At 63.1% G+C, this 56,535-nt stretch carries 51 protein-coding genes and 1 tRNA gene (2 of these 52 running past the window's edge); 32 read left to right on the top strand and 20 right to left on the bottom strand.

The genetic code is table 11. From position 1 onward, the window contains the following. From treS to ACIPO9_RS06515, 9 genes are all read left to right on the top strand, one after another. A protein-coding gene (gene treS, locus ACIPO9_RS06555; RefSeq protein WP_400779504.1) for a maltose alpha-D-glucosyltransferase crosses the window boundary here: on the top strand, window positions 1-1,003 show its end. 2,318 nt of this gene lie to the left of the window's left edge; only the last 1,003 of its 3,321 coding nucleotides appear in the window; its start codon lies off the left edge, out of view; it ends in the stop codon at window positions 1,001-1,003. A gap of 2 nt (window positions 1,004-1,005) precedes the next feature. After that, window positions 1,006-3,240 carry a 1,4-alpha-glucan branching protein GlgB gene (gene glgB / locus ACIPO9_RS06550; protein ID WP_274131108.1) on the top strand — a complete coding sequence of 745 codons (2,235 nt, stop codon included), beginning with the start codon at window positions 1,006-1,008 and terminating at the stop codon, window positions 3,238-3,240. Between the two features lie 285 nt (window positions 3,241-3,525). Continuing rightward, window positions 3,526-6,591 (top strand): formate dehydrogenase-N subunit alpha, encoded by a 3,066-nt coding sequence (gene fdnG, locus ACIPO9_RS06545; RefSeq protein WP_400779502.1) that lies wholly within the window; start codon window positions 3,526-3,528, stop codon window positions 6,589-6,591. Beyond that, window positions 6,591-7,556 carry a formate dehydrogenase subunit beta gene (fdxH, locus tag ACIPO9_RS06540; RefSeq protein WP_400779500.1) on the top strand — a complete coding sequence of 322 codons (966 nt, stop codon included), beginning with the start codon at window positions 6,591-6,593 and terminating at the stop codon, window positions 7,554-7,556. The genes fdnG and fdxH overlap by 1 nt, the downstream gene beginning before the upstream one ends. Continuing rightward, window positions 7,553-8,221 (top strand): formate dehydrogenase subunit gamma, encoded by a 669-nt coding sequence (locus ACIPO9_RS06535; RefSeq protein ID WP_400779498.1) that lies wholly within the window; start codon window positions 7,553-7,555, stop codon window positions 8,219-8,221. Before fdxH ends, ACIPO9_RS06535 begins: the two co-directional genes overlap by 4 nt. A 4-nt stretch (window positions 8,222-8,225) precedes the next feature. Continuing rightward, entirely contained in the window at window positions 8,226-9,152 is a 927-nt protein-coding gene (fdhE, locus tag ACIPO9_RS06530) for a formate dehydrogenase accessory protein FdhE (protein ID WP_400779496.1), read from the top strand. 124 nt (window positions 9,153-9,276) lie between these two features. Then, entirely contained in the window at window positions 9,277-10,707 is a 1,431-nt protein-coding gene (gene selA / locus ACIPO9_RS06525) for an L-seryl-tRNA(Sec) selenium transferase (protein WP_400779494.1), read from the top strand. Further along, window positions 10,704-12,629 (top strand): selenocysteine-specific translation elongation factor, encoded by a 1,926-nt coding sequence (gene selB, locus ACIPO9_RS06520; RefSeq protein ID WP_400779492.1) that lies wholly within the window; start codon window positions 10,704-10,706, stop codon window positions 12,627-12,629. Before selA ends, selB begins: the two co-directional genes overlap by 4 nt. An 8-nt stretch (window positions 12,630-12,637) precedes the next feature. Beyond that, a tRNA-Sec gene (locus ACIPO9_RS06515) sits at window positions 12,638-12,733 on the top strand. Window positions 12,734-12,957: 224 nt separating this feature from the next. Here ACIPO9_RS06515 and ACIPO9_RS06510 read toward each other — a convergent pair. Beyond that, on the bottom strand, window positions 12,958-13,107 hold the full coding sequence (locus tag ACIPO9_RS06510; RefSeq protein WP_400779490.1) for a hypothetical protein: 150 nt from the start codon (window positions 13,105-13,107) through the stop codon (window positions 12,958-12,960). Here ACIPO9_RS06510 and ACIPO9_RS06505 point away from each other — a divergent pair. From ACIPO9_RS06505 to ACIPO9_RS06490, 4 genes are all read left to right on the top strand, one after another. Then, the gene (locus ACIPO9_RS06505) at window positions 13,106-13,783 is read left to right on the top strand and encodes a TIGR04211 family SH3 domain-containing protein (protein WP_400779488.1); all 678 of its coding nucleotides are present in this window, start codon (window positions 13,106-13,108) and stop codon (window positions 13,781-13,783) included. The genes ACIPO9_RS06510 and ACIPO9_RS06505 overlap by 2 nt on opposite strands. Before the next feature lie 236 nt (window positions 13,784-14,019). Then, window positions 14,020-15,744 carry a gamma-glutamyltransferase gene (gene ggt, locus ACIPO9_RS06500; RefSeq protein WP_400779486.1) on the top strand — a complete coding sequence of 575 codons (1,725 nt, stop codon included), beginning with the start codon at window positions 14,020-14,022 and terminating at the stop codon, window positions 15,742-15,744. Between the two features lie 240 nt (window positions 15,745-15,984). Then, complete coding sequence (gene folE2 / locus ACIPO9_RS06495) at window positions 15,985-16,923, top strand: GTP cyclohydrolase FolE2 (protein WP_400779484.1); 939 nt, start codon at window positions 15,985-15,987, stop codon at window positions 16,921-16,923. Next, the gene (locus ACIPO9_RS06490; RefSeq protein ID WP_400779482.1) at window positions 16,920-18,086 is read left to right on the top strand and encodes a DUF1624 domain-containing protein; all 1,167 of its coding nucleotides are present in this window, start codon (window positions 16,920-16,922) and stop codon (window positions 18,084-18,086) included. Before folE2 ends, ACIPO9_RS06490 begins: the two co-directional genes overlap by 4 nt. Here the strand turns inward: ACIPO9_RS06490 and ACIPO9_RS06485 are convergent. Further along, on the bottom strand, window positions 18,073-19,227 hold the full coding sequence (locus ACIPO9_RS06485) for a MalY/PatB family protein (protein WP_400779480.1): 1,155 nt from the start codon (window positions 19,225-19,227) through the stop codon (window positions 18,073-18,075). The genes ACIPO9_RS06490 and ACIPO9_RS06485 overlap by 14 nt on opposite strands. A gap of 209 nt (window positions 19,228-19,436) precedes the next feature. Between ACIPO9_RS06485 and ACIPO9_RS06480 the strand changes: the two genes are divergently transcribed. Further along, window positions 19,437-20,054: a hypothetical protein gene (locus ACIPO9_RS06480; protein WP_274131095.1), complete on the top strand. Its 618-nt coding sequence runs from the start codon at window positions 19,437-19,439 to the stop codon at window positions 20,052-20,054. Further along, window positions 20,047-20,775 carry a hypothetical protein gene (locus tag ACIPO9_RS06475; protein WP_400779478.1) on the top strand — a complete coding sequence of 243 codons (729 nt, stop codon included), beginning with the start codon at window positions 20,047-20,049 and terminating at the stop codon, window positions 20,773-20,775. Before ACIPO9_RS06480 ends, ACIPO9_RS06475 begins: the two co-directional genes overlap by 8 nt. A 45-nt stretch (window positions 20,776-20,820) precedes the next feature. On the opposite strand, the gene ACIPO9_RS06470 is transcribed toward ACIPO9_RS06475, so the two are convergent. Continuing rightward, complete coding sequence (locus tag ACIPO9_RS06470; RefSeq protein WP_274131093.1) at window positions 20,821-21,978, bottom strand: cysteine desulfurase family protein; 1,158 nt, start codon at window positions 21,976-21,978, stop codon at window positions 20,821-20,823. Window positions 21,979-22,184: 206 nt separating this feature from the next. On the opposite strand from ACIPO9_RS06470, the gene ACIPO9_RS06465 reads away from it, so the two are divergent. The 6 genes from ACIPO9_RS06465 to ACIPO9_RS06440 all read left to right on the top strand — a co-directional run bounded on the left by ACIPO9_RS06465 (window position 22,185) and on the right by ACIPO9_RS06440 (window position 26,925). Beyond that, window positions 22,185-22,646, top strand: a complete 462-nt coding sequence (locus ACIPO9_RS06465; protein WP_400779476.1) for an Lrp/AsnC family transcriptional regulator — start codon at window positions 22,185-22,187, stop codon at window positions 22,644-22,646. A 232-nt stretch (window positions 22,647-22,878) separates the two neighbouring features. Continuing rightward, window positions 22,879-23,640 carry a GntR family transcriptional regulator gene (locus ACIPO9_RS06460; RefSeq protein WP_400779474.1) on the top strand — a complete coding sequence of 254 codons (762 nt, stop codon included), beginning with the start codon at window positions 22,879-22,881 and terminating at the stop codon, window positions 23,638-23,640. Further along, a complete protein-coding gene (locus ACIPO9_RS06455) occupies window positions 23,637-25,367 on the top strand; it encodes a fumarate reductase/succinate dehydrogenase flavoprotein subunit (protein ID WP_400779472.1) in 1,731 nt (576 codons plus the stop codon). The genes ACIPO9_RS06460 and ACIPO9_RS06455 overlap by 4 nt, the downstream gene beginning before the upstream one ends. Window positions 25,368-25,427: 60 nt before the next feature. Next, window positions 25,428-25,673, top strand: coding sequence for a ferredoxin family protein (locus ACIPO9_RS06450; protein ID WP_400779470.1), 246 nt, complete (start codon window positions 25,428-25,430; stop codon window positions 25,671-25,673). 14 nt (window positions 25,674-25,687) lie between these two features. Next, a complete protein-coding gene (locus ACIPO9_RS06445; RefSeq protein WP_400779860.1) occupies window positions 25,688-26,650 on the top strand; it encodes a HEAT repeat domain-containing protein in 963 nt (320 codons plus the stop codon). Beyond that, the gene (locus ACIPO9_RS06440) at window positions 26,647-26,925 is read left to right on the top strand and encodes a DUF971 domain-containing protein (protein ID WP_400779468.1); all 279 of its coding nucleotides are present in this window, start codon (window positions 26,647-26,649) and stop codon (window positions 26,923-26,925) included. Before ACIPO9_RS06445 ends, ACIPO9_RS06440 begins: the two co-directional genes overlap by 4 nt. A gap of 136 nt (window positions 26,926-27,061) precedes the next feature. Here ACIPO9_RS06440 and pcsA read toward each other — a convergent pair whose 3' ends face one another. Next, window positions 27,062-27,781, bottom strand: coding sequence for a phosphatidylcholine synthase (gene pcsA, locus ACIPO9_RS06435; RefSeq protein WP_274131085.1), 720 nt, complete (start codon window positions 27,779-27,781; stop codon window positions 27,062-27,064). A 298-nt stretch (window positions 27,782-28,079) separates the two neighbouring features. On the opposite strand from pcsA, the gene ACIPO9_RS06430 reads away from it, so the two are divergent. Further along, window positions 28,080-28,409, top strand: a complete 330-nt coding sequence (locus ACIPO9_RS06430; protein ID WP_400606624.1) for a hypothetical protein — start codon at window positions 28,080-28,082, stop codon at window positions 28,407-28,409. A gap of 40 nt (window positions 28,410-28,449) precedes the next feature. Here the strand turns inward: ACIPO9_RS06430 and ACIPO9_RS06425 are convergent, their stop codons facing one another. The 3 genes from ACIPO9_RS06425 to ACIPO9_RS06415 all read right to left on the bottom strand — a co-directional run bounded on the left by ACIPO9_RS06425 (window position 28,450) and on the right by ACIPO9_RS06415 (window position 32,144). Beyond that, a complete protein-coding gene (locus tag ACIPO9_RS06425) occupies window positions 28,450-29,019 on the bottom strand; it encodes a GNAT family N-acetyltransferase (RefSeq protein WP_400779466.1) in 570 nt (189 codons plus the stop codon). Window positions 29,020-29,539: 520 nt separating this feature from the next. After that, window positions 29,540-31,534, bottom strand: a complete 1,995-nt coding sequence (locus ACIPO9_RS06420; RefSeq protein WP_400779464.1) for a U32 family peptidase — start codon at window positions 31,532-31,534, stop codon at window positions 29,540-29,542. Window positions 31,535-31,763: 229 nt separating this feature from the next. Beyond that, window positions 31,764-32,144 (bottom strand): RidA family protein, encoded by a 381-nt coding sequence (locus tag ACIPO9_RS06415; protein WP_400779462.1) that lies wholly within the window; start codon window positions 32,142-32,144, stop codon window positions 31,764-31,766. 220 nt (window positions 32,145-32,364) lie between these two features. Here ACIPO9_RS06415 and ACIPO9_RS06410 point away from each other — a divergent pair, with 220 nt between their 5' ends. Next, window positions 32,365-32,589 (top strand): DUF6555 family protein, encoded by a 225-nt coding sequence (locus ACIPO9_RS06410; RefSeq protein WP_274131072.1) that lies wholly within the window; start codon window positions 32,365-32,367, stop codon window positions 32,587-32,589. 100 nt (window positions 32,590-32,689) lie between these two features. On the opposite strand, the gene ACIPO9_RS06405 is transcribed toward ACIPO9_RS06410, so the two are convergent. Further along, on the bottom strand, window positions 32,690-33,781 hold the full coding sequence (locus tag ACIPO9_RS06405; RefSeq protein ID WP_400779460.1) for an NADH:flavin oxidoreductase/NADH oxidase: 1,092 nt from the start codon (window positions 33,779-33,781) through the stop codon (window positions 32,690-32,692). Window positions 33,782-33,867: 86 nt separating this feature from the next. Here ACIPO9_RS06405 and ACIPO9_RS06400 point away from each other — a divergent pair, with 86 nt between their 5' ends. Next, window positions 33,868-34,167: a helix-turn-helix transcriptional regulator gene (locus ACIPO9_RS06400; protein WP_274131070.1), complete on the top strand. Its 300-nt coding sequence runs from the start codon at window positions 33,868-33,870 to the stop codon at window positions 34,165-34,167. Between the two features lie 2 nt (window positions 34,168-34,169). On the opposite strand, the gene ACIPO9_RS06395 is transcribed toward ACIPO9_RS06400, so the two are convergent. Next, complete coding sequence (locus ACIPO9_RS06395) at window positions 34,170-35,099, bottom strand: LysR substrate-binding domain-containing protein (RefSeq protein WP_400779458.1); 930 nt, start codon at window positions 35,097-35,099, stop codon at window positions 34,170-34,172. A gap of 114 nt (window positions 35,100-35,213) precedes the next feature. On the opposite strand from ACIPO9_RS06395, the gene ACIPO9_RS06390 reads away from it, so the two are divergent. The 3 genes from ACIPO9_RS06390 (at window position 35,214) to ACIPO9_RS06380 (ending at window position 37,585) form a co-directional block, all read left to right on the top strand. After that, window positions 35,214-36,218, top strand: a complete 1,005-nt coding sequence (locus ACIPO9_RS06390; protein WP_400779456.1) for an aldo/keto reductase — start codon at window positions 35,214-35,216, stop codon at window positions 36,216-36,218. 78 nt (window positions 36,219-36,296) lie between these two features. After that, window positions 36,297-36,713 carry an SRPBCC family protein gene (locus ACIPO9_RS06385; RefSeq protein WP_400779454.1) on the top strand — a complete coding sequence of 139 codons (417 nt, stop codon included), beginning with the start codon at window positions 36,297-36,299 and terminating at the stop codon, window positions 36,711-36,713. A gap of 161 nt (window positions 36,714-36,874) precedes the next feature. Beyond that, the gene (locus ACIPO9_RS06380; RefSeq protein WP_400779452.1) at window positions 36,875-37,585 is read left to right on the top strand and encodes an SDR family oxidoreductase; all 711 of its coding nucleotides are present in this window, start codon (window positions 36,875-36,877) and stop codon (window positions 37,583-37,585) included. Between the two features lie 361 nt (window positions 37,586-37,946). Here the strand turns inward: ACIPO9_RS06380 and tauA are convergent, their stop codons facing one another. From tauA to ACIPO9_RS06330, 10 genes are all read right to left on the bottom strand, one after another. Then, window positions 37,947-38,933 carry a taurine ABC transporter substrate-binding protein gene (tauA, locus tag ACIPO9_RS06375; protein ID WP_400779451.1) on the bottom strand — a complete coding sequence of 329 codons (987 nt, stop codon included), beginning with the start codon at window positions 38,931-38,933 and terminating at the stop codon, window positions 37,947-37,949. Between the two features lie 183 nt (window positions 38,934-39,116). Continuing rightward, complete coding sequence (locus ACIPO9_RS06370; protein WP_400606652.1) at window positions 39,117-40,304, bottom strand: MFS transporter; 1,188 nt, start codon at window positions 40,302-40,304, stop codon at window positions 39,117-39,119. 283 nt (window positions 40,305-40,587) lie between these two features. Beyond that, window positions 40,588-42,237, bottom strand: coding sequence for a dipeptide ABC transporter ATP-binding protein (locus ACIPO9_RS06365; RefSeq protein ID WP_400779450.1), 1,650 nt, complete (start codon window positions 42,235-42,237; stop codon window positions 40,588-40,590). Next, window positions 42,234-43,121, bottom strand: coding sequence for an ABC transporter permease (locus tag ACIPO9_RS06360; protein ID WP_400779449.1), 888 nt, complete (start codon window positions 43,119-43,121; stop codon window positions 42,234-42,236). Before ACIPO9_RS06360 ends, ACIPO9_RS06365 begins: the two co-directional genes overlap by 4 nt. A gap of 3 nt (window positions 43,122-43,124) precedes the next feature. After that, window positions 43,125-44,075, bottom strand: a complete 951-nt coding sequence (locus ACIPO9_RS06355; protein ID WP_400779447.1) for an ABC transporter permease — start codon at window positions 44,073-44,075, stop codon at window positions 43,125-43,127. Continuing rightward, window positions 44,072-45,700 carry an ABC transporter substrate-binding protein gene (locus ACIPO9_RS06350; RefSeq protein ID WP_400779445.1) on the bottom strand — a complete coding sequence of 543 codons (1,629 nt, stop codon included), beginning with the start codon at window positions 45,698-45,700 and terminating at the stop codon, window positions 44,072-44,074. Before ACIPO9_RS06350 ends, ACIPO9_RS06355 begins: the two co-directional genes overlap by 4 nt. 6 nt (window positions 45,701-45,706) lie before the next feature. Further along, on the bottom strand, window positions 45,707-46,501 hold the full coding sequence (locus tag ACIPO9_RS06345) for a class II aldolase/adducin family protein (RefSeq protein WP_274131056.1): 795 nt from the start codon (window positions 46,499-46,501) through the stop codon (window positions 45,707-45,709). Window positions 46,502-46,520: 19 nt separating this feature from the next. Beyond that, window positions 46,521-47,459: a D-isomer specific 2-hydroxyacid dehydrogenase family protein gene (locus tag ACIPO9_RS06340; protein ID WP_400779443.1), complete on the bottom strand. Its 939-nt coding sequence runs from the start codon at window positions 47,457-47,459 to the stop codon at window positions 46,521-46,523. Continuing rightward, window positions 47,456-48,592, bottom strand: coding sequence for an acyl-CoA dehydrogenase family protein (locus tag ACIPO9_RS06335; RefSeq protein ID WP_400779442.1), 1,137 nt, complete (start codon window positions 48,590-48,592; stop codon window positions 47,456-47,458). The genes ACIPO9_RS06340 and ACIPO9_RS06335 overlap by 4 nt, the downstream gene beginning before the upstream one ends. 423 nt (window positions 48,593-49,015) lie before the next feature. Continuing rightward, window positions 49,016-49,534 carry a DUF4142 domain-containing protein gene (locus ACIPO9_RS06330; protein WP_400606669.1) on the bottom strand — a complete coding sequence of 173 codons (519 nt, stop codon included), beginning with the start codon at window positions 49,532-49,534 and terminating at the stop codon, window positions 49,016-49,018. A 257-nt stretch (window positions 49,535-49,791) separates the two neighbouring features. Between ACIPO9_RS06330 and ACIPO9_RS06325 the strand changes: the two genes are divergently transcribed. After that, window positions 49,792-51,708: a tyrosine-protein phosphatase gene (locus ACIPO9_RS06325; protein WP_400779440.1), complete on the top strand. Its 1,917-nt coding sequence runs from the start codon at window positions 49,792-49,794 to the stop codon at window positions 51,706-51,708. A 16-nt stretch (window positions 51,709-51,724) separates the two neighbouring features. Here the strand turns inward: ACIPO9_RS06325 and ACIPO9_RS06320 are convergent, their stop codons facing one another. Next, window positions 51,725-52,705, bottom strand: a complete 981-nt coding sequence (locus ACIPO9_RS06320; protein WP_400779438.1) for a helix-turn-helix domain-containing protein — start codon at window positions 52,703-52,705, stop codon at window positions 51,725-51,727. A 249-nt stretch (window positions 52,706-52,954) separates the two neighbouring features. On the opposite strand from ACIPO9_RS06320, the gene ACIPO9_RS06315 reads away from it, so the two are divergent. The 4 genes in view from ACIPO9_RS06315 to ACIPO9_RS06300 are tightly spaced (at most 58 nt apart) and all read left to right on the top strand, a layout consistent with a single transcriptional unit that may run on beyond the window. After that, on the top strand, window positions 52,955-53,758 hold the full coding sequence (locus ACIPO9_RS06315) for a 2-dehydro-3,6-dideoxy-6-sulfogluconate aldolase (protein ID WP_400779436.1): 804 nt from the start codon (window positions 52,955-52,957) through the stop codon (window positions 53,756-53,758). A 19-nt stretch (window positions 53,759-53,777) separates the two neighbouring features. Further along, a complete protein-coding gene (locus tag ACIPO9_RS06310; protein ID WP_400779434.1) occupies window positions 53,778-54,533 on the top strand; it encodes a TSUP family transporter in 756 nt (251 codons plus the stop codon). A 58-nt stretch (window positions 54,534-54,591) separates the two neighbouring features. After that, window positions 54,592-56,331, top strand: a complete 1,740-nt coding sequence (locus ACIPO9_RS06305; RefSeq protein ID WP_400779432.1) for a 6-deoxy-6-sulfo-D-gluconate dehydratase — start codon at window positions 54,592-54,594, stop codon at window positions 56,329-56,331. A gap of 40 nt (window positions 56,332-56,371) precedes the next feature. Continuing rightward, window positions 56,372-56,535: the beginning of a 3-sulfolactaldehyde dehydrogenase gene (locus tag ACIPO9_RS06300; protein ID WP_400779430.1), read on the top strand. 1,297 nt of this gene lie beyond the right edge of the window; the window shows 164 of its 1,461 coding nt (coding positions 1-164); its start codon is at window positions 56,372-56,374; its stop codon lies off the right edge, out of view.

Below are 56,535 nucleotides of genomic sequence, written 5' to 3'. Positions count from 1 at the left end.
TGAACTGGAAATGGGTGCCTACCTGACCGAAGCCGGCTATGCGCACATCTCACCGCTGCTGGGCGCCGTGGTGCGGGTCGATAATGAAGGCCAGAGCAATCTGCTGATGATCGCCCAAGGGTATCTGAGCAACCAGGGCGATGCCTGGGAGTGGACGCAGAACAACCTGGAACGCGCCGTGCGTGACGAAATGGCCCACGGGCGCTCGGACCTTGAACAACACTCCAATGCATTGATCGAGCTCAAGGATTTTGCCGCGCTGTTGGGGCAACGTCTGGGCGAAATGCACGTGGTGCTCAGCGCGCCGACCGACAACCCGGATTTCAAGACCGAAGTCACCTCGGTCAAGGACGCCCAGGCCTCGGCGAAAAGCGTCTCGGCCCAGGTCGAGCGGGCGTTGGGGCTGCTTGAGCAGCATCGCGATTCGCTGGAGGCGGACGATCAGCAACTGGTCGGCGAATTGCTCGGCCAGCGCAAGGCGCTGCTTGCACAGGTCCAGACGCTGGCCAAACAATCGGTCGGCGGGCTGCGCATGCGCGTCCACGGCGACCTGCACCTTGGGCAGATGCTGGTGGTCAAGGGTGATGCCTATCTGATTGATTTCGAGGGCGAACCTGCCCGGCCGCTGGAGGAACGACGGGCCAAATACAGCCCGTTCAAAGATGTCAGCGGCGTGTTGCGATCTTTCGACTACGCTGGCGCCATGGCCATGCGAAATGCGCTGGCGGCCGACACATCGCCCGCCGCCAATGCTGCGCGCGAACAGGTCGCACAGATCTATCTACAACAGGCGCGGGAAGCGTTCCTCGGTGGCTACAACACAGCCACCGCCGACGTCGCCCACGCCTGGAAGGATGCCACGGGAGAGGCCGCTGCACTGGCGTTGTTCACCCTGGAAAAAGCCGCTTATGAAGTGGCCTACGAGGCCGAGAATCGGCCGACCTGGTTGTCGGTACCGCTTCAAGGCTTGCGCGGGCTGTTGAACTTGTCTGATGGAGAATGAAAATGAGTGCGTCTGACCAATTCGGCAAGGGCAACCGGGATGTGTTGCCAACCGCCGGCGATATGGACGCGTTGATCCGCGCCGAACACCCCGATCCGTTCTCCATACTCGGCCCCCACAGCGACGGCAAGAATGGCCAGGTGATCCGTGCCTACCTGCCACAGGCCCTGGGGGTGCGCGTGCTGTCCCGCGACGGGGAACGCGATCTGGGCGAGCTGACGATGAGTGACAAGCCCGGCTTTTTCGCCGGGCACTTCGAGACTCGCGAGCCTTATCTGTTGAAGATCAACTGGGCCACGGGCGAGCAGATCACCGAGGACCCTTACAGCTTCGGCCAGTTGCTGGGAGAGATGGACCTCTACCTGTTCGCCGAGGGCAATCACCGCGACCTGAGTAGCGCCTTGGGGGCACAGGTCAAGAACGTCGATGGCGTCGATGGCGTGCGCTTCTCGGTCTGGGCGCCCAACGCCCGCCGGGTGTCGGTGGTGGGGGATTTCAACAGCTGGGACGGGCGCAGGCATCCGATGCGTGCGCGACACCCAAGCGGCGTCTGGGAAGTCTTCATTCCTCGCATCGGGCCGGGCGAGGCCTACAAGTACGAGATTCTGGGGCAGCATGGCGTCCTGCCGCTCAAGGCCGACCCGATGGCCCTGGCCACCAAGCTCCCGCCTGACACCGCTTCCAAGGTCGCCGCGCCGCTGAGCTTCGACTGGCAGGATCATGACTGGATGCAGGCCCGTGGCGACAAGCAGGACGTGCACCAGCCGCTGTCGATCTACGAACTGCATGCCGGCTCTTGGCGTTGGCACCACGGCGGCGAAGACGAACCGGATCGCCCGTTCAACTGGCGCGAACTGGCGGACCAGTTGATTCCTTATGTAAAGGACCTGGGCTTCACCCACATCGAGCTGATGCCGATCATGGAGCACCCGTTCGGCGGTTCCTGGGGCTATCAGTTGCTCTCGCAATTCGCCCCGAGCGCGCGCTACGGCTCGCCTGAAGACTTCGCGGCGTTCGTCAATGCCTGTCACCAGAACGACATCGGCGTGATCCTCGACTGGGTGCCGGCGCATTTCCCTACCGACACCCACGGCCTGGCGCAATTCGACGGCACCGCGCTGTACGAGTACGGCAACCCGCAAGAGGGCTTCCACCAGGACTGGGACACGTTGATCTACAACCTGGGCCGCACCGAGGTGCATGGCTTCATGATTGCCTCGGGCCTGCACTGGCTCAAGCATTTCCACGTCGATGGCCTGCGGGTGGATGCTGTGGCGTCGATGTTGTACCGCGACTATTCGCGCAAGGCCGGGGAGTGGGTGCCGAACCGTTACGGTGGCCGCGAGAACCTGGAAGCGATCGATTTCCTGCGTCACCTCAACGACGTGGTGGCCCTGGAAGCACCCGGTGCGCTGGTGATTGCCGAGGAATCCACGGCCTGGCCGGGTGTCAGCCAGCCAACCCAACAGGGCGGCCTGGGGTTCGCCTACAAGTGGAACATGGGCTGGATGCACGACACGCTCAAGTACATCGAACAGGATCCGATCCATCGCCAGCATCACCATGACCGGTTGAGCTTCGGGCTGGTGTATGCGTGGTCCGAGCGGTTCATCCTGCCGATTTCCCACGACGAAGTGGTGCACGGCAAGCATTCGCTGATCGACAAGATGCCGGGGGATCGCTGGCAGAAATTCGCCAACCTGCGGGCTTATCTGACGTTCATGTGGACCCACCCGGGCAAGAAGCTGCTGTTCATGGGTTGCGAGTTCGGCCAGTGGCGCGAGTGGAACCACGACACCGAGTTGGACTGGCATTTCCTCAACTACGCCGAGCACAAGGGTGTGCATACGCTGGTGGGGGACTTGAACCGGTTGTATCGCTCGGAGAAAGCCCTGTACGAGCAGGACTGCCAGCCGCAGGGCTTCCAGTGGGTGATTGGCGACGACGCCGGCAACAGCGTCTATGCCTACCTGCGCTGGAGCCGCGAAGGCGAGCCGCTGCTGGTGGTAGCGAACCTGACCCCGGTGCCGCGTCATGGCTATCGGGTGGGCGTGCCGTTCAGTGGCAAATGGGCGGAACTGCTCAACACCGATGCCGGGGTGTATGCCGGGTCCAACGTCGGCAACGGCGGGGCGGTGACGGCCGACGAGATCAAGAGCCACGGGCAGGCGGTTTCGTTGGCGTTGAATCTGCCGCCATTGGCCGTGGTGGTGTTCAAACCGGTCCGCGAGGAATAACCCCGGCCGGTAATGATCGTTCCCACGCTCCCGCGTGGGAACGCCTCACTTGTAGGAGCGCGCTTGCCCGCGACGGCGTCAGGTCAGGCACCTCGATGTCGACTGACACACCGCTGTCGCGTGCAAGCGCGCTCCTACAGGCTTCCACCCTTAGCCAACCGTCCATTTTCACAATCCCGCGCACAATCTGAACTACGCTGAAACGGTCGATGCTGCGCTGTCGACACCGTGATCGAACACTCTCCCGGCCATGTACCGGGATCATTCCCTGATGAGGAGTGCACGATGGACCTCAACCGTCGGCAGTTCTTCAAGGTCGCCGCAATCGGCCTTGGAGGCTCGAGCCTGGCGGCGTTGGGCATGGCGCCCGCGCCCGCATTCGCCGAGCAGATACGCCACTTCAAGCTCGCCCACACCCATGAAACCCGCAACACCTGCCCGTACTGCTCGGTCGGCTGCGGGCTGATAATGTACAGCCAGGGCGATGCGGCCAAGAACGTGGCGCAGAACATCATCCATATCGAAGGCGACGCCGACCACCCGGTCAACCGTGGCACCCTGTGCCCCAAAGGCGCGGGTCTTCTGGACTTCATTCACAGCCCCAGCCGCCTCAAGTACCCGCAGGTGCGCAAGCCAGGCAGCAAGGAATGGACGCGCATTTCCTGGGATGAAGCCCTGGACCGCGTGGCCGAGCTGATGAAGGAAGACCGCGACGCCAACTTCATCGAGAAGAACGCCAAGGGCGAAACCGTCAACCGCTGGCTCACCACGGGCTTTCTCGCGGCATCGGCGGCTTCCAACGAAGCGGGTTACATGACCCACAAGGTCATTCGCGCAACCGGCATGCTGGGGTTCGATAACCAGGCACGTGTCTGACATGGCCCGACGGTGGCAAGTCTTGCCCCGACGTATGGCCGTGGAGCCATGACCAATACCTGGACCGATATCGCCAACGCGAACCTGATTCTGGTAATGGGCGGCAACTCCGCCGAAGCGCACCCGTGCGGCTTCAAATGGGTGACCGAAGCCAAGGCGCATAACCAGGCGCGGCTGATCGTGGTCGACCCGCGTTTCACCCGTACCGCCTCCGTGGCCGACTATTACGCGCCGATTCGCACCGGCAGCGACATTGCGTTCATGGGCGGGCTGATCAATTACCTGCTGACCCAGGACAAGATCCAGCACGAGTACGTGCGCAACTACACCGACGTCTCGTTCATCGTCAAAGCCGGTTATGGCTTTGAAGACGGCATTTTCAGCGGCTATGACGCGACCAAACGGGTCTACACGGACAAATCCGGCTGGGGCTACGAGCTGGGCGAGGACGGCTTCGCCAAGGTCGACCCGACCCTGCAGGACCCGCGCTGCGTCTATCAGTTGATGAAGCAGCATTACAGCCGCTACACCGCCGACATCGCCAGTCTGACCTGCGGCATGCCTCAGGATCAGATGATGAAGATCTGGGAGGAAATCGCCACCTGCTCGGTCCCCGGCAAGACCATGACCATCCTCTACGCCCTGGGCTGGACGCAGCACTCCATCGGCGCGCAGATCATCCGCAGTGCGGCCATGGTGCAGCTGTTGCTGGGCAACATCGGCATGCCAGGCGGGGGGATGAACGCCTTGCGCGGTCACTCCAACATCCAGGGCCTGACCGACCTGGGGCTGCTCTCCAACTCGTTGCCGGGTTACCTGACCCTGGCCAACGACGGCGAGCAGAACTACAACGACTACATCACCAAGCGCACCCAGAAACCGCTGCGGCCGGGGCAACTGTCCTACTACCAGAACTACAGCAAGTTCCACGTCAGCCTGATGAAATCCTGGTATGGCGCCAACGCCACGGCCGAGAACAACTGGGGCTATGACTGGCTGCCCAAGCTGGACATTCCCGGCTACGACGTCCTGAAGATGTTCGACATGATGGGCAGCGGCAAGGTCAACGGCTACCTGTGCCAGGGCTTCAACCCGATTGCCGCGCTGCCGGACAAGAACCGCGTGATGAAGGCCCTGGCCAAGCTCAAGTGGCTGGTGGTGATGGACCCGCTGGCCACCGAGACCTCCGAGTTCTGGCACAACGTGGGGCCGTACAACGACGTGCAGAGCGAAAACATCCAGACCGAAGTGATTCGCCTGCCCACCACCTGTTTTGCCGAAGAGGACGGCTCGCTGGTCAACAGCAGCCGCTGGTTGCAATGGCACTTCAAGGGTGCCGAGGGCCCCGGCGAGGCGATCACCGACGTGCGCATCATGAGCGAGCTGTTCCTGCGCCTGCGCAAGCTGTATCTGGAGAAGGGCGGGGCCTACGCCGAACCTTTGCTCAAACTCAGTTGGCCGTACAAGATCCCCGAGGAGCCTTCGCCGGAAGAGATCGCCAAGGAGATCAACGGCGCGGCCACCACCGACTTTACCGACGCCTCAGGCGCGGCGGTCAAGGGCGGGGCGCAGTTGACGGCCTTTGCGCAGCTCAAAGATGACGGCAGCACGGCATCGGGTTGCTGGATCTTCTGCGGCAGCTGGACCGAGGCCGGCAACCAGATGGCCCGGCGCGACAACAGCGACCCGTTCGGCATGCATCAGCATCAGGGCTGGGCCTGGGCGTGGCCGAACAACCGGCGCATTCTCTATAACCGCGCGTCGGCCGACGTGCAGGGCAAACCCTGGGATCCGAAGAAACGCCTGATCTGGTGGAACGGCAAGGTCTGGACCGGCACCGACGTGCCAGACTTCGTACCCACGTCCGCGCCTGAGGCGGGGATGAACCCGTTCATCATGAACCCCGAGGGCGTGGCGCGGTTCTTCGCCGTGGACAAGATGAACGAGGGGCCGTTTCCCGAGCACTACGAACCCTTCGAGACGCCCATCGGCATCAACCCGCTGCATCCGAACAACAAGCAGGCCACCAGCAACCCGGCCGGGCGCGTGTTCGATTCGGTGTGGGACACGTTGGGCGTGGCCAAGGACTTCCCCTACGCGGGCACCAGCTACCGGCTGACCGAGCATTTCCACTACTGGAGCAAGCATTGCACCCTCAATGCGATTGCCCAGCCGGAGCAGTTCGTCGAGATCGGCGAGGCGCTGGCCAAGGAGAAGGGCATCGTGGCGGGGGATCGGGTGCGGGTCAGCAGCAAGCGCGGCTTCATCGAGGCCGTGGCGGTGGTGACCAAGCGCATTCGCCCCTTGCAGGTGAACAATCAGGTGGTGCATCAGATCGGTATCCCGATCCACTGGGGCTTCACCGGCACCACGCGCAATGGCTACCTGGCCAATACCCTGGTGCCGTTTCTGGGTGACGGTAATTCCCAGACCCCGGAATCCAAGTCGTTTTTGGTCAACCTGGAGAAAATCTGATGGCCATTCAGGATGTGATTGCCCGTTCGGCCACCACCACGGTGCCGTCCTCGGTGCGCCAGCTTGAGGAAGTCGCCAAGCTGATCGACACCACCAAGTGCATCGGTTGCAAGGCCTGCCAGGTCGCGTGCTCGGAATGGAACGAGTTGCGCGACGAGGTCGGCCACAACCACGGCACCTACGACAACCCGCAGGACCTGAGCGCCCAGACCTGGACCCTGATGCGCTTCACCGAACACGAAACTGCGGATAACAATCTGGAGTGGCTGATCCGCAAGGACGGCTGCATGCACTGCGCCGACCCAGGCTGCCTCAAGGCCTGCCCCAGCCCCGGCGCGATCATCAAGCACGCCAACGGCATCGTCGATTTCAACCAGGACCACTGCATCGGCTGCGGCTACTGCATCACCGGTTGCCCGTTCAACATTCCGCGAATCTCGCAGAAAGACCACAAGGCGTACAAATGTACTCTTTGCTCGGATCGGGTCTCGGTGGGGCTGGAACCGGCCTGTGTGAAAACCTGTCCGACCGGCGCCATCGTCTTCGGCACCAAGGCCGACATGAAGACTCACGCCGCCGAGCGGGTCGTGGACCTCAAGTCCCGTGGCTTCGAGAACGCAGGCCTGTATGACCCGGCAGGTGTTGGCGGCACCCATGTGATGTACGTGCTGCACCACGCTGACGATCCGAAACTCTATGCCGGGCTTCCGCTCAATCCGGAAATCAGCCCGCTGGTGGGCTTGTGGAAAGGCGTGACCAAGCCGCTGGGCCTGCTGGCCATGGGGCTGGCGGTGGTGGCCGGGTTCTTCCACTACGTGCGCATCGGCCCGCAGCGGGAGGAAGACCCGCACAGCGAGCACGGCAAGGACCCGGACGTTCACGAGGTCGATCCGGCGGTGCACGTCTACGATCCACGCAGCGGACAGCCAAACCAACCGGGACCTGATGGGGAGCGCCGGCCATGAACGAGAACCGCGAACCGGGCAAGACCATCCTGCGCTACAACGCCAACGAACGGACCAACCACTGGATCGTCGCCATCCTGTTTTTCATGGCCGGGCTGTCGGGCCTCGCGCTGTTTCATCCGGCGATGTTCTGGCTGACCAACCTGTTCGGCGGCGGGCCGTGGACACGCATCCTGCATCCGTTCATGGGCGTGGCGATGTTCGTGTTCTTCCTGGGGCTGGTGCTGCGTTTCTGGCGCGCCAACCTGTTCATCGCCAACGACCGGCTGTGGCTCAAGCGCATCGACCGGGTGATGAAAAACGAGGAAGAGGGCGTGCCCCCGGTGGGCAAGTACAACCCGGGGCAGAAACTGCTGTTCTGGACCTTGCTGCTGTGCATGCTCGGGCTGCTGGTCAGCGGATTGATAATCTGGCGCGCATATTTCAGCGAGTACTTCGACATCACGGTGATTCGCCTGGGCGCCTTGATTCATGCGCTGGCCGGATTTGTCCTCATCACCAGCATTATCGTGCACATCTACGCCGGGATCTGGATCAAGGGCTCGGTGAGTGCCATGCTCCATGGCTGGGTCAGCCGTCGCTGGGCGAAGAAACACCATGAATTGTGGTATCGCCAAGTGGTCGATAAGGATCAGACACCCACCCGCGTGACGAAAAAAGGATGAGCCGTTGAGCCAGATTCTCGAACCCGGGCAAATCGAAGCGGCTGCCGGCTCGCCGCCATTCCTGCACCTGCCGCCGCCGGATCTGTTCGCCCTGCGTGCTGCCCGCCTGGAGCAGCTTGCCCAGGATCACCTGCTGGCCGGTTACCTGCGGCTGATCGCAAGCCTGTGTCGGGTGCAGCAGAGCCTGCTCGACCAGCCTCCGGCGCAGTGGGCGCTGGACGCCCAGAGCCTGGAGCTGTGCCGTCAGCGCGGTTTGCCACCCCTGGCCGCCGACAGCATGGTGCGTCAGGTGCAATGGCAGGTCTGGCTGGACGCGCTGCTCGAACGCTATCCGGCGTCGGACTCGACGCTGGTGGGCCAGGTCTTGACCCGCCTGCGCGAGGCTGGCGAGGGGCAGCGCAGGGCCTGGGCGCTGATGTTGCTGGGCGGTCAGTTCTCAGGCCTGCCGCCGGCGCTGGTGCCGTTTCTTGGTGCAGCCTTGCAGGCAGCGTGGACTCATTGGCTGCTCATGCTGCCGACCCATGAACTGAAGGCCTGCGATGCCCTGAGCCTGTGCCCGGCCTGTGGCTCGCCGGCCATGGCCGGGGTGTTGCGTCATCGCGGCAAGCACAATGGCCTGCGTTATCTGGCCTGTTCGCTGTGCGCCTGCGAGTGGCATGTGGTGCGGATCAAGTGCGTGTATTGCGAGCAGAGCAAGGGCCTCAAATACATGAGCCTGGACAGCGATCGCGTGGCCGTGGACAAGGCGCCGTTGCGGGCCGAGGTCTGTCCCGGGTGCAACACCTACCTGAAGCAGATCTACCTTGAATGCGATGCCTACGCCGAGCCGCTGTCAGCGGATCTCGCCAGCCTGGCGCTGGACATGCGCCTGGACCTGGAAGGTATCGCCCGCATGGCGCCGAACCTGATGCTGGCGCCGGGAGGGGATTGAGATCGGCGGCTACACTGATGCCATGCCGTTCTTCGTAGCAGTCCGGCTTGCCGGCGTCAGCGGTTTCAAGGGTGCTGACGCCGGCAAGCCGGACTGCTACGACGCAGACCTGTAGGAGCCTTGAATGCCGCAAACCCTCGCTTCGATCCCGCCGCGCTTGCCTTCCATCGACAGCCTGTTGCGTCACCCCGCCTGCCATCCGCTGATCGAACGCTATGGCCGTGACGCGCTGCTGGCCACCTTGCGCCAGCTGCTGGACGACCTTCGCGAGTCGATCCGGCTCGGACAGATCAGCGCCAGCGAACTGGGCAGCGAGGTGCTGGCGGGCAGGGCGGCCGAGCGTCTTGCCGCGGCTCATCAAAGCCGGGTGCGGCGGGTGTTCAACCTCACCGGCACCGTGCTGCACACCAATCTGGGCCGGGCGCTGCTGCCGGAAGAAGCCATAGAAGCCATCCAGATCGCCGCCCGCTATCCCTTGAACCTGGAGTTCGACCTGGCCAGCGGCAAGCGCGGTGACCGCGACGATCTTATCGAAGGCCTGATCCGCGAGCTGACCGGGGCCGAAGCCGTCACTGTGGTCAACAATAACGCCGCTGCGGTGCTCCTCGCGTTGAACAGCCTTGGGGCGCGCAAGGAGGGGATCATCTCCCGGGGCGAACTGATCGAGATCGGCGGCGCCTTTCGCATTCCCGACATCATGGCCCGGGCCGGCGTCAGACTGCATGAGATCGGCACCACCAACCGCACCCACGCCAAGGATTACCAAGAGGCGATCAACCCGCGCACCGGCCTGCTGATGCGCGTGCACACCAGCAACTACAGCATCCAGGGCTTCACCACCAGCGTATCGACCGCCGAGATCGCCGCAATCGCCCATCAACACGACCTGCCGCTGCTGGAAGACCTGGGCAGCGGCAGCCTCCTGGACCTGACGCGCTGGGGGCTGCCCGCCGAACCCACGGTGCACCAGGCGCTGCTCGACGGCGCGGACATCGTCACCTTCAGCGGCGACAAACTGCTGGGTGGCCCGCAAGCCGGGTTGATTGTCGGCAGCAAGGCGCTGATCGCCAGGATCAAGAAAAACCCGCTCAAGCGTGCCCTGCGCGTGGACAAACTCACGCTTGCCGCGCTGGAAGCCGTGCTGAGTCTGTACCGCGACCCGGACCGCCTCGCCGCGCGCCTGCCCAGCCTGCGCCTGCTGACCCGCCCGCAGCACGAAATCCTCGCCCAGGCCGAGCGCTTGAGGCCTCTGCTGGCCCGGGTGCTGGGCGAGGGCTGGGGCGTTGCGGTGCAGCCGAGCCTGGGCATGATCGGCAGCGGCAGCCAGCCTGTGGCGCGGCTTCCCAGTGCGTCGCTGTGTTTACGACCGATCGTCTCAAAAAAGCTGCGAGGGCGGCAGTTGCATGGGCTGGAGGCGGGTTTGCGCAAGCTGCCGATCCCGGTGCTGGGGCGTATCGATGATGACGCCCTGTGGCTGGATCTGCGCCAGCTGGATGACGAAGCGGGCTGGATCGCCCAGTTGAATCAGCTGCAATGGGAGGGCGAGGCAGGGTGATTGTCGGCACGGCGGGGCATATCGACCACGGCAAGACGGCGTTGCTTGAGGCGTTGACCGGGCAGGCCGGTGATCGTCGCCGTGAGGAACGCGAGCGCGGCATCACCATCGATCTGGGTTACCTCTACGCGCCGCTCAAGCCTGGGGCGCCGCTGACCGGTTTCATCGATGTGCCGGGCCATGAGCGGTTCATTCACAACATGTTGGCCGGTGCCCGGGGCATCGATCTGGTGCTGCTGGTGGTGGCCGCGGACGACGGCGTGATGCCCCAGACCCGCGAGCACCTGGCGATTGTCGAGTTGCTGGGCATCCCCGAGCTGTTGGTGGTCATCAGCAAATGCGACCGCGCCGAGGCTGCGCGGGTGCAGCAGGTGAGCACGCAAATCAGGCAGTTGCTGGCGCCCGGGCCGTATGCGGACGCGCTGCAATTCGAGGTGTCCAGCCACAGCGGCGATGGTGTGGAAACTTTGCGCCAGGCGCTGCTACTGGCGCAGGAGGACGTGGCTGAGCGCAGTGACCGGGGCGGGTTTCGGCTGGATATCGACCGGGCGTTCACGGTGGCTGGGGCGGGGATTGTGGTCACCGGCACCGCGCTGGCCGGGCAGGTGACGGCGGGTGACAGCCTGGCACTGGGTCAGGCCGGCAAACAGGTGCGCGTGCGCGGGCTGCATGCGCAGAACCAGAGCGCTGCCCAGGCCTGGATCGGCCAGCGAGTGGCGCTGAACCTGAGTGCGGAGAAGCTCAGCCTCGAACAGATTCACCGGGGCGACTGGCTGTTGGCGCCGTGGCTGTTCGCGCCCACCCAGCGCATGGACATCTATTTGCACTTGCTCGCCAGTGAAACCCGCGTCTTCGAGCATTTCAGTCCGGTCCACGTGCATGTCGGCACTCAGGACGTCACCGCCCGGGTCGCGCTGCTGGAAGGCAGCACGCTGCAGCCCGGCCAGCGCATGTTCGCGCAACTCCTGCTCAACGCCCCGGTGCACGGGGTGCATGGCGATCGTCTGGTGCTGCGGGACCAGAGTGCCCAACGTACCCTAGGTGGCGGCCGTGTACTGGACCCGTTCGCGCCTTCACGTCAGCGCCGAAGCGAAGCCCGGCTTGGGCAACTGCGGATTCTGGCCAGCGCCGACAGCCTGGAACAGGCGTTGCCCGCATTGATCGCCAGCAGCGAAACCGGGCTGGACCCGCAGCGGCTGGAACGTCAGTTCAATCGTCTGCGGGCCACCTGGCGTTTGCCCGCCGACATCCGCATCATCGCCACGCGCCAGGGCCAATTGCTGTTCAGTGACGCGCGATGGCAGGCCCTGCGCGACGAATTGCTGGCCCATCTGGGGCGCTTTCATCAGCAGGAGCCTGACCAGTTGGGTCCTGATCGCGACCGCTTGCGCCGGTTTGCCGCGATGACGCTGGATCGGCCTGCGTTCATTGCGCTGGTCGATGAGTTGCTGAGCTCGGGCCGGATCTGTAGCAGCGGGCCCTGGCTGCATCTGCCGGATCACCAGGTCAAACTCAGCGAGCAGGACGATGCACTCTGGCAGCGCATCGAGCCGTTGCTGGCGAACGCCGGGTTCGACCCGCCCTGGGTGCGCGATCTGGCCGCCGCCACCGGCCATCCCGAGGCCGAAGTGCGTTTGCTGCTGCGCAAGCTGGCGCGCATAGGCCAGGTACACCAGGTGGTGCGCGATCTGTTCTATCTTGAGTCCGTGACCGCACAAATGGTGGCTATGCTTGTGCAGCTGTCGGCGGTTGACCCGGTGATTCAGGCTGCGGTGTTTCGCGACGGGCTGGGCATCGGCCGCAAGCGCAGCATCCAGATTCTCGAGTTTTTCGACCGCATCGGTTTCACCCGGCGTATCGGCGATCAACGCCGGATTCGCCCGGACAATGCCCTGGCACAAGGGGCGTCGGGCGCGGTCTGATCGATCATGGAAGGCAATCGCGCCCGGTGGCGCGGCCGGGCTTCAAACCCGGTTGGGGACGGCAGCCGTTCCCGGGCAGGTTCGACTCCCGCTGCCTTCCGCCATTTCTTCATCACACATCGCCCGTAGCAGTCCGGCTTGCCGGCGTCGGCGATCTTGAGGAAGCCCCCGCCTGCAAGCCGTGCTGCTACGGGGGGAGGCACGCACCGATCCCGTAGGAGCGCGCTTGCCCGCGAATGCGCCGGGTCAGGTACCTCTATGTCCACTGGCTCATCGCTGTCGCGGGCAAGCGCGCTCCTACAGGCATCGGCCATCCACCAGACGAACGTCACCCCCCGACACTGAACCTGACACCATTTGAACTGTCAGTAGACCACTGTGCGCGCAGCGTATCGCGCGCCGCCGCCCGGTTTTTGTCCATTGCACGGGGCCCGACCATCCGGCCTTTCTTTTTTATTTTTTGTTGAAGATCATCCATGCCTCTATCTCCTGATCGCGCCTCCACCCCTCACGTTTCCCCGCAGCCGGGCGCTCGTCGCCGCGTGCTCGGCATTGGCCTGGTGAGCACGCTGCTGTCCCTGGGCCTGGCGGGCCAGGCGCTGGCGGAAGGCAAGGATCGCTGGGTGGCCGACACCTTGAGCACCTACGTGCGCAGCGGCCCCACCGATGGCTATCGCATCGTCGGCACACTCAAGTCCGGGCAGAAGGTCGAGCTGTTGACCACCCAGGGCGACTACAGCCAGGTCAAGGGCACTTCCGGTGACACCGTGTGGATTCCGTCCTCCGAACTGCAGGAAGTGCCTGGTCCTGCCGAGCGTGTGCCGCAACTGACCCAGCAGGTCGCTGATCTCAGCGCACAACTGAAAACCATCGACGACGACTGGAAAACCAAGGTCCAGGGCATGCAGGAAACCCTCGACTCGCGCAAGAAGCTGGTGGACGAACTGGAATCGCGCACCAAGGACCTCAACGCCCAGTTGACCGATGCCCAGTCCGAATTGCGCTCGACCCAGGCCAAGCTGGGTGACGAGAACAATCAGGTGTTGATGCGCTACATGGTCTACGGCGGCAGTATTGCCGGCGCGGGGCTGCTGCTGGGGTTGATCCTGCCTTCGCTGACCCGTGGTCGCAAGCGCAACGATCGCTGGTTCTAAGACGTAGTCGTACTTCTTTGAGATCGCCCCGCCGGCAAGCCGTGCTGCTACGGACCGCACAGACAACAAAATCCCCGTAGCAGCCGGGCTTGCCCGCGGGGACGTCATCGAAATCGCCCGCACCCGCAAGCCGTGCTGCGATGAAATATTCTGTCAAACTCTCTTTCAGCCGCTACTTTTACAGGGCCTCAATCGAACATTGATGTTCCTATCAAAAAGAAGAAGAGAGTTGCCCCATGAAGTACGAACCCTTGGCCAAGTCGCTCGTCGCGACGGCACTGACCCTGGCTGTCTCCTGTTCCTACGCTGCCTCCGTGGCGCCGGTTGCCGCTGAAAATGGCATGGTGGTCACCGCTCAACACCTTGCGACACACGTGGGTGTCGACGTTCTCAAATCCGGTGGCAACGCGGTGGACGCCGCTGTTGCCGTGGGCTACGCGCTGGCGGTGGTGTATCCCGCAGCGGGTAACCTGGGCGGTGGCGGTTTCATGACCGTGCAATTGGCCGATGGCCGCAAGACCTTCCTCGATTTCCGCGAAAAGGCGCCGCTGGCGGCGACCGCGAACATGTACCTGGACAAGGACGGCAACGTGGTGCCGGACCTCAGCTCCAAGGGCCACCTGGCAGTAGGGGTGCCGGGCACGGTGTCTGGCATGGAGCTGGCGCTGAGCAAATACGGCACCAAAAAGCGCGCCGAAGTCATCGCACCGGCGATCAAGCTGGCTGAAAACGGCTTCCCGCTGGAGCAGGGCGACGTCGATCTGCTGGACTACGCCACCAAGGAATTCCAGGCCGACAGGGACCTGTCCGGAATCTTCCTGAACAAGGGCCAGCCGCTGAAGGTCGGCGACAAGCTGGTGCAGAAGGATCTTGCCAAAACCCTGAAGGAAATCTCCGCCAAGGGCAGCGACGGTTTCTATAAAGGCTGGGTAGCCAAAGCCATCGTCGATTCCAGCAAGGCGGGCAAGGGCATCATCGTCCAGGCTGACCTCGACAAATACAAAACCCGGGAACTTGCGCCCATCGAGTGCGATTACCGTGGATACCACGTGGTTTCCGCACCACCACCCAGCTCTGGCGGCGTGGTGATCTGCGAGATCATGAACATCCTCGAAGGCTACCCGATGAAGGATCTGGGCTATCACTCAGCCCAGGGCATGCATTACCAGATCGAGGCCATGCGCCACGCTTACGTGGACCGCAACAGCTACCTGGGCGACCCGGATTTCGTGAAGAACCCCATCGCCCACCTGCTGGATCGCGACTACGCCGCCAAGCTGCGTGCCGCCATCGAACCGCAGAAAGCCGGTGATTCCCAGGCCATCAAACCGGGCGTTGCACCCCACGAAGGCAACAACACCACCCATTACTCCATCGTCGACAAATGGGGCAACGCGGTTTCGGTCACCTACACCCTCAACGACTGGTTCGGTGCGGGCGTGATGGCGAGCAAGACCGGGGTGATCCTCAACGACGAAATGGACGACTTCACCTCCAAGGTCGGGGTCCCGAACATGTACGGCCTGATCCAGGGCGAAGCCAACGCCATCGCACCGGGCAAGGCGCCGCTGTCGTCGATGAGCCCGACCATCGTCACCAAGGACGGCAAGACCGTGATGGTGGTGGGTACGCCGGGCGGCAGCCGTATCATCACCGCGACCTTGCTGACCATGCTCAACGTCATCGACTACGGCATGAACATCCAGGAAGCGGTGGATGCACCGCGTTTCCACCAGCAGTGGATGCCGGAAACCACCAATCTTGAAAACTTCGCGGTCAGCCCTGACACGCAGAAGATTCTGGAAAGCTGGGGCCACAAGTTCGCCGAGCCGCAGGATGCCAACCACCTGGCCGCCATTCTGGTCGGCGCGCCGTCATTGGGTGGCAAACCGGTGGGCAACAACCGTTTCTACGGGGCCAACGATCCGCGTCGTAATACCGGGCTTTCGTTGGGGTATTGAGGCCTAACCGTAGCAGTCCGGCTTGCCGGCGGGGGCGTGCCTGAAATCGCTCCCGCCGGCAAGCCGTGCTGCTACGGGACCGCGACAACGACCTAAATCACCGTAGCAGCCGGGCTTGCCCGCGGGGACGTCCTCGAATTCGCCTCTACCAGCAAGCCGTGCTGCTACATGAAGTGGGAAGTCTGCATTTGAAATGTTATGTTATAACTATCAAATGCGCTTCGAGACTTCATCCTTCCCATGAACAATCCGCTTCCCGACGTCGCTTCCTCCGAATTGTCCCAAGCCCTGCTGCCGCTCGACTGGGTCGGCATGCAGGGCATCGACATTCCCCTGACCCTCGACGAGCCCGGCGCCGCCGCTCCGGTTCATGCCCGTGCCGACCTGCATGTCGATCTGCCGGTGCCGCAGATCAAGGGCATTCACATGTCGCGGCTGTACACGCTGCTCGACCGTTTCGCCGAACACCAGGCGGTCAGCCCGGCCAGCCTTGCCGCGCTGCTGGAACTGATGGTGGCCAGCCACGCCGATTGCCATAGCTCCCAGGCCCGGCTGCGCCTGACCTTCGATCTGCTGTGCAAACGCCCGGCGCTGGTCACTCAGGGTTTGAACGGCTGGAAATCCTATCCGGTGGTGATCGATGCGCAATGGCAGCAGGGCCGTCTGTGGCTCGAAGCGGGCGTCGAGGTGACTTATTCGTCTACCTGCCCGTGTTCGGCTGCGCTGTCCCGGCAACTGCTGGAACAGGCATTCATCCTGCACTTCGGCGCAGGTCCCGTGGACAGCGCGCAGGTGTCTGCGTGGTTGCGCCACAACGGTTCCCATGCCACGCCCCACAGCCAGCGCAGCGTGGCCCGGGTTCAGGTGCGGATCGACCAGGACGCCGATCACCTGGGCTTGCACAGCCTGATCGACCTGATCGAAGACGCCCTCGGCACACCGGTGCAGACGGCGGTCAAGCGCGCCGACGAACAGGCCTTCGCCCGGCTCAACGGGCAGAACCTGATGTACGTCGAGGATGCGGCGCGCAAGGTTCAGCAGTCGCTGGCCATGGGTTTTCCGGTAAGCAGCGTGTCGGTCAGGCACCTTGAAAGCCTGCACCCCCATGATGCCGTGGCCTGGTCATCCATCGGCCACGCGCCGACGTTCGGGGCTGTGAATGAGGGGCGCCGCCGATGAGTCGCTTCCAGTCCGTTTTGCCGGCGATCCACACCCGTTTGCAATCGATCGACGCCTTACGCGGCCTCATCATCGTTTTCATGCTGCTGGATCACGTGCGCGAAACCTTCTTCCTGCACCGCCAGGTGTCCGACCCGATGGATGTCGCCAGCACCAGCCCGGAATTGTTCGTCAGCCGCACCCTGGCGCATTTCTGCGCGCCGCTGTTCGTGTTTCTGACTGGCCTTTCGGCGTTTCTCTACGGCGAGCGTCATCCGGGCCGGGGGCAGGTCAGCCGTTTCCTGTTCGTTCGCGGGCTGGTGCTGATTGCGCTGGAGGTGACGCTGGTCAACTTCGCCTGGACCTTTGAGTTCCCGCCCGCTGTGATCTACCTGCAAGTGATCTGGGCCATCGGCCTGAGCATGATCGCACTCGCGGCGCTGGTCGCCTTGCCGCGTCTGGCCCTGGCCGCCTTGGGCATCGCGATCATCGCCGGGCACAACATGCTGGATACCCTGCATTTCGGGGCCGACTCGCTGATGCACATTCCCTGGGCCGTGTTGCATGACCGAGGCTGGATCGAGATCAGCGACAGCCTGCGTCTGCGCACCTCGTATCCATTGTTGCCGTGGATCGGCGTCATCGCGGTGGGCTACGCCGCCGGGCCGTGGTTCGCCCGGGGCGCAGATGCAAACAGGCGCCAGATCAATCTGGTCGCCTGGGGCGTTGGCCTGCTGGCGCTGTTCCTGGCCTTGCGCGGTATCAACGGTTACGGCGAGAAGCCCTGGGCGCCCGGCGACACCCTGACTCTGACCTTGATGAGCATTTTCAACATCACCAAGTACCCGCCATCGCTGCTGTTCCTGAGCCTGACGCTGGGTGTGGGGCTGCTGACCCTGGCGTGGCTGGAGCGCGCCGGGTCGTCAAAATGGCTCAAGCCGCTGGTGATCTTTGGTGCCGCCCCAATGTTTTTCTACCTGCTGCACCTGTACGTGCTCAAGGTGCTGTACCTGATCGCCGTCGCGCTGTGGGGGCAGAATCAGGGCCGTTACTTCGGCTTCGATTCGGTCGCGGCGGTGTGGTTGTGCGCTGCGGTGTTGATCGTGGCGCTGTTCCCCGCGGTGCGCTGGTTCGCCGAGCTCAAGGCCCGGCGTCGCGACATCTCCTGGCTCAAGTATTTCTGACGAGCAGGCTGCGCTCCATCCGCGCCAGTGCTTCTTCGAGCATTGGCCGCGGGCAGCCAAAGTTCAGGCGCACGAACTGCCCGCAATCGTCGCCGAATTCCAGACCCGCGCTCATCGCCACCTTTGCCTGTTCAAGGAAAAACCGCTGTGGGTTCTCCAGACCAAGCCCCGAGCAATCCAGCCAGGCCAGGAAGGTACTTTGCGGCAGGTTCATGGCAATGCCGGGGAAACGGGTCGCGATGGCGTGGGCCAGATAGTCGCGGTTGTCCTGCAGGTAGGCCATCACCTGCGCAAGCCACGGCCCGCCTTCGCTGTACGCCGCCTGAGTGGCCTCATAACCGAGCACGTTGACGCTGTCCACCAGGCCGCGCTGGCCGCGGTTGAAGCGCGTGCGCAGCTCAGGGTTCTGCACGATGGCGAAGGCGGTCTTCATGCCGGCGATGTTCCAGGCCTTGCTGGCGGACATCAGCGTGACCGTGCGCGCGGCGATCTCCGGGCTCAAGGAAGCGATAGGGGTGTGCTTGCGCCCGTCGAACAGGATGTCAGCGTGAATTTCGTCGGAGATGATCAGCACCTCACGGTCCACGCAGGCCTGGCCGATGGCGCGCAACTCATCGCGCTCGAAGACCTTGCCCAGCGGGTTGTGCGGGTTGCTCAGCAGCAGGCAGCGAGCGTCGGACAGGGTGTTTTGCAGAGCGTTGATGTCAGTGGGATAGGTGCCATCTGCATCGGCGTGAAACGGCAGATCGATCCGCGCCAGGTCCCAGTTGCCAGGGGCATCCAGCAGCGGCGAGTAGTTCGGCGTTTGCACCACGACGGCGCTGTCAGCCTGCACCAGCGCATTGAGCGCCATGTTCACCCCAGGCTCGACGCCTGGCAGGAACACCAGGTCTTCCGGTGTGATGTGCCAGCCATACTGGTCGGCCAGGCGCGCCACCAGCGTCTGCCGCAGACGGTCCTGAGCCACCGAATAACCGAGCAGCGGGTGCTCCAGACGATTCTTCAGCGCCTGCATGATCGGCTCGGCCACCGCGAAGTCCATGTCGGCCACCCACATCGGCAACACGTCCTGCGGGTACTGGCTCCACTTCTTGCTGCCGGTGTTCAGGCGCTGATAAACGCTGTTCAGGTCCATGCTCATGACTGTCTCGGAAAAACGGATGCGCGATTGTGCCAGAGAGCGGGGTGGCTGTGTGATGGTTGGGGCCCTGTTTTCAAGGGGGTTGGCAGGGTTTGCGCGGCTTGAGGTGTAACCATTTCAGGTTACATTCACGAAAGTAACCCAAAAAGGTTACTTTTCTGCAATTTGGCCTATAGTGGTCGCTATCGCATTTTCCTTGTGGGGCACCCATGACCACCAAAGCCGTGTTGACCGGGGATCTGATGCATTCCCAGACCGTCAGCGACACCCATGCCTATCTTGACGGGCTCAAACGCGTGCTTGCGACGCTGAAGAAGCCCTATGGCCTGACCATCGACACCTTCCGTGGTGATGGTTTTCAGGTGGAGCTGAAACACGCTGCCAAGGCGTTTGAATGTGCGCTGGCGATTCGTGCCGGTCTGATTTCGGCAAGCCCGGCGGGTGAGCGTTGGGATGCGCGGATTGCCATCGGCATTGGCGGCGCGGCATCCGGCGGGCGCTACGGCGAAGCTTTCGTGCTGTCGGGACAAGGGCTCGATGGCATGAAAAAACTGACTCTGGGCCTGTTCAGTCATGACCCGCTGTTGCAGCGCGGCGCCGGGCTGGTAACCGAGTTTGTCGCCGCCGTCGTCGACAAATGGACGGTGGTGGAAGCCCAGGCCTATTACGCGCATCTCTTGGACGGCGGCGACCAGCAAAGCATCGCCGAGCAACTGGGCAAGTCCCGCGTCGCGGTCAACAAGGCCTTGCAGCGGGGGCAGGCGCGTTTGCTGGATCGCTACCTGGCTTGTACCGGGCAATGGCTGCTGGAGGTGGTCGATGCGTGATGCCTCTACCGTCTTGCTGGCGTTGATTCTGCTCAATCTGCTGCTTGAGTTCGTTTTCGGCAAATGGCAGGAGCATCGCGGCCAACCGGCGAGCCTCGCGTTCAGGGGACTACAGGCGCTGGTGCAAGGTGCTGCGGTCGTTGCCGTGCTGTTTGCTTTCGATCGCCACGGGCTACCTGCGCTGAGCGCAGGCCTGGGGTTTGCGCTGATTCGGGCGCTGATCGGCTGGCTGATGACGAAGGTCAGATCGGCGTTTGCCTTCGTGCTGCAGTTCGGCTTGCAGGTCGGTGCATTGACGGTGATCTGGCTCAGTGCCGAAGGGTACTGGAACTGGGCCTGGGAGCTGTGCAAAACCCTGTTCACCGGCCACAACCTGTTGGTGCTGCTGGCGTATGTCCTGGTGCTGCGTCCGGCCTCGGCGTTGACCGGCGCGGTGCTGACGCCGTTCATGGCGGCCGTGGAGGCCAGCAGCAAAGACTCACTGAAGAAGGCCGGCACCTGGATCGGCTTTCTGGAGCGAGTGTTGATTCTGACGTTCGTGCTGCTGGAGCAGTGGTCCGCCATCGGCTTTCTGCTCACAGCCAAGAGCATTCTGCGGTTCAACGACATCAAGGGCGCTGACCAGCGTCCACTCAGCGAATACGTGCTGCTCGGCACGCTGGTGAGTTTCACGGTGAGCATCGCGATTGGCTTGGCGGTGCTCAAACTGTCAGGAAAGTAACCTCTAGGGGTTACTTTCCTAAATGTAACCCCTGGAGGTTACACCTCACCAGAAGGTCGTGGCCTGGCTGTTCAACCGCTGGGCGATCACGGCGATGGCTTTTTCAACGTCTGCGGCCTGGGTGTAGCGGCCCAGGCTCAGGCGCAGGCTGCTGCCGGCCTGCGCCTGGGTCAGGCCCAGCGCGAGCAGCACATGGGAAGCGCCGCTGCTGGCCGAATTGCAGGCCGACGTCGAAGACACCGCAATGTCAGCCGCCAGGCTCAAGGCGTTGAAGCCGGCCTTGTCGACGCAGATGTTCAGCGTGTGGGGCACGCGCTGCAGCGGATCGCCATTGAGACTGACCCCCGGCAATTGCAGCAGACCTTCGCGCAATTGCGCCGACAGCTCGGAAATACGCTGAACCTCTTCGGCCATCTCGGCGCTGGCCAGGGCATACGCCGAGCCCATGCCGACAATCTGGTGGGTGGCCAGGGTGCCGGAACGGAAACCCTGCTCATGGCCGCCACCGTGGATCTGCGCTTCGAGCAGCGGGCGGGCCCGTTCACCGACGTACAGCGCGCCAATGCCCTTGGGGCCGTAGATCTTGTGGGCAGAGAACGACATCAGGTCCACGGCCAGCGTATTCAGATCAATGGCCAGCTTGCCTGCGCCTTGCGCCGCATCGACGTGGAAAATCGCGCCATGCTCACGCACCAACTCACCGATGGCGGCAATGTCGGTCAGCGTGCCCAGTTCGTTGTTGACCATCATCAGCGACACCAGCAGGGTGTCTTCGCGCAGTGCCTGGCGCACGGCTTCGGGCTGGATCAGGCCCTGACGGTCAGGCTCGAGCCAGGTCACCGGGAAGCCGGCCTGTTCGAGTTGCGAAACGGTATCGACCACCGCCTTGTGCTCGATGCGGCTGGTGATGAGGTGGCGGCGCGGGCCCTTGGCGCTCTGGGCCATGCCCTTGATGGCGAGGTTGTTGGACTCGGTGGCACCCGAGGTCCAGATGATCGATTCTGCCCCGCAGCCTACCAGTTCAGCGACCTGACGCCGCGCCAGTTCAACGGCCTGGCGGGCCTGGTTGCCGTAGCCGTGGGAACTGGAAGCCGGGTTGCCAAAGGTGCCTTCGCGGCCCAGGCACGTGACCATGGCCTGGATGACGCGGTCATCGACAGGGGTGGTGGCGGCGTAATCGAAGTAACAGGGAAGGGTGCTCATTGGAGGAATCCGTGCTGTCCATAATGCAGAAAATACTACTAGCGCTGACCTGAAAAAAAATTGATAACTCGACGCAGATTCACACAATGAATAGATTATTTTTCTCCTGTGTCCATCTTTCGGAGAATAAGATTTCGCGGGTCCTTGCAAATGGGCTTATCCTTATCGCATTCGGCGATAACGCTTCGTAAGGGTGACCTTTGACCATGGACAAGTTCGACCAGGCGATTCTCGGGATTCTGCAAACCGACTGCACGCGGCCCATTGCCGAGATCGCCGACAGCATCGGCCTGGGCAGTACCGCCTGCTGGCGCAGGGTGCAGAAGCTCGAAGAGCAGGGCATGATTCGCGGCCGGGTGGCCTTGCTCGACCCGGCGCAGTTGAACGTCGCGGTCACGGTGTTCGCCGCCATTCGAACCAACCAGCACAACGCGCAATGGCTGGGCAGCTTCCATGACCTGATCGCGACCTTGCCGGAAGTGGTGGAGTGCTACCGCATGGCCGGTGATACCGACTACATGCTGCGAATCGTGGTGCCGGACATCGCCGGTTACGACGCGGTGTACAAGAAGCTGATCCAGCTGTCGGGCATCACCGACATCAGCTCCAGCTTCGCCATGGAGCAGATCAAGTCCACCACGCAGTTGCCATTGACCTATACCACCTGAACCGCATCACACATCCCCGTAGCAGCACGGCTTGCCGGCGGGAGCGTCGTGTCAGGCAACGCATCTCTGTCTGATCCACCGCTCCCGCCGGCAAGCCGTGCTGCTACGGATCTTTGGTGTGCCCATCACAAAGATTGGCTCGAGCGCACTTACCTTATAAACAAACGGTATTTCACAAGCGGCTCTTAGGTTCATAACATCACGTCATAACTCGTTATAACAAGTGATCGCCATGACCGACGCCGCCAAGACCCTTTCACCGCTTTCCAGCGTGCCCTTGCACACCCAACTGCGCGATCTGCTACGCGCCCGCATCCTGGATGGCGAGTACCTGCCCAACAGCCAGATGCCCTCGGAAAGCGAGTTGGGGGCGGTGTTCAAGGTCAGCCGCATTACCGTGCGCCAGGCGCTGGGTGATCTGCAGAAGGAAGGGCTGATCTTCAAGATTCACGGCAAAGGCACCTTCGTCTCCAAACCCAAGGCGTTCCAGAACGTCAGCACCCTGCAAGGCCTGGCCGAATCCATGACCGGGCGCGGTTATGAGGTCATCAACCGTTTGCGCAGCCTGCGTTTCGTGCCCGCCGACAAGCTCGTCGCCGAGCGCCTGAACCTGGAAGTGGGAGAGACGGTGGCGCAGATCAAGCGGGTGCGGCTGATCAATCGCGAGCCAGTGTCGCTGGAAGTGACCTGGCTGCCCAAACACCTGGGCGAGCGGCTGGAGAATGCCGATCTTGTCACCCGCGACATCTTTCTGATCCTGGAAAACGACTGCGGCCTGTCCCTGGGGCATGCGGACCTTGCCATCGACGCAGTGCTGGCCGACGAGGACCTGACCGGTGCACTGAACGTCGAGGCTGGTTCGCCAATCATGCGCATCGAACGCCTGACCCACACCGCAGACGGCGCGCCCGTTGATTTCGAACATCTTTACTACCGCGGCGATGCATTCCAGTACCGCCTGCGGATCGACCGTCAGCGAGAGGCCCAGTCATGACGCGCCAGACCCTTGAACAGGAATACGACATCGTTGTAATCGGTGGAGGCACCGCCGGCCCCATGGCCGCGATCAAGGCCAAGGAGCGCAACCGCGAACTGCGGGTGTTGCTGATCGACAAGGCCAACGTCAAGCGCAGCGGTGCGATCAGCATGGGCATGGACGGCCTGAACAACGCCGTGATTCCCGGCCATGCCACGCCTGAGCAGTACACCAAGGAAATCACCATCGCCAACGACGGCATCGTCAACCAGGCGGCGGTGCATGCCTACGCGACCCACAGCTTCGAGACCATCGAGCAACTGGACCGCTGGGGTGTGAGATTCGAGAAGGACGAAACCGGCGACTACGCGGTGAAGAAGGTCCACCACATGGGCGCCTACGTGCTGCCGATGCCCGAAGGCCACGACATCAAGAAAGTGCTCTATCGCCAGTTGAAGCGGGCCCGGGTGAGCATCACCAATCGCGTGGTCTGCACCCGGCTGTTGACCGACGCCGAGGGCGCGGTCAACGGGGTGATGGGCTTCGATTGCCGAACGGCGGATTTCCATGTCATTAAAGCCAAGGCAGTCATCCTGGCCTGTGGTGCGGCGGGGCGCCTGGGCCTGCCGGCGTCGGGCTACCTGATGGGCACCTACGAGAACCCCACCAACGCCGGGGACGGCTACGCCATGGCCTACCACGCGGGCGCGGAGCTGGCGAACCTGGAGTGCTTCCAGATCAACCCGCTGATCAAGGATTACAACGGCCCGGCCTGCGCCTACGTCACCGGCCCGCTGGGTGGCTACACCGCCAATAACAAGGGCGAACGCTTCATCGAGTGCGACTACTGGAGCGGGCAGATGATGTGGGAGTTTCATCAGGAACTGGAAAGCGGCAACGGCCCGGTGTTCCTCAAGCTCGATCACCTGGCCGAAGAAACCATCCAGAACATCGAGCAGATCCTGCACAGCAACGAACGCCCCAGCCGTGGCCAGTTCCACGCCAATCGCGGCACCGATTACCGCAGCCAGATGGTGGAAATGCACATCTCGGAAATCGGCTTTTGCAGCGGTCACTCGGCGTCCGGGGTGTGGGTCAACGAGCGGGCAGAGACGTCCGTCAAAGGTCTGTATTCGGCAGGCGACATGGCCGCCGTGCCCCATAACTACATGCTGGGCGCCTTTACCTATGGCTGGTTTGCCGGCAACAACGCGGCCGATTACGTCGCCGAGCGAGCCTTTACCACTCTGGATGCGCAGCAGATCGAACGCGAGCAGGCACGGGTCTATGCGCCGCTGGATCGCGAGCACGGGCTGCCGCCTGCTCAGGTCGAGTACAAGCTGCGCCGCTTCGTCAACGACTACCTGCAACCGCCCAAGGTGACCAGGAAGATGCAACTGGGCCTGGAGCGTTTTGCGCAGATCGAGCACGACCTGGACCAGCTCAAGGCCAACAACCCCCATGAGCTGATGCGGGCGATGGAAGTCAGCGTGATTCGCGACTGCGCGGAAATGGCCGCCAGGGCTTCGTTGTATCGAGCCGAGAGCCGCTGGGGTCTGTATCACCACCGGGTCGATCACCCGCTGCGCAACGACCGTGATTGGTTCTGCCATTGCCACCTGAAAAAGGGTGAAGACGGACGCATGGAAAGCTTCAAGAAGCCGGTCGAGCCCTACATCGTGGCGCTGGATGCCGATGAAATGCAGGCCTATGACCGCCTGCGCGTAGGCGCCGACGCTGCTTGACCCATTCGCCACACCGCCCGTTCAAAGACAGAGCGCGATACGCGCCAAGGATGCCGTGAAATGGCCTACCAGCCCCAGGAAGTGATCTTCCGCTCCAACGCCCCGGTGACCATCGACGAAGACAAGTGCATCGCCGAAAAAGGCTGCACGGTCTGTGTCGACGTGTGCCCGATGGACCTCCTGGCCATCAACCCGGCAACGCAGAAAGCCTACATGGCCTTCGACGAATGCTGGTACTGCATGCCCTGCGAGAAAGACTGCCCCACCGGTGCGGTGAAGGTCGAGATCCCGTATCTGCTGAGTTGAAGAACATGACTGACCTGACCTGTAACTTTGACGATATCGACCATCCGGACATCCTGGCCCTGCAACCGCGCCTGCAAGACCCCGACCCGGGTGTGCGCCGCATTGCCCTGATCGAACTGGCCGATCTCGAAGAACCGGATGGACTGCCCTGCCTGATCGACCGCCTGGCCCATGACACGGCCGAGACGGTGCGCGCCCAGGCGGCCGCGCTGCTGGAAGCCTGGGAGGAGCGCGAAGTCGTGCAAGCCTTGTGCGAGGCCTTGACCGACCCTCAGACGTCGGTGCGGGAGGCGGCTGCGCAAAGCCTGAGCGTGCTCAAGACGCAAGAGGCGGGCAGGGTGATCTTGCCGTGGACGACCCATCCGGACCTCAGCGTGCGAGTGGCTGCTTTTCGCGCCTTGCGCGAATTGCGCCTGGACGAAGCCGCAGCCGCTGCACTGAATGCCCTGGATGACAAACACGCCGAGGTTCGGCGTGAAGCTGTGGGTGTGCTGGGATGGCTGAAGAAGACCGATGCCCTGGAGGCGCTGGCGACATTGGCCAGCCACGACCCGGACAGCGAGGTACGCCGCGCTGCCACCGGCGCCCTGGGCCTGGCCAACGATACGCGCGTGCTGCCGGCGTTGTGCAAGGCGTTGCAGGATGACATCTGGCAGGTGCGCGAAGAGGCCGCCACGACCCTGGGCAAGGTCGGGCAACAGCAAGCCGCCGGGGCCCTGATTGCCGCGCTCAATGATGAATACTGGCAGGTGCGCCTGCGTGCCGCTCGCAGCCTGGGGCGCTTACGCCATCCCGAAGCATTGGGCCCGTTGATCGAGGCGCTGAATCACAGCATCAGCAACCTGCGCAAGGAAGCGGCGCTGGCGTTGGGCGAACTGGCGGACAAGGCTGCCCGTCCCGCATTGCTGCAACTGGAGCACGACGCCGACCCGGAAGTGCGTAAGGCGGTGCGCATTGCGCTGGGGCAGTTGCAATGAGCGCGGTGCCGGTCGCTATCGGTAACTCCCGGGAGCGACAGACTCTGCGCCTGAACTGGCAGGACGGCAGCGAGCAGCACATCGACCACGTGCTCCTGCGCAAGCAATGCCCGTGCTCGCAATGCCGGGCGTTCCGGTTGCGCGGGATGAATCCGGTGGTGGCCGGGTCGGTTCGGGTAGTGGGTATGCATCCCCAGGGCTACGGCCTGCAGCTTGTATTCAGCGACGGGCACCAGCGGGGGATTTATCCGTGGGAGTATCTGGCGGGAATCTAGCCGTAACGCGGAATGTCATGTTCGCACAATCATTGTAGGAGTGAGCTTGCTCGCGATTGCGATTTGAAATTCACCATCGTGGTGTCAAACCGACAGCGACCGCGAGCAAGCTCACTCCTACAGGTCAGGTGATGTCTCAGAAGCGCGCTTTATCGATCCATTCAAGCGAGGTGCGCCAGATGCAGATCCCCAGGAAGTACGCTGACATCGCCAGCCACACCCAGAGCACCACCGAGCCGTTATATGGGTGATTGAGCACCAGCAGGAAACTGCACAGGAACCAGATGCTGGTCACGGCAATGTTGATCGGCATGAAGCGACGCACGCGGAACGGGTGCAGGAATTTCATCCGGGTGACGGTCAGCAGCGCCAGGCAAATCACGGTGATGAACGTCAGCCACGGCGCCGGCGACAGGATGTAGACACACAATACGACAACGTTCCAGGCCGCGGGAAAACCCTGGAAATAGTTGTCCTTGCTCTTCATTTCCACGTTGCAGAAACAGAACAGCGACGACACCAGAATGATCGACACACTGAGCAACAAGGTGTAATCCGGCACCGGAATGTACCGATACATGAACAGCGCCGGGATGAACACGTAGGTGAGGTAGTCGATCACCAGGTCCAGTACCGAACCGTCGAAATTGGGGAGCACCGACTGCACATTGACCTTGCGCGCCAGCGACCCGTCCACGCCGTCCACGATCAGCGCGATGCCCAACCACAGCAGGCAGGCCTTGGGCTGGTTGTCGAGCAGGGCGATGGTGGCCAGGAAAGCGAGCACGACGCCGGTGGCCGTGAAGCCATGGGCGCCCCATGCCTTGAGCCAGGCGATGCGTTGAATTGGAATCATGGACGGTCCTTCAGAAGATATGGCCAACCTGACGGGCCCGTCGCATAAGGGTGCCGACAGACCTGGCCAGAGGTGCAACTATCGACAGGTTCATGAGCGATAAGGTTCACCACCAACTTCTACACGGTAGCAGGCGGCGCGGGCTTTGGTTGCCAAATTGTCACCTTGGTGTGCAGGTTTTTCCCGAGCGCAGGTGCCGTTGGTCGCCTGATCGGCAAAGGCGGCACTATGCTGGCCCCCGGGGCAAATCAATCTATGCACAATCCTCGGCCTATCAATCAGTTAGGCAAGGATCTGCATGCAAACTATCAAGGTTGTGTTGGTGTTCTGTGCGGTGGCCGGTACTTCATCCTTCACGTTTGCGCGGGACTTGAGCAAGAACGAACACGACCTTTGCAGTTGGGGCGCCGGGATTGCCGGCACGGCGCAGCAATACAAGTTGTCAGGGCTGACCCTGTACGGCGCGCGCAAGAAGCTTCAGGCCCGGCATTTTCCCCAGCAATGGATGCGCATGAGTGCGCTGGGCATCACCGAACAGACCTACGACAGCCCCTCGCGTATGCGCCCGGACAGCGTGCGGCAGGTGTATTACGAAGGGTGCACCCGCCACGAATTGGCCCGCCGATGACCGCCCCGTGGCAGCCGGGCTGCTACAAGAATGGGGTACATCAGCTAAGCCGCTGCATCAAATATGCCTCGCCCGTGACCCGAATCATCGGGTGCGGCGTGATCTGGCACGTCTTGATCACTGAAAAACCGTGTCGCTCATAAAACCGTCGAGCACCGGTGTTGGCGGCGTAATCGATCAGGCTCAATCCTTTAAGCCCCATGCTATCGGCGCGAAGTTGCGCACGTTCGAGAAACCCGAGGCCCAGGCCCTTGTTGCGCCAGCCCTCGTGCAAGGCCAGGCTTGAGATGTACAGCGTATCCGGCACCTCCATATCGGCATAAGGCGCCAACACCGGGTCGGTGACCGCTACAGGTTCAGGGTCCTCGCGCATGGCGTAGCTGTGCATCATGCCGATCACCAGCCCTTCGGATTCGGCAATCAGGCAATTCTGGAAGGAAAAATCCACGTCCTCACGGGCATAACGCCGGGCGCCGACGTCGAGCAATTCCTCACCTGGTTCGGCCAGTTGGCTCCAGATGTAATCGGAGGCACCTTCGGAAGTGATCTGAAACAGGCGGGCAATCTCCCGCGCGTCCCAACGTGTGGCCGGACGAAACTCGACAGTCATGGACAAGGCTCCAGTAGCAAACGGGGGCCTGTTATAGCGTGGAAATTCCAGGCGCCGCCAACGCCGGGCGAGGGCGGGTCGCAATCAGGCCAGCCGTCGTCGCTATGGGTCACAAGCGAGAGGTTTGCAGGCCGTGCGAACAATTACAGGTCGAATTCAGGCACGTCCGGGCTGCGTGTTGCGCCGACAATCAAGCTTCGTTCGACGTCCACAGGATCGAGGTCATGGCGCACGCGAAACGGCGGTTGCGGGAGGTCACGAAGGGGAAATTGCAGGTCGGATATGCACAACCGGATCCCGGCCGTGCATACGTAGGTGCACGCTTGCCCGCGACGGCGGTGTGGCAGGCATCATCGAGGTGTCAGGTGTAACGCCATCGCGGGCAAGCGCGCTCCTACGGGAAGCGGTGCGCAGATGACCTTGAGAACGCCCCCAACCCCGTAGCAGCACGGCTTGCCGGCGGGGGCGTCCTCAAGATCGTCCCGCGGGCAAGCCCGGCTGCTACGTAGAGGTCAGCCCATCAATGCGGAGCGCGGGGGATGGTCTTGAGCAAATCCGCCGGGCTGATGTGGCCCACCACCGGTGCGCTGCCCGGTTGCGGCGAGTGCAGGATGTGGCCTTTCATCTTGCCGATGATGTGCATCTCGCACGGCTTGCAATCGAACTTGAGGGTCAAGACTTCATCGCCATGCACCAGTTGCATCGGCGCAACCTTGGTGCGCACGCCGGTGACGCCCTTGGCCTGTTTCGGGCACAGGTTGAACGAGAAGCGCAGGCAGTGCTTGGTGATCATCACCGGCACTTCGCCCGGTTCCTCGTGGGCCTCGTAGGCGGCGTCGATCAACTGCACGCCATGGCGGTGATAGAAATCCCGCGCTTTCTGGTTGTACACGTTGGCCAGGAACGACAGGTGCGACTCAGGGTACACCGGCGGCGGGCTGGTCTCGGCCTTGCGGGAGCCACGCGGATGGGCCGCGACGCGGGCGGCCGTCAGCGCCTCGATCACCTCGCGGCGCAAGGCCTTGAGTTGCGAGTTCGGAATGAAGAACGCCTGCGGGGCGTCCAGCTTCACGTCAGTGGCGTGGTACTGGGTGGTGCCCAGTTGACCCAGCAGGTCGCGCAATTGCTCAAGGGCCTGTTCAGGCTTGTTGGCCGGACCAAAAGGGCCATCCAGGGCAACGCTGGCACTGATGCCTTCTTCACTGGTTGCCACCAGCTCAAGGCGCTCTTCGCGCAGGGTGGCCTGCCAGGTCAGACCGATACGGCGTTCGGCGGAGGTCTTGAGCAGCGCCTGTTGCCAGTTGTGGTCCAAGTTGCGGCTCAGTGGATGGTTCGGGCGCACCTTGTACAGGTCGGCCGGCATCTCGTTGGGCTCGACGCGATAGCGATAGCGTTTCTCGCCATCTTCCTCGAACTCGCCCTTGGCTTCGGCGATATTGGCGCGGAAACCCACGACTTCGCGCTTGATTTGCACATTGAGGCCGTCACCGTTGGACAGCGGCTCATGGGTCACCACGTGCAGGTCGCGCTTGCCGACTTTCTCCACCACACCCACCGGCAGGCCGGTGAAGGTCGGGGTGTCGAAGGCGCCGATGTCGATCTTGCGGTCGGTGACGAAGTAATCGGTGCTGCCACGGTGGAAAGTCTTTTCGGGGTCCGGCACGAAGAAATGCGCAGTACGGCCGCTGGAAGCGCGGGCCAGGTCCGGGCGGTCTTCGAGCACGTCGTCCAGGCGCTGGCGGTAGTAGGCCGTGATGTTCTTCACGTAGCCCATGTCCTTGTAACGCCCCTCGATCTTGAACGAGCGGACGCCGGCTTCCACCAGGGCGCGAATGTTGGCGCTCTGGTTGTTGTCCTTCATCGACAGCAGGTGTTTCTCGAACGCCACGACGCGGCCTTGATCGTCTTTCAACGTGTAGGGCAGGCGGCAGGCCTGGGAGCAGTCGCCACGGTTGGCGCTGCGGCCGGTCTGGGCGTGGGAAATGTTGCACTGACCGGAGAAGGCCACGCACAGCGCACCGTGGATGAAGAACTCGATGGCTGCATCGGTCTCGTCGGCGATGGCGCGGATTTCCTGCAGGTTCAGCTCACGGGCCAGCACCAGCTGGGAGAAGCCTGCCTGATCGAGGAACTTGGCCCGTTCCAGGGTGCGGATGTCGGTCTGGGTGCTGGCATGCAGCTCGATCGGCGGGATGTCCAGTTCCATGACGCCCAGGTCCTGGACGATCAGCGCGTCGACGCCTGCGTCGTACAACTGGTGGATCAGCTTGCGCGCCGGCTCCAGTTCGTTGTCGTGCAGGATGGTGTTGATCGTGGTGAATACCCGAGCATGGTAGCGACGGGCGAACTCCACCAGGTCGGCGATCTCGCTGACTTCGTTGGCAGCGTTATGGCGTGCGCCGAAGCTTGGGCCGCCGATGTAGATGGCGTCGGCGCCATGCAGGATGGCCTCGCGAGCAATGCTTACATCGCGCGCAGGGCTGAGCAATTCCAGGTGATGCTTGGGTAGGGACATGTTTTTTTAGTCAGGATCGTCACGGTCAAGCCGCGCATTGTACCGGCGAAATGCCTGGGGGGCATCCTTAGGCTGCCGGGTGGTGAGAAACGGCGACTTGCCGGCGAGGGTCTCAAGGACGCCATCGCGGGCAAGCGCGCTCCTACGGGATCGGGTGCATCCTCAAGATCGCCCCGCCGGCAAGCCGGACTGCTACGGGTGTGGGCTACCTCAACAGCGACGAACTGGATCAGCCCTTGGCCGCCATCGCCGTCACTTCCACGCGCATGCCTTCAACGGCCAGCGAAGCGACACCCACGGCGGCACGTACCGGCCATGGCTTGGCGAAGAAGCGTTTGTAGACCTCATTGAAAGCCGCGCGGTCGGCCATGTCGGTCAGGTAGATGGTCAGGTGCATGACCCGGTCCATCGAGCTGCCCGCTTTCTCCAGCGCCACTTTCAGCGCTTGCAGGGTGCATTCGCTCTGCAGCGTGATGTCGCCCAGTTCAAGGCTGCCATCGGCGCGGGTCGGAACCTGGGTCGAGACCAGAATGCCGCCGAAACCGGCCACATCGGAAGAAATGGAATCCGCATCGGGATCGGGAGTGAAGACGACGTTTTCGCTGGACATAGGCATCTCTTGCTTGAAGTGAGTCGATAAACCGCCGGCCATGATAAGGCACTGCGCCGCGCTTTCAACCTTGCCCGCTGCTCCCGAAGGCCGTTCGCCCGACATTTCAGTGGCTGGCCCGCAAAGCCAGTGAAATTAGCCAGCCTGTCATTCTGCCCGGTTGGGTGCGCGCTATGATCGACCCGTTCTGCCAGGATCATCGTCGGCATGGAGGTGTGTCATGGGCTTCACGATTTTTTACACGTTCGAAGGTAACGAGCGGGCGCTGGAATGTCACGACGACAACCTGTGCTCTCACGATGCGGTGTATTACGCCTTGATTCACTCAGGCGCCGAGATGGGCGCCAGCGGACGCGAGTGGCAGGGCAGTTACCATTCGATGGTCGAGGCTGCGGAGCGTTCCGGGGTCAGTCAGATTCGCTGGCACCGTTCGGCGGGGCAGTAGGCTCTCAGGCTCGCTGGACGGCGATCAAATCGCCGCCCGGCTCGACACCCGGCATGAGCCCTCAAGTCGCCCCATTGCAGAGCGACCCGGTGCGTAGCGCTTAACGGTAGCGTTCAAGCCAGTGCGCGTAGGGGGCGGGCAGGGTCCAGGAGGCTTTGTCCACGCCCAGTTCCTTGGCTGCGAAGTACGGCCAGTGCGGGTCCGCCAGGTGCGCGCGGCCGATGGACACCAGGTCCAGGTGACCGGACTTGATCGACTCCTCCGCCAGCTGCGGCGTGCCGAAACCCCAGGCCGAGGTGACCGGCAATCCGGCTTCGCGGCGGACGCGCTCGGCAATCGGCCCCATGAACGCCGGACCCCACGGAATGTTGGTTTCCGGAATGGTAAAGCCGACGCTGACGCTCAGCAGGTCCAGGCCGCCATCCTTGAAGCGGCGCGCCAGCTCGATGGACTCGGTGAGGGTCTGCTCGTCGCGACCGTCATATTCCAGCACGCCGAAACGCGCAGTCAGGGGCAGGTGCTCCGGCCACACTTCACGCACGGCGGCCAGGGTTTCCAGCAGGAAACGGCTGCGGTTGTCGAAGCTGCCGCCGTAGGCGTCGGTGCGCTGGTTGGAGTGTTCGGAGAAGAAGCTCTGGCCCAGGTAGCCATGGGCAAAGTGCAGTTCGATCCATTCGAAACCGGCGTCACGGGCGCGGCGGGCCGCGTCGGCGAAGTCCTGACGAACCCGGGCGATGTCTTCCAGGGTCATGGCCTGGGGCACCTTGGGCAGGCCTGCACCAAAGGCGATGGCCGAAGGGGCGATGGTCTGCCAGCCACGCGGGTCGGACTCGACGATATGGTCGTCGCCTTCCCAGGGGCGGTTGGCGCTGGCTTTACGGCCGGCGTGGGCGATCTGGATGCCCGGCACGGAACCTGCGGCCTTGATCGCCTTGACCACCGGCACGAATGCCTGGGCCTGCTCGTCATTCCAGATGCCGGCGCAGCCCGGAGTGATCCGGCCTTCCGGTGCCACGGCGGTGGCCTCCACCACCACCAGACCCGCGCCGCCACGGGCCATGCCGGCCAGGTGAACGTGATGCCAATCGTTGATCAGACCGTCTTCGGCCTTGTACTGGCACATCGGCGGAATGGCAATGCGATTGCGCAGGGTGACGTCTTTGAGCTTGAAGGGTTCGAACAGTGCCGACATGGTCGCCTCGAAAGGTGTGATTTACGATTGTTCGATAGTATTCGAACAATGGCTTTTTTAAAACCCCCTCGCTATCATGCCGACCCATGCGAGCCTACAAACACCCCGATCCCGAAAGCTTCGAACTCGAGCGCATTCTCTACGCGCTGAGCGATCCTGTTCGCCTGGAAATCGTTCGCCACCTGGCCGGCGTGGCCGAAGCCACTTGTGGCGAACTGGACGGCGGACGCCCCAAGTCCAGCGTTTCCCACCATTTCCGCGTGCTGCGCGATTCGGGGCTGGTGCATACCCGCAACGTCGGCACCACGCACATGAACTCGCTGCGGGGAGAGGAACTCGACGCCCGCTTTCCGGGGCTGTTGGCCGCGATTCTCGGGCAGTCCTGAATTCAGCCGGGAACCGTCTCGCTGCCAACGGCCATCGGCGCCGCATCCTTACCGGTCAGAATCACCCGGAAGATCTCCACCAGCGCCCGCAGGTTCACCCGGTGCCAGGCCGCCCACAGCGGCATGCTGAACGTCAGCCACGGCAATTCCCTGAACACCACACCCGGGTGCGCCGCCTGATCAAGACTCTTCTGGGTCATGGTGATTCCCAACCCGGCCGCCACCAACCCCAGCGCAGTGTAAGGCTCGGCGGCTTCCAGCCGAATCTGCGGGGTGAAGCCTGCACGAATGCAGGCGGCCACGAATTCGCCGTGCTGGTCCTTGCCCTGGCTGGATTTCACCCCGATCCAGTCCTCATCCTTCAAGTCCGCCGGGGTCAGGCGCTCCCTAGTCGCCAGCGGATGATTGGCCGGCAATGCCAGCAGCATCGGGTCCTCCAGCAACTGGCGGCAGAGCAGGTCCGGGTCGTCGTCCCGTGGCGGCTCGCTGACCAGCGCCACGTCCAGGCTGCGCTGGCGCAAGCCCTCAAGCTGATCGCCCGAACTCATCAGGTACAGCGCCACGTGCACGGCCGGGCGGTCGGCGCGCACGGTGCTCAACGCCTTGGGCAGGATGTTGGCGTGCATGGCGTGCTCGATGTAACCGATGCACAGGCCGCCTTCTTCGCCACGCCCCAGGCGCTTGCCCAGGGATTCCAGGCGGTTGGCGTGGGTCAGCAGGCTGCGGGCTTCGGTGAGAAAGGTGCGGCCATCGCTGGTCAGGCGGATACGCTGCTGGCTACGCTCGAACAGGTTCAGGCCCAGGCGTTCTTCCAGTTGGGCGATCTGCCGGCTCAAGGGCGACTGGGAAATGTGCAGGCGTTCGGCGGCGCGGCCAACGTGTTCCTCCTCGGCGGCGACGACGAAATAGCGCAGTTGGCGGAGATCGATCATGTGATGCTCGCTAGGTCTTAAGTCTGACTCATTATGTCTTGGACGGTCTTGAGGCGGCAATCTAGGATCTGCTCAACGGTCGCAACAGCGACCCCTCAACTGGAGATCAGAGCCATGAGCTTGAAAGACAAACTGCCAGGCGTCCTCGGATTCGGCACCGCACCGCTGGGCAACATGTTCCGCAACATCCCTGAAGCCGAGGCAGAAGCCACCGTCGATGCCGCCTGGAATGCCGGCGTGCGTTACTTCGACACCGCACCGTTCTACGGCGCAGGCCTTTCGGAAATCCGCCTGGGCGAGGCCCTGCACAAATACAAGCGCGATGAATACGTGCTCAGCACCAAGGTCGGCCGGGTGATCCTCGACGAACTGGACAACAGCGCCCGCGACCTGGGCGAGAAAAGCGGCGTGTTCGAACATGGCCTGCGCAACAAGATCGTCAACGACTACAGTGCCGACGCCACCTTGCGCTCCATCGAAGACAGCCTCAAGCGCTTGAAGACCGACCGTCTGGACATCGTCTGGATTCACGACATCGCCCAGGACTTCTACGGTGACCAGTGGCTGCAGTACTTCGAACAGGCGCGCACCGGGGCCTTCCGCGTGCTGGACCGCCTGCGTGACGAGGGCGTCATCAAGGCCTGGGGTCTTGGGGTGAACAAGGTCGAGCCCATCGAACTCACCCTTGGGCTGGACGAACCCAAGCCCGATGGTTTCCTGCTGGCCGGGCGTTATTCGCTGCTGGACCACGAACGCGCGTTGCAGCGCGTAATGGCCGAAGCGAAGGCCCGCAACACCGACATCGTGGTGGGCGGCCCGTACAGCTCGGGGATTCTGGCCGGTGGCGAGCATTTCGAGTACCAGAAGGCCAGCCCGCAGATCATCGAGAAGGTCGAGCACATCAAGCGCATCGCCCAGGCTCATGGGGTTGATATCAAGGCGGCGGCTCTGCAATTCTCGCTGGCCAACCCCGCCGTGGCGGCAGTCATTCCGGGCGCCAGCCGTCCGGGCCGGATTGCCGAGGATGTGGCCGCGCTCAATGCGGTGATTCCTGGCGCTTTCTGGACCGCACTGCGCGAAGCCGGGCTAATCTCGATCAACGCGCCGGTGCCGGCATAACCCTTGTTGCGATTTACCGGCCGCTGCTCGACGAACCGGCGGCCGGAACCCATCGATTCATTTCACTGGAGAACTCCAATGTCCCAAGCCTCAGCCTACATCGACATCCCGGCTTCACCCGACACCGTGTGGCAACTGATCGGTGGCTTCAATTCACTGCCTGACTGGCTGCCATTCATTCCAAAGAGCGAACTGAGCGAAGGCGGGCGGGTGCGCACCCTGGAGACTGCCGACGGCGAAGTCATCATCGAACGCCTGGAAGGTTTCGATAATTCGGCGCGCTGGTACAGCTACTCGATCACCCAGGCGCCGTTTGCGGTGACCGGCTATAAAGCAACTCTGGGCGTCGCGCCGCAAGCCGATCCAAAGGTTTCGCGAGTGACCTGGTCGGCGAACTTCACACCAGCCGGTATCAGCGAAGCCGAGGCGATTGCCCTGTTCGAAGGCATTTTCACTGGCGGCCTGGCAGCAATGCGCGCCAATTTCCCTGTGTAAACGGCCCGTACTTGAGAGCGGCTCGCGCTGCTCTCAAGGTTCGCAACGCCTTCAAGCTACCCACTGAACAGTTTCATCCGGCATCGATTGACAGCACGGCAATTCTGAATATGATGACCATCATCCAAAACGGCAAAGCGCCATTTTTCGAGGGTCATCGCATGAACATCAATGGATCAGTGGTTTTCGTTACCGGTGCAAGTCGTGGTCTGGGCCTGGCCTTTGCCAAGCTGGCAGTCGCCCAGGGAGCAGCGAAGGTATACGCCGGCATGCGCAACCCGGAAGGCTTCGATGTGCCAGGTATCATCCCGGTCAAGCTGGACGTGACCGATGACGCGACCATCAAGGCCGCAGCAGCGCAGTGTTCAGACACCACCTTGCTGGTCAACAACGCCGGCATCGCCAAGGTGATGGAGAGCGCGCTGGCCGAGAATATGATCGAGCTGTCCAAGGAGCTGATCGACACCAACGTGTACGGCCTGGTGCGGGTCAGCGCGGCGTTTGCGCCGATCCTCAAGCGCAACGGTGGCGGCGCGATCATCAACGTGCTGTCCAACATCACCTGGTTCAACGCGCCGATGCTGGCGGCCTACGGTGTATCCAAGGCTGCGGCCTGGGGTTTCACCAACGCATTGAGGGTTCAATTGCGCGCCGATCAGACCCAGGTGCTTGCGCTGCACGTCGGCTTCATCGACACCGATTTGGTCAAGGATTTCGATGTGCAGAAGACCAGCCCGCAGGACGTGGCTGCACGTACCTACGCGGCACTGGAAGCGGGCGAAGAAGAAGTGTCGGCCGACGAAGGCACCCGCCAGATCAAGGCCAGCCTGTCGTCGAGCGATGCGTTCTACTTCAACCCGGTCGGGTTCTGATACCCCGAGCAATTTTAGGGCAAGGTGTTGTGGGAGCGGGCTTGCCCGCGAAAGCGGTGGGTCAGCCGCTGTCAATGCGTCAGGTCCAGAGCATTCGCGGGCAAGCCCGCTCCCACGAAATGTGCGTTTGATCCATATGCGGCGGCGCATATGAGAACGCCCCCGCCGGCAAGCCGTGCTGCTACGGATTTGGGGTTGTTCTCAAGGGCGCGGTTACGCCAATCCCGTAGGAGCGCGCTTGCCCGCGACAGCGGTCTGTCATTCACCAATGAGGTGACTGGCCTGACGCTGTCGCGGGCAAGCGCGCTCCTACAGTCCACCGCCAGGATTACAGGGAAATCCTGGAATCAGACCAACCGGTCTATTCCTTGATGAACCTGTCAGTGGCAAACAAGGAATAGTCAGGCAGCACTTTCTCGATCTTGCCCTGATCCTTCAAGAACTCAGCCGTTTTCGCAATGTCCGCGACCGTGCCACCGCCCAGCAGCGCAGGGGATTGCTGTTCGGCTGCGGTAGGGAAGTGCGAGCCGTCGAGTAGTTCCGGCACATCCGCAGCGTTGGAGCCGGTGAAGCGGGCGATGGTCTTGACCGGTTCCGAATCCACCGTCCATTGCGATTTGTGCGCCGTGTAATCGGCAATCGCAGCCAGGCTGACCTTGGCAAAGCTGGCGACGACCTCAGGGTGTTTCTCGGCGAAATCCTTGCGCGCCACCCACACTTCGAACGTTGGCGAGCCCCATTGGGAGACCTGGCCTGCGTCGGTGAGGATCTTGCCGGTCTTGCGAATTTCCCCCAGGGCCGGGGACCAGGTAAACGCGCCGTCGATATCGCCGCGTTTCCAGGCGGCGGTGATCTGCAGCGGCGTCAGATTGAGAATGGTGACCTGCTTCTGATCGATGTTCCAGTGCTTGAGTGCGCCCAACAGGCTGTAGTGGGAGGTGGACACGAACGGCACGGCGATTTTCTTGCCGATCAGGTCTTCAGGCTTGTTGATCCCGCTGCCATTGCGCACCACCAGCGCTTCTGAACTCTGGATCTGCGAGGTCACGATAAACGCCACCAGTGGCAGGTTTTTCGAGGTGGCGGCCGCCAGCGGGCTGGAACCGAGATTGCCGATCTGCACGTCGCCCGAGGCCATCGCAGCAACCACCGCCGGGCCCGCTTCGAATTGACGCCAGTTGATTTTCTGACCGATCGCCTTCTCATATTCGCCATCGGCTATGGCGCGTTTGACCGGGTCGATCCCGGTAATGTAACCGATGGTCAGGTCAGCGGCGTGGGCCGCCACCGACAGTGTGAACACACCCAGCGCCAATGTTGCTTTTGCCGTCCAGTGCTTGATCGTCATTTCTGTAGATGCCTTGGGTTCAGCGCGAATTCGAGGTTGATTCGCGACCTGAAACCAAGCATAAGGTTCTATTAAATTAGATTTAAATACCGTTTGGGAATTAGCTTAGGCTTTGAAATCAGCCCGCAGGTTGCCGGTGCGGGCGGCTGGAGTGGCCCGACACCGGCTTGCGGAGGAGGGAAGTCAGTCGCCGCCTTTCATGCGTCGAGCGATCAGGTAGATACCCAGGCCCGCCAAGGCGGTGGCTGCCCCGATGTACCCGGTGCTGGTCCAGCCCAGGCCCGCGCTGATGGCGATGCCGCCAAACAGCGGGCCCAGCGCGTTGGCCAGGTTGAATGCCGCATGGTTGGACGCCGCCGCAAGGCTTGGCGCTTCATGGGCGATGTCCATCAGGCGAATCTGCAATGGCGCTGCCAGCGCAACCATGGTGCCGACCAGACCGATCCCCAGCAGCACGCCCGGAAGCGAACTTGCCGCCAACGGGAAGAACAGCAGCACGGCCATCGACCACACCAGCAATACGCCGACCGCGCGGAACTGCATGCGGTCGAACAGCTTGCCGCCCACGATGTTGCCGATGATGCCGCCCACGCCAAACGCCGCCAGCCCGAACGGAATCCACTGCGGGGTCACGCGGGTGACTTCCAGCATGGTGGGCGCCAGGTAACTGAACACGCAGAACATCCCGGAGAAACCCACCGAACTGATACCCAGCGCCATCCACACCTGAGGCTTGGTGAACGCACGCAGCTCCTTGCGGGGATCGCTGCGCGGCTCGTCGTGGCGGTCAGGCACCAGGTGCCAGATCAGGGCGATGGTGGTGACGGCGATCACGCCCACCAGGCCGAACGCCGAGCGCCAGCCCATGAACTGCCCCAGGAAGGTGGCGATGGGGTTACCCAGCAGCATCGCCAGTGTCAGCCCCATCATCACCCGTGCCACAGCCCCGGCGCGCTGGTTGGACGGCACCATGCTGGAGGCGACCACCGCTGCGATGCCGAAATAGGCGCCGTGGGGCAGGCCGCTGATGAAACGGAACGCCACCAGTGAGGCGAAGGAGGGGGTGAACGCGGTGGCAATGTTGCCCAGCGCGTAGAGCACCATCAGCAGCATCAGCATGTTCTTGCGCAGCAACTTGGCGCCGAGGATGGCCAGCAGTGGCGCACCGACCATCACGCCCAGCGCGTAGGCGCTGATGGCATGGCCGACCTGGGGTTCGGTCAGGTGCAGGTTATTGGCGATGTCGGGCATCAGGCCCATGATGGCGAATTCGCCGGTACCGATGGCAAAGCTTCCCACTGCCATCGCCGCTTCCATTTTCGCTGCGGCGCGCCCCGGCAACACATGCCCGGGCGTTTGTTGGATGGACATGCGTCGCTCCGTTCAAGGGTTTCATAGAGAACCCACCATGCTAACCAACGGATGGCGCAAGCGTCTAGGACAACGGTCAGACGATTTCCGACGTAGCAGTCCGGCTTGCCGGCGGGAGCGATCTGAGGGAGTCCCCGCCGGCAAGCCGGACTGCTACGGGGCCTTGGGTGTACGCAAATCCCCCGAACGCCACAAATCCCGTAGCAGCCGGGCTTGCCCGCGGGAGCGATCTTGCGGACGCCCCCGCCGGCAAGCCGTGCTGCTACGGTTCGGTGGCGTAGGCTTAAACGGCGACCTTCAGCACCTGAGCCGGCGTTGTCCCTCGTCCACCCACCCCAGGTATCGCCGCCAGCAACTCGCGGGTGTACTCACTGGTCGGCCGCTCGAACACCTGCCTGAGCGCTCCCTGCTCGACGACCCGGCCCTGACGCAACACTAAAACCTGATCGGCCATCCGCGCCACCACCGCCAGGTCGTGGGAAACCAGGACATAGGCAATATTCGACTCGCGCTGCAACTCATCCAGCAGGTCCAGAATCTGCGCCTGCACCGACACATCCAGCGCACTCACAGGCTCATCGAGCAGCAGCACATCCGGATTCAACGCCAATGCCCGGGCAATCGCCACGCGCTGACGCTGTCCGCCCGAGAGTTCATGGGGCAGGCGATCAAGAAAGTGCACCGGCAACTGCACTCGGCCTATCAGCTCGACTGCGGCCTGTTCGAGCGCTGCGCCCTTCAACAACCCAAACGACACCAGCGGCTCGACAATGCAATCGAACACCGTAAACCGTGGATCCAGGGCCGAAAACGGATTCTGCTGCACCAGCTGTATCCGCCGGCGCAGAGGCCTAAAGGCTTTCCAACTCAACCCTGTGACATCCTGACCTTCGAACAACACCCGGCCTCGGGTCGGCTGTTCCAGCCCGAGGGCGATACGCAGCGTCGTGCTCTTCCCCGAACCGGACTCGCCGACAATCGCCAGGGTCTGGCCCGCAGACAGGTCAAAGCTCAGCCCCTCAAGGGCCGCAAACTGGCGGTCCCGGCCTTTTAGACCAGGCAGTTCAAATGTTTTGCCCACGCCTTGCAGACTCAGAATCGGCCGTGCGGACTTCGGGGCAAAGCGGCGCAGCGTGGTCGTCGAAAACGCAGGGGCGGCCGCCAGCAGCGCCCGGGTGTATGGATGTTGCGGCGTATCGAGGATCTGCCGTGGCGTGCCTTGCTCCACCAACTCGCCCTGTTTCATCACCAACAAGCGGTCGGCGCGGTCCGTGGCGACGCCCAGGTCGTGGGTGATAATCAGCAGGGAAATCCCGCGTTCGGCCACCAGGCGTTGCAGATGGTCGAGGATCTTGCGCTGCACCGTCACATCCAGCGCGCTGGTGGGCTCGTCCGCGATGATGAGCTGAGGGTTGCCGGCCATGGCAATGGCAATCAATACCCGTTGACGCATACCGCCTGACAGTTCATGGGGATACTGCCGGGCGCTCAGTACCGGGTTGTCCAGCCCCACCAGCCCCAACAATTCCACGACATCGGCATCGGCACTGCGATAACCCCGTCCGTTGGCCAGCTTCAGCGCCTCGCCGATCTGCTGGCCGACGCGCAGAGTCGGGTTGAGGCTGACCATCGGGTCCTGCGGCACCAGCCCGATGGTGCGCCCGCGAATCAGGCGTTTCTGGCGTTCACTGGCGTGGCGCATCTCAACATCGCCGACCCGCAGTTCGCCCTGATCGATAGAGGCAGCCACCGGCAACAACCCGAGCAGGGCGTTGGCGAGGGTCGATTTGCCCGACCCTGATTCCCCGACGATGGCCACGGTTTCACCGCGCTGCAAGGTAAAGGACAGGCCTTTTACCGCCTGAGTGACCAGGCCCTTGGAGCGATAGCTGACGGACAGATCGCGCACATCCAGCAAATGGGACTGGCTCATCGCTGATGCTCCTCGAATGTGCGGGCGATATGGTTGAGGCTGAACACCACGGCGACGACAAATGCGCCGGGCAGCAATGAAACCCAGGGCGCGGTCACCAGAAAGTGCCGACCATTGGCGATAAGCGTTCCCCATTCGGCCGCCGGAGGCGCGGCGCCAAAGCCCAGGAAGCTCAAGCCTGCGGTGGAGAGAATGGCGGCGCCGAAGTCCAGTGTTGCCAGCACCGCCACCGGGCTCCAGGCGTTGGGCAACACATGGCGCAGCAGGGTGCGCCGCCAACTGGCACCGCCCAGGCGCGCCGCTTCTACGTAGGGCAGCGTCTTGATGCGCAATACTTCGGCGCGGGTGGTGCGGGCGAAACCTGGAACGATGCCGACGCCCACCGCGATGGCGACCGGGACCGTGCCGAAGCCAATCGCGGTGACAATGGCCAGCGCCAGCAGCAGGCCGGGCAGGGCGAGTTTCACATCGATGACGCGCATGATCAGCGCGTCGAGACGCCCGCCAGCGAAACCTGCCAGCACACCCAGCCCAAGCCCGCCGCTCAGGGCGATGCCCACGGCGAGCAGCGCGGCTTGCACCGACAGGCTGGAACCGTAGATCACGCGGGTATACAGATCGCGCCCCAGTTCATCGGTGCCGAACCAGTGCAGCGTGCTCGGTCCCAGGAGTTTTTCACGGGGGGAGGTGGCATACGGATCAAAGCCACTGAGCCAGTGAGGCACAAGGGCTGCCGTCAATGCGAACAGCACCACGAATAGCGCCAGGCTGAAACCCGGTTTGCGCAACAGGGGTGTCCAGGCATCCAGCGCGCGGCGCAGGCGCGAACGCCGCCGCCAGGTCACCGGCGCAGCGCCTGAGAAAGAAGGGATATCCGTCGCCATGATTCAGGCCACCTTGGGTGAATGAGTGATACGCGGATCGAGCCAGGGGTACAGCAGATCGACGATCAGGTTGATGACCACAAACGCCGTCGCCGACACCGCGACAATCGCCAGCACCACCGGGATGTCCTGACGCAGCACAGCTTCCTGAGCCAGGCGGCCCACGCCGTTACGCGAGAAGATGGTCTCGACCAGCACCGCGCCCGAGACGGTGTTGCCGACTTGCAGGCCCACCAGCGTCAGAATCGGCAGTGCCGCGTTGCGCAAGCCGTGACGGGCCTGCACCTGGGCCCGGCTGAGGCCCTTGGCAAAGGCGGTCTGGATGTACGGCTCCTGCCAGACGCTTTGAAAACCCCGTTGCAGCACTTGCGCGTAAACGGCAGCACTGGGAATCGCCAGGGTGATCGCCGGCAGCACCAGGCTTTCGAAGCCCTTGCTGCCGGTGGCTGGAAACCAGCCAAGGCCAAAGGCGAACACCTGAATCAGCAGCAGCCCCATCCAGAACACCGGGATCGAAAACCCGAATGAGGGCACCCGGGTCAGCGCCACCTTCAATGGCCGCCATTGCACGTAGGCCGTCAGGTAGGCCAGCCCCACGCCGCCCACCAGCGACAGGACGATGGCCAACCCGGCCAGCGAGAGGGTTTGCGGCAGGCGCTCGGCGAGCAGATCCACAACCGGGCGATTCAACGACAGCGACTGCCCCAGATCGCCGTGCAGCGCCCGGCCGAGCAGATCGAAATACTGCGCGATCAGGCCCTTGTCCAGCCCGTAGTAGGCCCGCGCCTTGGCCAGGTCCGCAGGCGACAAGGCATCGGCTTCCATGCCCGATGCGCTGAGCATGATCGACAGGGTGTCGCCGGGCAGCAGGTACAGGATGAAATAGGTCACGGTGTAGGCGCCCCATAACACCAGCAGCGCCTGGCCCACACGGCGAATCAGGTAGCCGGTCATGGTTTGCCGACCTCGATGTCGCTGAGGAAGGCAAAGCCCTCGGCGGTCCAGCGGAAGTCCTTGACCCTGGGCGATGTTGCCGCCTGCCAGACCCGCTCATAGATCGGGAACGCCGAGGCTTCGTCGGCCAGCAGGTCCTGCAATTTACCGTAGGCCTGCTCGCGCTGGGCGCTCTGTGTCGCGGTAATGCCGGCATCGAACAGCGCCTGGGCGGTCTCCAGGGTGTGGGGCTCGTAGGTATTGGTGGCCAGGGTCGCGCTGTTGGCCGAGCGCGGATCGAGGATGGTCTGCAGGATGATCGGATCGGCGCGGGTCATGTAGGTGGAGGTCAGGTCGTAGTTGCCTTGGGAATTGCCGGCCACCCATTCGGCGCGAGTCAGCACGTTGATCTTGAGCTCGATGCCTACCTTGCGCAGTTGATCCTGAATCAACACGTCGCCAGCGGTTTCGGCGGGCGTCAGGTTGTAGCGGATGCTCAGGCGCTTGCCGTCCTTGTAGCGATAGCCGTCGGCCTGCTTCCGCCAGCCTGCCTGGTCCAGCAGGGTTTCGGCGCCCTGGGGGTCATAGGCCAGCTTGTCGGTTTGCGCCTTGAAATACGGCGTGGTGACGTCGTAAATCCCGCTCACCACCGGGAAGTCGGCGTTATAGATGGTGTGCGCGTAGGACACCCGGTCGATGGACTTCTGCAACGCCAGACGCACCTGCCGATCGGCCAGCACCCGCGCATTGCGCGTGTTGGGGTACAGGTTCAACGCAGGGCCTGGCAAGGAGCGGCTTTGCAGCGTGGCGCCCTTGGACTGGAACAGCCTGGAGTCCACTTCGGAAAACGGATTGCGCGGCCAGAGGATGTCGGTCTTGCCTTGCAGGAACAGGCCATTGCGCACGCTTTCTTCGGGCACATAGCTGATGTCCACCACATCGACGTGGGCAGCGCCCTTGTTTTTCACGTTGGCCGAGGCCCAGGCGTAATCGGCACGCTTGACCAGCCGTGCGCCGACTTCAGGGGTGTAGTGATCGAGGGTGAAGGGCCCGGTGCCAATGATCTTGCCCAGCGAACGCTCCTTGGCGGTCAGCTTGTACGACGCCGGGGCCAGAATCGCCAGGTTGGTGGTAGAGGTGGCCTGGAGAAAGCCTGCGTTCGGACGCGACAGCACCAGGCGCACGGTGAAATCATCGATGACCTCGGCATGGTCGTAACCGGCCAGATAGGTCGCGCCGAAGGTCGCTGGCAGCTCCCTTGCAAATGCCCTGTTGCTGTCGAATGCGGTCTTCACTGCCTGTGCATCGAAGCGTTCGCCATTGCTGAAAGTGACGTCCTTGCGCAGGTGGAAGGTGTAGCCGAGGGCGTCGTCACTGACCTCCCAGCTACTTGCCAGCCAGGGGATGATCTTGCCGCTGGTTGGGTCCTGGTCGGTCAGGGACTCGGCGACGTTGCGCAGCAGGACGCGATGCTCCAGCCAGTACACCTGGAACGGATCGACACTCACCAGCGTGGTGTTGTCGCCAAAGAAGGTGATGTTCAGGGTCTTGCCGGTGGTCTGTTCATTGGAAGCCGAGCACGCGGCCAGGCCCAGCGCCAGGGCGCACGAAGCCAGCAGCGCCCGGGTAATTCGCGGTGCATTCATGGTGGCTTACTCCTGATAGTCCAGACCTTCACGATTGAGCTGGCGGATCAACGCATCCCAGTGGCGTTGAATGCCTTCGCCCTTGCCATCGGAATAGCGTTTTGACTGCTCATGGACCTTGGCGATGGCCGCCGGCGAGGCATGCTGCAGGGCGTCATTGCCGCCGGCCTGTGCCGCGATCTGGATGTTGCAGGCGCGCTCCAGGCCGTGCAGTTCGCGAAAGGCGTGCTCCACGCTGATGCCACCGGTCAGCAGACCATGGTTGCGCAGGATCAGGATGTTGCTGTCGCCCAGATTCGCCACCAGCCGCGATTGCTCGTCCAGATCCAGCGCCACGCCTTCATAGCTGTGATAAACCACCCGGCTGTAGAAGCCCAGCGCATGCTGGGAGATGGGCAGAAGGCCCTCACGCTGGGCCGACACCGCCGCCCCATCGCGGGTGTGGGTGTGCAGCACGGCGTGAAGGTCGGGGCGTGCGCGGTGAATCGCGCTATGGATGACGTAGCCGGCCTGGTTGATGCCAAGCCCCAGCGGGTCGTCGATGATGGTGCCGTCAACGTCCACTTTCACCAGGTTGGAAGCGGTGATCTCATCGAACAGCAAGCCGAAGGCGTTGATCAGGAAGTGCTCGTCTGGCCCCGGCACCCGCGCCGAAAAGTGGGTGTAGATATGGTCGGTCCAGCGAAACAGCGCGGCCAGCCGGTAAGCGGCGGCGAGCTTGACGCGTACTTCCCATTCCTCGGGGCTGACACGTTGGCGGACGGTGTTCTGGCTGGCGTTCAAAACAGATACGGAACTCATGGGTGTTCTCCTGAAAAAGTCAGTAACCGCGCTGCACGTCGACCAGATTGCTCAACGGCAGCTGGGCGCGATAGCGGGTGAAGTTGTCGATGAAGCGGTCCAGAAGCCCCTGGGGGCCTTCTTCGGAAATGGCCGAGGTGTGTGGCGAAATGAATACCCGGGGATGGCTGTACAACGGGTGACCGGCGGGCAGGGGTTCGGGATCGGTGACGTCCAGGCTGGCGCGGCCCAGGGTTCCGGCGTCCAGTGCGTCCAGCAGCGCCTCGTGATCCAGCAGGCCGCCACGGGCGATGTTGACCAGGTGCAAGCCGAGTTTTGCATGGGCCAGCTCGGCGTGGCCGATCATCCCGCGAGTGCCTGCCGTCAACGGCGCAGCGAGCACCACGTGATCGGATTGCGCGAACAACTGCTCGAGCGACTGCGCCTGCTCGACACCCGCCACCGGCTCGATGGCCTGTCCGGGCCTGCCGACCGCCAGCACCCGCATGCCCAGCGCCGCGGCCTTGCGTGCCAGACTCTGGCCGATATGGCCGAAGCCGACGATGCCCAGCGTCCTGCCACTCACAGGCGCCAACGGCGTGAGTTGCCAGTGGGCGTCCTTGACCCACAACCCCGGCAGTTGCTTGGCGGCCGCGAATATCAGCGCCAGGGCGAACTCGGCCACCTGGTCGGCATTCGAGCCCTTGCCGCTGGTCACCGGCACACCTTGAAACAGCCAGTGGGGAAAGAAGTCGATCCCGGATGACGACAACTGCACCCAGCGCAGGGACCAGGGCCAGCCCACTGGCGCGGTGAGGATTTCTTTCACGTTGATCGGCCGGATGAGCAGCACATCGGCCTGGGCGGGCACTTCAAGAGAGCCCGGCGCAAGATCGATCACCTCATGCTGCGGCAGGCGGCTGCGCAGGTAGGCATTGGCGGCGGCGTCCAGTTGGCTGGCGATAATCGAAGTGCTCATGCAGTCTCCTGAAGCAAAGCGTTGCGGCCGACCTGGGCGAAGACCACATCGTCCTGCGGGGTATGAATGCGACTGCACAGCACGTCGCGGTAATGGCGTTCCAGAGGGTTGTGCCGGGACAGGCCGGGATTGCCCGCAGCGGCGATCGCCAGTTCCACGGCGCGGATGGCGTTGGCACAGACCGCCTGTTTGATCTGCGGGGCTGCCGCAGGGTCGGTATGGCCCAGGACTGCGGCATCCAGCACGCTCTTGTTGGTGAACAGCAGGGTGTCGATTTCGCCAGTCACCCCTTGAAAACGCGGCAGGCTGGCCAGCGCTGTGCCCAGGTTGGAGGGGATGCGGGTCTGCAGGAAGGACACCCACCAGTCCCGTGCCGCCCGGGCCACGCCGTCGTACAGGGCCGACAGCAAGACGGCCATCCACAGCAGGCCTTCGTCGTCCAGCGCAGGCGCAGGTTCGCTGGCGGGGCTTGCGCTGACTGCGTGATCGAGCGGGATCAGCGCGTCCTCGAAATCCACCCGATGACTGCAAGTGGCACGCATGCCCAGATGGTCCCAATCCTCGACAATGCGCACGCCCGGCGTGTTTTTGTGCACCAGATAGCCGCCGACCAAGGGGTCCGGATCATCGCTGCGGGCCCAGACCAGATACCAGGTCAGGCCGACGCTGCCGGTGGAGTAGATCTTGCTCCCCGACAGGCGCCAGCCCTCAGGCGTTCGCCGCGCGACGGTGGCCGGAAGACCGCCTCGGGAAGGCGAGCCCAGTTCCGGCTCGACGCGGAAAGTGTTGAACAGCGCGCCGTGTTCTACAGCGTCGCGGGCTACCTGAATGCGCAAGTGTTCAGGCCAGCGCGGGTCCTTGTGCAGGCGGCCGTGCTGCAGGTACTGCATGACCAGGATCAGCGCGGTGGAAGGACAACCCTTGCCGACGGCGGCGATCACACGGCGCGCGGTATCGAGATCCGCACCACCGCCGCCCAGATGTGTGGGCACGGTCAGGGCCAGCAGGCCGTGGCGGTGCAGCAGTTTGAAATTGTCGGTGGGGAACGCACCGCTGCGGTCCGAGCGCTCGGCGCTGGCAGCCAGTGCCTGGGTCAACTCGGCCAGGGTGCCATCGGAAGGTGGGTGGCTCATGGGGCGTCATCCTTGGAAATCGGTTTGAACAGGTTCGGTCGGTGAGGCGACGTCGAACGTGATCAGAACTTATTCGTATGGATGAGCGGTGTAAAAGGCCTGTTGGCTATAAGCTAATATTTATAAATTGCATTTAGCTAGGGTTTATTATGCTGTTCGTGGATATTTTGATGTGTGTGGCACCCTCAAGCCGCTGACGCCGGCAAGCCGGACTGCTACGTAATTCGGCGGTGTTCTGGTGATTGCGCCCGGACACTTGACCCCGTAGCAGTCCGGCTTGCCGGCGAGGCGGCCTCAAGATCGCTCCCGCCGGCAAGCCGTGCTGCTACGTAGGTCTGCGGTGCTCAGGCGATCTACGTTCGACCACTTGACCCCGTAGCAGCACGGCTTGCCGGCGGGGGCGTCCTTGAATCCGCCACACAACTACTGGCCGGCCACATCACCACCATGGGCCGCCGCCAGTTTCTGCGCATGGGCCAGGTGCTCCTTGAGCTTGGGCAGGGTCTGGGCGGCGAACGCTTTCAACTGCGGATCCTTGCCATCAGCGGCTTCCTTCTCGAATAGCGCAACCGCCGCTTCATGGGCCTTGACCTGATTGTTGGCGTACGCCTGATCGAACGACTTGGCGCTGCGCAGCTCCAGAATCATGGTCTTGATCTTGTCCATGACCTCCGGATAACTGGACACCTCAAGCTTCTGCGCCTGGGCAATGGTTTTCAGTTTCTCGTTGGCAGCGGTGTGATCGGTGACCATCATCTGCGCAAAGGCTTTCACGTCTGCGCTGACCGCTTTTTCCTGAGCGAGCTTCCCGGCTTCGATTTCGGCGACGCCCTTGGCGGACGCATCGTCCACGAAGCCATCGGGATCCTGGGCGGCAAATGCGCCTTGGCAACCGAATGCGAGGGCGAGTGTCAGCGCGCTGATCTGTAAGTACCTGGCCATGTCGAATCTTCCTTCTTGTTTGAGGGGCGCTGTCCTTCAGGGACATCGTAATGAGTCGACTGGCCTGCAAGGCCGAACGTTCAGCCTTTCAGCTGTCCGGCGTCGGCGCCCGTGGCACCGACCCACGAACTCCAGACAAAACACGCAAGAAAAAGACCGATCGCGCAGCCAATTTCCGCCTGCATCGTTTTGTCACAATCAGGTCCCGACAGACGCAGATAGTAGCCAGCCCAACCTGTATTCAAGGAGGCTACACAGTGTTTCCCCGCATCTTGCCGACGCTCTCTGTCCTGACCCTTTCCATCAGCGCTGCCCACGCCGCCGACACTCTGGATACGCCACGCCTGGCCGGCATGGACAATTTCCGTGATGTCGCAGGCACCACCACGGCCTACAGCACCGCATTGGACGGGACCATGCGCGCCGGTGTGTTCTACCGCTCCAACGCGCTGACACCGACAGCTTCCGACCTTGCCACCCTCAACGGCCTGGGCATCAGCGCGGTGTACGATCTGCGCACCGCCAGCGAGATCGCCGCGACGCCCGACACGCTGCCAGCCGGCGCCACTTACACCAACATCGACATCATCGGCAGCGGCGTGTCGGGGGCGAATGCCACCAATATCTCAGTCAGCAGCGCGGCGGAGGCGGTGGCCATGATGCAGCAGGCCAACCGCAGCTTTGTCAGCGACTCCGGCATGCGCAGCCAGTTCTCGGTGCTGTTCAACGACCTGGCGGGTGTCGACGGCGCGGCGTTGTTCCACTGCACCGCCGGCAAGGACCGCACCGGCTGGACCGCCGCCGTGCTGTTGAGCATCGCCGGAGTGGACAGCGGCACCATCATGAGCGACTACCTGGCGACCAACCAGTACACCGCTGCGCGAATCGCCGCGACACTGGCCGCGATGCCTGCGAGCATGGCGGCGATCTACGGACCGTTGCTCACTGTCGATGCCAGCTACCTGCAAGCCGGCCTCGATGAAGTGACCGCCGAATACGGCTCCATGGACAACTACCTCAAGCAGGGCCTCGGGCTGTCTCAGGAAACCATCTACGTGCTGCGGGCCAAGATGGTCTATTACAACAGCCTTCCCGGACAGGCCGAGTTTCTGGGCAACGATGCCGCCGGCGCCCGTTTGCTGCAGCAGTTGCAGAACAGCAGCCTCTCGGGAAACTACAGCGCCTACAACTTCTACCTGCAATCGGCGCTGGACGCCGGGAGCCTGGGTGGCGTGCAGTCCACCGTCGGGGGCCAGGTGCATGCCGATGCCGCCAGCTACCTGTTGCGCCAACCCGGCGTGGTGGGCCAGGCCACGGCCGCCTACACCAGCGGCGTGGGGCTGAAAGAAGGGCAGAGCCGGGTATGGGCCACTGGCCTTGCAGGCTATCTGGGGACCGACGGTTCTAGCCGCGCTGCCAGCAGCAACGAGCACACTCAAGGCACGCTGTTCGGCATCAGCCAGCGCTTCTCCGAGCAGTTGAGCGGCTATGCCGCCTTTGGCTACAGCCGGGGCACTGTCGGCGGTGCGGGAGGCGAAGTGGACACCGACCTGACCCTGGGCACCCTCGGCGGGCGTTTCGCACCGGACGGGCTGGAACGCGGGCTGTTCCTGGCGGCGGACCTCAGCGCCGGGTACGTGGACTATCACAGCAAGCGTGAGATCGGTGGCGGCCTGGGGGATGCCAAGGGCGAAACCCACGGCAACCTGGCCAGCGCAGGACTGGCCCTGGGTTACCGCCTGCCGATGAACAGCATCACCCTGGAACCGAGCCTGGGCGTGCGCGCCACGCGCCTGGACCTTTCAGGGTTTCAGGAGAAGGGCAGCGAACTGGCATTGCAGGTCGATGGCACACAACAGACCCGGCGCAGCGCGTTTGGCAACGTCAAGGCGACCTTCGCACCCATCGGCCAGAGTGGCGGCTGGCAACTGGTGCCTGGGGTCGAGCTGGGCTACGAACACGTACTGGGTGACCACAAGACCGAGAGCGATGCAGGCCTGCTGGGGCTGAGCGTCCAGCAGCAGGCGGCCTACGCCAGCCGCGACCAGTTCAATGGCGCGGTGAACATGATGGCGACCCTGGGCGCGTTCAGCATCGGTGCCGAGGCCGGGGCGATCGGAGGCGGCGACAGCCACGGTTTCAGCGGCAGCCTCAAGGCCAGTTATCAATTCTAAGGCGCCGCTTGTAGCGTCAACGTCGGTGCAGCCCCAGCTTCACGTCCTGGGGCTTCACGCCGTAGGCGCTTTGAAAGTACTGGCTGAAGCGGCCGGCATTGGAAAAGCCGAGACTCAAGGCCACCTCACGCACCGAGGAACACGGCTCGCCTTGCAGCAACCGCCAGGCGTGCTCAAGGCGCACCTGACGCTGGTATTCCACGATGGAGGTGCCAGCAAAACGGCGAAAACCCTCTTGCAGGGCGCGAAGGCTGACATGGCTCAGAGCCGCGAGCTGCGTGCCGCTGACCATGGACTGCGGGTGTTGCCGAAGATAATCCATGGCCAGTTTCACGTGCCGGGGTGCAAGGCCCGGGGCAGGGCGGTGCAGCGCCTCGCTGTAGGAGTGTGGCCATACCTGAAGCACCGCATCGATGAGCATTTCCTGAAGGCGCTCAGGCATCAGGCCGCGAGCGTTGATTAGCGAGTCGGCCTCGACGCTGGTGGCAAATTTCACCAGCGCCTTGAGCCCGTCGAAGGCGGCGTCGTGCAGATCGACACTGCACTGAAATCTGAGCGGTTTAACCGCAGGCTTGCCCACCAGCAAGGCCAGACGCTCGACAAACAGCCCCCGACGCACGGAAAAGCCGTACTGGCTGTGCCCCTCGACCATTCTCACCGAGCGCATCTCGCATTTCTCCACCGCGAGGCCCACTGAAGTGTTGCCAATGGCTTGGTCCGCAAGGTCGACGATCACCTGGCCCGCCGTGGGCAGAATGAAGCTGATCTCGTCGTCCATGTCCGGTGTTTCGAAGGCGAAGTCACCGCCGTAACTCATCTGCCTGAAGCTCGTGCCCTCATAGCGGCCGTACACGCCGGATATGCGAATCGGCATCTGCGGGGTGGGGAAATGGGAATACAGGTTGCCGAACGCATGGGTGAACAACGCGCCGAAATCATCGGAGTTCATGTCATCGGAGCGGATCACGATTTGCTGGCGCAGCGCGGCAGAGGTCATTGTCTGTCTGTACCAAAGTGGAGGGCAGCCCGAGGGCGATGGCACGCTAGCAATCCTGTGTGACGTGATTGTTACATGTGTACAAAGTCGAGCTGCCGAGAAGAACTCAACCCTGCTTCATGAAAAAATCGTAGCGCTGCGATAATTTCTGCAATATGCTTTCGACATATTTCGCAGCGCTGCGAATTTGCACGAATCATCAAGAGCATAACGGGCGCTGTTCCTATAAAGACAACAAGGAGACACGCCATGTCCGCAGGAAAACTGCACACCACGTTCGCCAGCCAACTGGGCGGCCCCAAGGCACCGATTGGCACCTGGCTGATGTCTGCCTCGGCCAGCACCGCCGAAGCGCTGGGCTATGCCGGGTTCGACTGGCTGCTGGTGGACATGGAGCACGTGCCGATTGAATACCGTGATCTGTGGCAGCTGCTCCAGGCTGTGCAATGCACCGGCGCCCAGCCGATCGTGCGCCTGGCTGCCAATGATCCGGTGCTGCTCAAGCGTGCGCTGGACCTGGGTTCGTTCAACGTGATGGTGCCGTTCGTGGAGAACGCCGAGCAGGCCCGGGCCGCCGTCAACGCCGTGAAATACCCGCCATTCGGCACTCGTGGTTTTGCCGCCGTGCACCGCGCCAGCCGCTACGGCACCTGGGCCAACTACGGCAACGAAGCCAACGACGCCGTGACCTGCATCCTGCAGATCGAAACCCCGAATGCACTGAACAATCTGGAAGAGATCGCCGCTGTTCCAGGCGTTGACGCGCTGTTCCTCGGCCCTGGCGATCTCTCGGCGGCGTGCGGCCACATCGGCAATCCGGGCCACCCGGAGATTCAGGCGATGATCAGCGACGCCATCGTGCGGGCGAAGAAAATCGGCATGCCGATGGGCATCGTCGGCGGCACCCCGCAACTGGTGCAGAGCTATCTGGAACAAGGCTATGCGTTCGCCGCGGTGGCCTCGGACATGGCGATGATGATGAACAAGGCCAACGAATTCCTGAAGGCGCTCAAGGCCAATCAGGCCCCGACAGCCGTCGCGACGCCTTACTGACCCGGCAGGCCGACGACCAATGATGAGTGTCAGCGCGCATCTGGGCTTTCTGTTCTGCGTCGCGGTGGCGACCTTCGCCCAGAACACCACCGGCTTTGCCTTCGGCCTGTTGCTGCTGGGGCTGACCGGCCTGTTGCAACTGGCCCCGGTTGAAACCGTGGCCAACGTCAGCTCGGTGCTGACCCTGGTCAATGCCTTCGTGATGTTGCGCCGCCGCCCGGACCTGGCGCCGAAACTGCTGGCGCTGATTCTGCTGTGCAGCCTGCTGGGCGTGGCTGCCGGGGTGGAATTGCTGGGGCTGCTCGGCACCCATGAGCGCGATCTGCTCCAACTGCTGCTGGGCTCGACCATCGTGCTGTGCAGTTTCCTGCTGGTGGTGCGCTCGCGCCATCTGCAGCGTCTGTCGGGCTGGACCAGCTTTTCCTGTTTCGCCGGGTTGTCCGGCGTAATGGGTGGGCTGTTTTCCAGTGCCGGGCCGCCCTTGGTCTATCAACTCTACCGCCAGCCGCTGCCGACCAACGTGATACGCGACACCCTGATCGTGGTGTTTGCCGTCAACGCGCTCATGCGTCTGATCCTGCTGACCAGCACCGGGCGATTCGACCTGCAATCGGGCTACCTGGCGCTGGAAGCTGTGCCGGTGGTGTTCGCGCTGACTTGGTACATGCGCCGTCGTCCGCCGGCCATCGCCCCGAAAACCTTGAAGTACGGTGTATTCGCCTTGCTGTTGCTGGCCGGCGCGAGCCTGGTGGGGCAAGCGTTGCTGGCCCTTTAGCCATTGCGCCCGAACCGTTGAAAACAGCCTTTTGAATCAATCAGTGGAAGCTAACTTCATGTCCGAAAAAATCAAGAAACTGGAAGAGCTGCGCAGCCAGCGTTGGTTCGCCCCGGACACCATCCGTGCGTTCGCCCATCGCCAGCGCCTGCAACAGATCGGGTTGCGCCGCGAGGAGTTCATGGGCAAGCCGGTGATCGCCATCCTCAACACCTGGAGCGAAATGTCGCCCTGCCATTCGCATCTGCGTGAGCGCGCCGAAGCGGTCAAGCGCGGCGTGTGGGCCGCGGGCGGCTTTCCGGTGGAACTGCCGGTGCAATCGGTGGGCGAGGTGATGGTAAAACCCACCACCATGCTGTACCGCAACCTGCTGGCGATGGAGGCCGAGGAACTGCTGCGCTCGCTGCCCATCGACGGCGCGGTCTTGCTCGGCGGTTGCGACAAGTCCACCCCGGGGCTGTTGATGGGTGCCCTGAGCATGGATCTGCCGATCCTCTATTGCCCGGCAGGCCCGATGTCCAACGGCAAGTGGCGCGGGGTGAAAACCGGCGCCGGGACGCACACCAAGAAGTATTGGGACGAGCGCCGCCTGGGCCTGATCGACACCGTGGCCTGGGAAGAGCTGGAAGGGGCGATGACCCGTTCCATCGGCACCTGCAACACCGTGGGCACGGCGTCCACCATGACCAGCATCGCCGACGCCATCGGGTTTACGCTGCCAGGCGCTTCGAGCATTCCGGCCGCCGATGCCGCGCACCCGCGCATGGCCTCTCAGTGCGGCGAAACCATCGTCGACCTGGTGTGGCGTGATCGTCGCCCGTCCACCTGGTTGACGCCGGCGCACTTCGCCAATGGCGTCGCGGTGTACATGGCCATGGGCGGCTCGACCAACGCGGCGATTCACCTGATCGCCGTCGCCCGCCGCGCTGGCATCGACCTGACGCTGGACCAACTGGCTGAAACGGCGGCGAAGATTCCGGTGCTGTTGAATCTGTTCCCGTCCGGCAACGCGCTGATGGAGGACTACCACTTCGCCGGTGGCCTGCGCGCCCTGATGCGGGAAATCACGCCGTTCCTGTCCCTGGATTGCGCCGGTGCCACCGGGCAGACCTGGGACAGCCTGCTGGCCGACGCCAAGTGCTACGACAGCGACATCATTCGCAGCCTCGACAACCCGGTGGTCGGGCTGGACCAGGGCTCCACCCTCGCTTTGCTGCGCGGCAACCTGTGCCCCGATGGCGCGGTGATGAAGTCGTCCGCCGCCAACCCCAGCCTGCGCAAGCATTCAGGCCCCGCGCTGGTGTTCGACGATCACGAAACCCTGAGCCGGATGATCGACGACCCGGCGCTGGAGATCACCGCAGACACCGTGTTGGTCCTGCGCAACGCCGGCCCCGTGGGCGCGCCGGGCATGCCGGAGTGGGGCAACCTGCCAATCCCGAAAAAGCTGCTGGAGGCTGGCGTGCGCGACATGCTGCGCATTTCCGACTCGCGCATGAGCGGCACCCACTACGGCAGCTGCGTCCTGCATGTGGCCCCGGAAGCCGCCGTGGGCGGGCCGCTGTGCCTGGTGCGCACCGGCGACATCATCGACCTGGACATCGCCGCCGGCACCCTGAACATGCGCGTCAGTGATGACGAACTGGCTCGCCGTCGCGCAGAACACGTCCCGGTCCACCGCCAGTACGGGCGTTCGTTCGCCGCGCTCTATCAACAGCATGTGACCCAGGCCAACGAGGGCTGCGACTTCGACTTCCTGCAAGCCGGGGAAGTGGTGCCCGAGCCGCCGATTCACTGATGCCGCCGATTTTTCTGACCTTCACGGGAGTTCGCTTTTCATGATCCATCTCAAGGATTCATCGTTGTTCCGGCAACAGGCCTACATCGACGGCAAGTGGGTCGGTGCCGACAACGGCCAGACCTTCGATGTCACCAACCCGGCCACCGGCGAGGTCATCGCCAGCGTGCCGCAAATGGGCGAAGCCGAAGCCGAACGCGCGGT

Origin of the sequence: Pseudomonas sp. NPDC090203 (genome assembly GCF_044746765.1) — a bacterium.
Lineage (GTDB): Bacteria > Pseudomonadota > Gammaproteobacteria > Pseudomonadales > Pseudomonadaceae > Aquipseudomonas > Aquipseudomonas putida_AD.
This window is presented reverse-complemented; position numbering and strand designations above follow the sequence as displayed.

Bases quoted from the DNA above. Each gene is read 5' to 3' on its own strand.
- glgB (WP_274131108.1), top strand. From the start codon at position 1,006: ATGAGTGCGTCTGACCAATTCGGCAAGGGCAACCGGGATGTGTTGCCA.
- fdxH (WP_400779500.1), top strand. From the start codon at position 6,591: ATGGCCATTCAGGATGTGATTGCCCGTTCGGCCACCACCACGGTGCCG.
- ACIPO9_RS06535 (WP_400779498.1), top strand. From the start codon at position 7,553: ATGAACGAGAACCGCGAACCGGGCAAGACCATCCTGCGCTACAACGCC.
- selA (WP_400779494.1), top strand. From the start codon at position 9,277: ATGCCGCAAACCCTCGCTTCGATCCCGCCGCGCTTGCCTTCCATCGAC.
- ACIPO9_RS06505 (WP_400779488.1), top strand. From the start codon at position 13,106: ATGCCTCTATCTCCTGATCGCGCCTCCACCCCTCACGTTTCCCCGCAG.
- ACIPO9_RS06510 (WP_400779490.1), bottom strand. From the start codon at position 13,107: ATGGATGATCTTCAACAAAAAATAAAAAAGAAAGGCCGGATGGTCGGG.
- ggt (WP_400779486.1), top strand. From the start codon at position 14,020: ATGAAGTACGAACCCTTGGCCAAGTCGCTCGTCGCGACGGCACTGACC.
- folE2 (WP_400779484.1), top strand. From the start codon at position 15,985: ATGAACAATCCGCTTCCCGACGTCGCTTCCTCCGAATTGTCCCAAGCC.
- ACIPO9_RS06490 (WP_400779482.1), top strand. From the start codon at position 16,920: ATGAGTCGCTTCCAGTCCGTTTTGCCGGCGATCCACACCCGTTTGCAA.
- ACIPO9_RS06485 (WP_400779480.1), bottom strand. From the start codon at position 19,227: ATGAGCATGGACCTGAACAGCGTTTATCAGCGCCTGAACACCGGCAGC.
- ACIPO9_RS06480 (WP_274131095.1), top strand. From the start codon at position 19,437: ATGACCACCAAAGCCGTGTTGACCGGGGATCTGATGCATTCCCAGACC.
- ACIPO9_RS06475 (WP_400779478.1), top strand. From the start codon at position 20,047: ATGCGTGATGCCTCTACCGTCTTGCTGGCGTTGATTCTGCTCAATCTG.
- ACIPO9_RS06470 (WP_274131093.1), bottom strand. From the start codon at position 21,978: ATGAGCACCCTTCCCTGTTACTTCGATTACGCCGCCACCACCCCTGTC.
- ACIPO9_RS06465 (WP_400779476.1), top strand. From the start codon at position 22,185: ATGGACAAGTTCGACCAGGCGATTCTCGGGATTCTGCAAACCGACTGC.
- ACIPO9_RS06460 (WP_400779474.1), top strand. From the start codon at position 22,879: ATGACCGACGCCGCCAAGACCCTTTCACCGCTTTCCAGCGTGCCCTTG.
- ACIPO9_RS06455 (WP_400779472.1), top strand. From the start codon at position 23,637: ATGACGCGCCAGACCCTTGAACAGGAATACGACATCGTTGTAATCGGT.
- ACIPO9_RS06450 (WP_400779470.1), top strand. From the start codon at position 25,428: ATGGCCTACCAGCCCCAGGAAGTGATCTTCCGCTCCAACGCCCCGGTG.
- ACIPO9_RS06440 (WP_400779468.1), top strand. From the start codon at position 26,647: ATGAGCGCGGTGCCGGTCGCTATCGGTAACTCCCGGGAGCGACAGACT.
- pcsA (WP_274131085.1), bottom strand. From the start codon at position 27,781: ATGATTCCAATTCAACGCATCGCCTGGCTCAAGGCATGGGGCGCCCAT.
- ACIPO9_RS06430 (WP_400606624.1), top strand. From the start codon at position 28,080: ATGCAAACTATCAAGGTTGTGTTGGTGTTCTGTGCGGTGGCCGGTACT.
- ACIPO9_RS06425 (WP_400779466.1), bottom strand. From the start codon at position 29,019: ATGACTGTCGAGTTTCGTCCGGCCACACGTTGGGACGCGCGGGAGATT.
- ACIPO9_RS06420 (WP_400779464.1), bottom strand. From the start codon at position 31,534: ATGTCCCTACCCAAGCATCACCTGGAATTGCTCAGCCCTGCGCGCGAT.
- ACIPO9_RS06415 (WP_400779462.1), bottom strand. From the start codon at position 32,144: ATGTCCAGCGAAAACGTCGTCTTCACTCCCGATCCCGATGCGGATTCC.
- ACIPO9_RS06410 (WP_274131072.1), top strand. From the start codon at position 32,365: ATGGGCTTCACGATTTTTTACACGTTCGAAGGTAACGAGCGGGCGCTG.
- ACIPO9_RS06405 (WP_400779460.1), bottom strand. From the start codon at position 33,781: ATGTCGGCACTGTTCGAACCCTTCAAGCTCAAAGACGTCACCCTGCGC.
- ACIPO9_RS06400 (WP_274131070.1), top strand. From the start codon at position 33,868: ATGCGAGCCTACAAACACCCCGATCCCGAAAGCTTCGAACTCGAGCGC.
- ACIPO9_RS06395 (WP_400779458.1), bottom strand. From the start codon at position 35,099: ATGATCGATCTCCGCCAACTGCGCTATTTCGTCGTCGCCGCCGAGGAG.
- ACIPO9_RS06390 (WP_400779456.1), top strand. From the start codon at position 35,214: ATGAGCTTGAAAGACAAACTGCCAGGCGTCCTCGGATTCGGCACCGCA.
- ACIPO9_RS06385 (WP_400779454.1), top strand. From the start codon at position 36,297: ATGTCCCAAGCCTCAGCCTACATCGACATCCCGGCTTCACCCGACACC.
- ACIPO9_RS06380 (WP_400779452.1), top strand. From the start codon at position 36,875: ATGAACATCAATGGATCAGTGGTTTTCGTTACCGGTGCAAGTCGTGGT.
- tauA (WP_400779451.1), bottom strand. From the start codon at position 38,933: ATGACGATCAAGCACTGGACGGCAAAAGCAACATTGGCGCTGGGTGTG.
- ACIPO9_RS06370 (WP_400606652.1), bottom strand. From the start codon at position 40,304: ATGTCCATCCAACAAACGCCCGGGCATGTGTTGCCGGGGCGCGCCGCA.
- ACIPO9_RS06365 (WP_400779450.1), bottom strand. From the start codon at position 42,237: ATGAGCCAGTCCCATTTGCTGGATGTGCGCGATCTGTCCGTCAGCTAT.
- ACIPO9_RS06360 (WP_400779449.1), bottom strand. From the start codon at position 43,121: ATGGCGACGGATATCCCTTCTTTCTCAGGCGCTGCGCCGGTGACCTGG.
- ACIPO9_RS06355 (WP_400779447.1), bottom strand. From the start codon at position 44,075: ATGACCGGCTACCTGATTCGCCGTGTGGGCCAGGCGCTGCTGGTGTTA.
- ACIPO9_RS06350 (WP_400779445.1), bottom strand. From the start codon at position 45,700: ATGAATGCACCGCGAATTACCCGGGCGCTGCTGGCTTCGTGCGCCCTG.
- ACIPO9_RS06345 (WP_274131056.1), bottom strand. From the start codon at position 46,501: ATGAGTTCCGTATCTGTTTTGAACGCCAGCCAGAACACCGTCCGCCAA.
- ACIPO9_RS06340 (WP_400779443.1), bottom strand. From the start codon at position 47,459: ATGAGCACTTCGATTATCGCCAGCCAACTGGACGCCGCCGCCAATGCC.
- ACIPO9_RS06335 (WP_400779442.1), bottom strand. From the start codon at position 48,592: ATGAGCCACCCACCTTCCGATGGCACCCTGGCCGAGTTGACCCAGGCA.
- ACIPO9_RS06330 (WP_400606669.1), bottom strand. From the start codon at position 49,534: ATGGCCAGGTACTTACAGATCAGCGCGCTGACACTCGCCCTCGCATTC.
- ACIPO9_RS06320 (WP_400779438.1), bottom strand. From the start codon at position 52,705: ATGACCTCTGCCGCGCTGCGCCAGCAAATCGTGATCCGCTCCGATGAC.
- ACIPO9_RS06315 (WP_400779436.1), top strand. From the start codon at position 52,955: ATGTCCGCAGGAAAACTGCACACCACGTTCGCCAGCCAACTGGGCGGC.
- ACIPO9_RS06310 (WP_400779434.1), top strand. From the start codon at position 53,778: ATGATGAGTGTCAGCGCGCATCTGGGCTTTCTGTTCTGCGTCGCGGTG.
- ACIPO9_RS06305 (WP_400779432.1), top strand. From the start codon at position 54,592: ATGTCCGAAAAAATCAAGAAACTGGAAGAGCTGCGCAGCCAGCGTTGG.